The sequence below is a fragment of the Sphingomonas panacis genome (assembly GCF_001717955.1).
GTDB classification, from domain to species: Bacteria; Pseudomonadota; Alphaproteobacteria; order Sphingomonadales; family Sphingomonadaceae; genus Sphingomonas; species Sphingomonas panacis.
The window spans coordinates 1,880,019-1,935,974 of record NZ_CP014168.1 but is presented as its reverse complement, the minus strand read 5'-3'; the positions used below and the strand labels follow the sequence as shown (position 1 = coordinate 1,935,974).

Genomic DNA, 55,956 nt, shown 5'->3' with positions numbered 1-55,956 from the left:
GTGCGCGGCGCCGTATCGGCCGCCCGCGCCGAGAAGGAGGACAGCGCCAACAGCCAGTTCTTCATCGTGTTCGACCCCAAGCTGTCGCTCGACAAGAAATACACCGTGTTCGGCAGGGTGATCGACGGCATGCAATATGTCGACGCGATCACGCGTGGCGAGCCGCCCGCGAACCCGTCGCGGATCGTCCATGCCTATATCGCGGCGGACCATCCGCCTGCCTACGTGCCCGCGCCGCCCCCCGCCCCCGCCGCGACATTGTCGCCGAGCAGCCTTGGCGGCGCGTTCCTGACGCCCAGCACCCCGGCGGGCAAGCCTGCCGCGCCGAAAACGCCGAACGCCAAGACTCTGCGCGCGCCGGCGGTGGTCAAGCCCAAGGCCAAAGCGCAGTAACGCTGCCCGAAGCGCTGACATGAAGGTCGATCTGTTCGATTTCGAACTGCCACCCGAGCGAATCGCGCTGCGCCCGGCGAGCCCGCGCGATTCGGCGCGGCTGCTGGTGCTCGAGCGCGATGCGACGCGCGACCTCGCCGTGACCGACCTGCCCGGCCAGCTTCGCGCGGGCGACATGCTGGTGTTCAACGACACGCGCGTCATCCCCGCGCAGTTGGAGGGCATTCGGGGAGACGCGAAGATCGGCGCGACGCTCCACAAGCGCGAAGGGCCGCACCGCTGGCGCGCGTTCATCCGCAACGCCCGACGCATCCGCGATGGTGAGGCGATCGACTTCGGCGGCGGCGTGTCCGCTGTTGCGAGCGAGCGGCAGGAGGATGGCAGTTTCGCGCTGACCTTCGCCGGCGACGAGCCGGTCGAGCTATTGCTCGAACGCGCCGGGCGGATGCCGCTGCCGCCTTATATCGCCTCGAAACGCGCCGCCGACGCGCGCGATCTCGACGATTACCAGACGATGTTCGCGGCCGAGAAAGGCGCGGTCGCCGCCCCAACCGCAGCGTTGCACTTCACGCCCGAGCTGATGGCGGCGCTGGATGCCGCCGGGATCGGCCATGCGACGCTGACGCTGCACGTCGGCGCGGGTACGTTCCTGCCGGTCAAGGCCGAGGACACCGCCGCGCACCGCATGCACACCGAATGGGGCCGGATCGACCCCGCCACCGCCGCGCGGCTCAACGCCGTGCGCGCCGCCGGCGGCCGCGTTATCGCGGTCGGCACCACCAGCCTGCGCCTGATCGAAAGCGCGGCCGATCGCGACGGCATCATCCGGCCGTTCGAGGGCGATACCGCGATCTTCATCACCCCCGGCTATCGCTTCAAGGGCGTGGACGGGCTGATGACCAACTTCCATCTGCCGCGCTCGACACTGTTCATGCTGGTCTCGGCGCTGATGGGGCTGGATAGGATGCAGGCTGCATACGCCCATGCCATCGCGAACGGCTACCGCTTCTACTCGTACGGGGATGCATCGCTGCTGCTGCCGTAGGCCGGGCGGCGCCGCGGACAGCACCCGATGTCTCGTAAATGGTGCGGGCGGTCGGGGTCGAACCGACACTCCTTGCGGAACGGGATTTTGAGTCCCGCGCGTCTACCAATTTCACCACGCCCGCACGGCGGCCGGCGGAGCCGGTCAGCGAAGGCATGCGCTATATGCAAGCCGGGCGCGGATTTCCAGACCGAATCCGCAAACGGGGTATGGCTATTCGCGGGCGCCCTCGCGCAGGAGATCCAGCAGCAGCGCGAACGCCGGGGTGGGCTGGCGGCGGCTCGGGTAATAGAGGTGATAGCCGGCGAAGGGTGGGCACCAGTCCTCCAGCACGCGCACCAGCCTGCCGCTCGCAATATCGTCCTCGACATGGTGATCGGGCAGGAAGGCGATGCCGAAGCCGGCCCGGGCGGCACGCAGGATCATCGGCACATGGTTCGAGGTGAATTGCCCATCGACGCGCAACCGCAGATGCTGATCTTCACGGTCGAGCTCCCACGCATAGAGATCGCCGAGCGTGGACAGGCGCAGGTTGATGCACACGTGCGCGGCGAGATCCTGCGGCGTCACCGGCGCGGGGTGGCGCGCGAAATAGTCAGGCGAAGCGACTGCCGCCATGCGCAGATCGGGGCCGATCCGTACCGCGATCATATCCGCCGCGACGCGCTCGCTCAGCCGCACGCCCGCGTCGAACCGTTCGGCGACGATATCGCGAAAGCCAGCGTCGACGCTGATCTCGACCTTCACCTCGGGATAATCGGCCATCAGCCGGCGGACGGCGGGCCACAACAACGCCTCGGCGGATTGCTGGGTGGCGGTGATGCGGATGGTGCCCGCCGGACGCTCGCGAAGCTCGCCGAGGGCGGAAAGTTGCCCCTCGATCTCGTCGAACGCCGGGCCGAGCTTGGCGACCAGCCGCTCGCCCGCCTCGGTGGGGGCAACGCTGCGCGTGGTGCGCGACAGCAGCCGCACGCCGAGCCGCGTCTCGAGCCGCCGGACGGTGTGGCTGAGCGCCGATTGCGACACGCCGAGCCGGGCGGCGGCGCGGGTGAAGCTGCGCTCCTGCGCGACGGCGAGGAAAGCGTTCAGATCAACGAGATCGTCGCGGCGCATTGATGAACCCTCATCATGAGATCAGGCGCGTTTACCCCCTGACCAGCATGATGGGAACCCGATCAGGCGATCACGCGCCGGAGCCTTCCCCAAAGCACCGACGCGTCCGCTCCCCCCCTTAGGAGCCTCAGAACTTCATGCCGCCGCGAATGCCAATCGTGCGCGGCGTGCTGGTGACGACATACGGGCGCTGCGAACACGTGCCGCACTCCGCGAAGCGTGAAAGCTGCGCGCGTTCGTCCCAGACGTTCTGCGCGAAGACTTCCAGCGAAAAGGCCGGCCACTCCGCGCCCAGTGCGAGATCGCCCGTCGTATATTGCTTGAGACGCCCGAGCGACTGCGCCGGGTTGTATTCCTCGCCCGTCGGGCCGAACGCGACGAGACGGATATCCGACGAGGCCGAACTCTGGTGCGCGACAAGCACCTGACCATAAACCTTGGCGACGCCGACCGGCACCGTGTAGCGCGCGGTTCCGTTGATCTTGAAGCGGGGCGTGATCGGCATGCGCGTGCCCGCCGGAGCGGCCACATAGTCGCCTTCTACGCCGTCACACTTGGGATTCGGATCGTCGGCGCCGCACAGATTCTGCCGGATCTTGGCATCGGTATAGGCACCCGCCGCAGTCAGCGTGAGGCCGCCGACCGTCAGATTGGCGTCCGCCTCGATGCCCCGAATACGGGCGTTCGGGCCGTTGTTGATGATCGTGAAGCTGTTCTGGCCAAGGAACGAGAACTGGAATTTCTTCCAATCCTGCTGATAGATCGCGGCGTTGATATGAAGCTTGCCGCCGAGCAGCGTCGTCTTCGCGCCGATTTCGTAATTGGTCAGGAAATCGGGTTCATAGGGCGCCTGATCGGCACGGCGGTTGATGCCGCCCGGGCGGAAGCCGCGTGACCAGGTGCCGTAGAGCAGGAAGTCCTTGCTCGGCTTCCAGGTGAGGTTGAGCTTGTGGGTGAAGCCCTGCCCCGACGCCTTCACCGGGGTGATGCCCTCGCCGATGACATAGTTGCCGAGATTGGTGCAGGGGCCGCCCGCGACCGCGGCCGGCGCGAGCGTGGGATTGGTGACGCCCGCGTTCAAAGCATCGCGCAGCCGCTGCCCGCTCGATGTGAAGCACGCCGCGACGCCGGTCTTCGAACTGCCTGAAGCGTTATACGGCGTCTCGGTATAGCCGTCGCCGGGGTTGCGGCCGAAGCCGTAGAAACCGATCAGCGAATTGTCGTAGATGAAGCCGCGCCCGCCGGCGGTGAGGGTCAGCGTCGGCAGGATATCAAACGCCGCTTCGCCGAAGATCGCATAATCCTTGTCGACGCGGTGCTGCTGGGTGAGCCACAAGGTGCCTGGATGGCCGTTGACCGAAAGTTCGGGGGCAAGGCCGTCGACCCGGTAATCCTGATGGATAAGGTTGCTTTGGCGCTGGTAGAACAGGCCTGAGACGACACGAAAACGCTCGTCCTGCGGCGAGGCGACGCGCAGTTCCTGGCTCATCTTCTTGAAATGATCGCTGCCGAGGATGTTCTGGCGCGGATCGATGGTGTTGCCGCTCTTGTCGTGGAAATAGAAATAGCCGGCATTGCCACCGACCGAGGAATAGAGGCGGTCATAGGCTTCGGCATAATCGGTATAATCGCTCGACTGCTGATCCTGCCGGTCGAGATAGGCGCCGGCATAGGTCAGATCCCAATTGCCGACCTTGCCCTGGATCGTCAGCGCGGCCTGAATGAAGCGGTCATGACGATATTCCGGGAAGAAATGCTGGACCTTGAGGTCGCCCACCGAGGCATCCATCGCATAAGCGCCGTGGTATTTCGCTTCCTGATAGAGAACCGTGGGCGTCACGGTCCAACTGTCGTCGAGATCGATCTTCAGCGCGGCGCGGCCACCCCACAGATCGGACTCGTTATAGTCCTTCTTCACGAAGGCCTTGTTGTTGACGACGATGCCGCCGTTGGTCGGGGTGCAGGCGTTGGTGGTCGGTTCGGGCAGATAGCTGCGGCACCCCGCGACATTGTCGATATAGCCCGCGTCGCGTTCGTAGAAACCCGACACGCGCAGCGCCATGATCGCGTTGAGCGGCGCGTTGATCATCCCCTCGACCTTGCCGCCGACGCCGCCGTGCGCGACGGTGTTCACCTCTCCATCGACGCGACCGTAGAAGTGGCTGAGGTCAGGCTTGTTGGTGATGATGCGGACGGTGCCCGCTTCCGACGAGGCGCCGTACAGCGTGCCCTGCGGACCGGCGAGGCTCTCGATCCGGGCGATGTCGTAGATGTGGACATCGAGCGTGCCGCCGATCGTCGTGATCGGCTGTTCGTCGAGGTAGAAACCCACCGACGGCAGCGAACCGGAATGGTTGCCGTCGCCGCCCGAGGCGACGCCGCGCATGTAGACGGTGGTCGAGCCGGGCTGGGTGGTCTGGAACGAGACCGAGGGCAGCAACTGGGTATATTGGTTGAAATTGCTGATGTTGAGCTGATCGAGCCGCTTGGTGCCGATCGCCTGAATGCTGATCGGCACGCTCGACAGGCTCTCCTCACGCTTCTGCGCGGTGACGATGATATCGCTGGTCTCGGGCTGCTGGTCCGTGGCGGGCGCCGGCTCCGACGCGGGCGCGCTCTGCGCCTCTGCGAGCGCAGGAAGGAAAGCCGCCGACGCGAGCAACAACGACGCAACCGCGCCAGCCCCGAACTTCATTCCCCATTCCCCCTAGGAAGCAACCGTTCCCGACAGGGTGTGCCGCGTTGCAGCAACCGTCAATCGGGTCCGTTACGGGAGCGTCATTTCGCTAACGGCGCGTGGCAGATTTGCAACGTTATGTGTCTGGCGGCGAACGGGCGTCGTCTTGGCGGAGATGTTACGCAGGCACCGCGGGATAGGCCGCCAGCACGTCTCCGAGCGCGTCCTTGAGCGGATCGAGCCACGGTTCGAACGGCAGCCATGCCGCCTTGCCCTCACTGAAGATCGGACGGCGGACCTGTTCGGAGCTGGCGGTGCGGACCGCGCGCTCGGTCTGGTGGAAGGCGAGGCAGGCGGGTTCGAAGTCCAGCCCGCAGGCTGCCAGCAGCGCGCGGACCTGCGCCTCGGTATCATCCACCATCGCTTCGTAGAACACGCGGTGCGGCGGGCGCGGCATCGCAGTGTCGAGATGCGTCATCAGCCGCACGTAATCGCGATAATAGCGGCCCATTTCGGCGAGATCGTAACTGAACGCCTGACCGCGCGCGAAATGCTGCTTGAAGTTGGAGAAGCAGCAGCCGAGCGGATGGCGGCGCGCGTCGATGATCGTGGCATTGGGCAGGATCAGCCGGATCAGGGCGGCATGCGCCCAGTTGTTCGGCAGTTTGTCGATGAAGAACGGCGCGTCGGTGCGGCGCTGGATCGCGGCGCGCTTGAGATATTCGGCGCCCATCGCGGCGAAATCTTCAGGCGCGAGATCGGCGACCGCGCCGGGATAGCCTTTGATCCGGCGCGCGAGCATCGGGATGTCGGGCAGTTCGGAGGTGCCCTCGACAAGGCTGTGGCTCGACAGGATCTGCTCGACGAGCGTCGATCCGGCGCGCGGCATGCCGAGGACGAAGATCGCGTCCGGCGCATTATGCCCCTGCTCCGCATGCGCCGCAAAGAAATCGGGCGTGAACAGAGCGATGCTCTGATCGACGAAGCGCCGGGTTTCATCGGGTTCGTACACCACCGACCGTCGGCGAAGCGTGTTGCCCGCGGCATAATGCGCGAACGCGCGGTCCGCCTGCCGCCGGTCCTCATAGGCCTTGCCCAGCGCAAAATCGAGGTGGAAGCGGTCTTCGTCCGAGATGTCGGGCAATGCCAGCGCCGCCTCCATCGCGACGATATCGGCATCGTCGAAGCGGATCGTCTTGAGGTTGGCGAGGCTCCACCACACTTCGCCCAGCGCCGGCGCGAGATCGAGCGCGCGGCGATAGGCGGCGATGCCGTCCGCCTGCCGCCCGACGGTCTTGAGCATGTGCCCGTAGCTCATCCACACGCGCGGCTGGCCGGGCGCCTTGGCGAGAACCTGTTCGTAAAGCGTGATCGCCTCGTCGAACCCGCCGATCCGCCCGAGCGCGGCCGCCTTGAGGTTGGCGTGGCCAAGATGGTCGGGTTCGTCCTCGGTGACGATGTCGAGCTGCTCGATCGCCTCGACCGGACGATTGAGCCGGTGAAGCACGATCGCGAGATTGGCGCGCGCGGCGGTAAAGGCCGGCGAGAGTTCCAACGCACGGCGCAACAGCGCCTCGGCATCGCGGTAGCGCCCGATCCGACCGGCGAGTTCCGCCATCATGCGGATCGCGGCGACATCGAACGGATCTTCCTTGAGATGCGCGCGCAGCCGGGGCTCGGCATCGCCCAGTCGGTTGTCATGCAAAGCGAGCGCCGCCTCGATCAGACGCTGCGGCCAGCGTGAGGTGGTCTGCTCGGCGGGGGCGGGTTGTGGCGTCATGCCGCGATCCTAGCCGCGAACCGCGGAGGTCGGCCAGCCTTCGTCTCGTGAGCGCGAATCGGGTGGCGATTCGCGCCGTAAGCGGAAGCGGCCGTGCCTCGACAAAGCCCACGACTCGTTCCGCTTCTGACAAGAGCGGTGAAACGAGGCTTCGACGAGACGAAGCGAAAAATAAATTTGGCATTCCGGTGTGGCAACGCAAAACGGGTTGGCGCGCACGGGGTTGCTTCGAAGTGGCGGTAATGGGCTGTTTCGATACGCGGAAACCCACATGCGAATGGTTCGCCGGGGCATTTACACCGCACTGCAATAAAACTTAGCAAAAGCAGCACCTTCTTCACCGATTGACGCGTGATTTTGGCCAGTACAGACATCGAGCCGTAATGATTTCCACATCAGGGTCGCTCCGATGATATTTGCCAACAGGTCCAATTCGGCTGAATATTCCTCCCTCCCGGCACGGATCACGCGCCGCACGCAGCGTTCGGTCTGGACCTCGGCGCCCGTCGCCAAGTCCAGCGAGACGAGTGACCTCGGCCATGAGACCGAGGTGATGCGTGCGCTCTCGCTCGCGGTGCCGCTCTCGCTGGTGCTGTGGGCGCCGCTGATCTGGGTCGTCGCCTATTCTTTCTAGGAGTGGGCGCGGGTCGCAACGGAACACCGTGCGACCGTCCCCTTCCTATTTGGACAGATCGGTGAACAGCGACAGATAATAATCGATCGACGGCGCGATGGTGGCGACCGGGGTGCGCTCGTTCAGGCCGTGGCTGAATTCGTCCGACGCCTTGATGAACACCGGGCTGGCACCGTAGCTGTCGACCCCCTTGGCGCGGAACCACATGCTGTCGCTCGCGCCCGACGACTGGCTCGGGAACACCGGCACGCCGGGATAGACCTGCCCCATAGCCTTGGTCACCGCATTCACGAAATCGGCGCGCATCGGCGAGGCGGGGGTGGCGACCGAGCCTTCCGTGACATCCTTGAACGTCACCGCCGGATCGTCGGCGACGCGCGCCAGCTCGGCCATGATGTCGGCGGGCTTGTGGCCGGGGAAGATGCGGCAGTTGATGTTGGCGGTCGCACGCTGCGGCAGAGCGTTCTCGGCATGGCCACCGCTCACCAAGGTCGTCACGCAGGTCGTGCCGATCTTGCCGATCGTCGCCGGGTTGGCGGTGAGCGTCGCGATCGCAACCTTGTCGGTCGGATCGGCGGCGAAGGCGCGCATGGCTGCGGCGGTCTCGGGGCTTTCGTATTTCGCCGCCTGGATGAAATAGGCGCGGGTCAGGTCGCTGACTTCGGGCTTGAACTGGTATTTGCCGATCCGCACCAGAGCGGCGGCGAGCTGGTTGATCGCATTGTCCTTGCGCGGCGCTGAGGAATGGCCGCCGGGGTTGGTGACGGTGAGCTGGAAATCCGAATAGCTCTTCTCAGCGCCCTGCCAGGTGAAATAGAGCGGCTTGCCGGTCTTCTCGTCGAGCGCGCCGCCGCCGCCGTCGATGTTGAGCACGATATCGGCATTGCTGAGCTTGCCGGCGATGATCTCGCTGGTCTTCATCACCGTTTCCTCGTCGCCGGAGAATTCGATGATGATGTCGCGGCGCGGCTTGTAGCCCTCACGCTTGAGTTCGAGCAGCGATGCGATCGCGATCGTGCCGTCCAGCTTCATGTCGGTGGCGCCGCGCCCGAACAGATAACCGTTCTCGACCACGGGCGTGAACGGATCGCGCTGCCAGTCGGCGGGCTTGGCTTCGACCACGTCCATATGCCCTGAGATGACGAGCGGCTTGGCCTTGGGGTCGCTGCCCGGCCAGCGCGCGATCATATAGGCGGTGTCATCCACGGGCGTGATCTCGATATCGTCGGACTTGAAACCGCCAGCGACGAGCTGCGCCTTGAGATAGGCGAGCACCTGCGGGGTCTGGTTGCCGGGGCCGCGCACCGAGCGGAAGGCGATCGCCTTCTTTGCCATGTCGAGCGCCTGCGCCTCCGCGATCGGATGCACTGCGACCTTCGCCTGCGCAGGTGCGAGCGCCGTCGCCGCCAGTACCGAAACCATTGCTACGCCCCGAAACACCGCCACCCGCATTCTCCTTACCGAAGCGTACAAGCTATGCGGTTGCTGCGGTGCGTCAATCGGAAAGCGCGGGCGGTTCGGCGCGGAGCAGCGCCACGAAGATCCGCATATGTGGCTCCATTCCGCCCACCGCGACGTTAGCACGCGTGGCAATCATGCGGGAACGCGTTTAGGACCGAGTCATGGCGAACACACATCCGTTTCTCTCCATCCACCGCCACCAGATGATCCGCGCGGGCGCCTGCACGCCGCGCGCCAGCGTCGGCGATCCCGCCGCCAATGCCGAGGCGGCGATCACGCTCGCCCAGGCCGGGGACGCCGAGGGGGCGGATTTGCTCGTATTCCCCGAACTGAACGTCACCTCCTATGCGATCGACGATCTGCATCTGCAGGACGCGCTCCAGCGCGCGACCGACGCGGCGCTGGCGGCGATCGTCGCGGCGAGCGCCGAGTTGCGGCCGGTGCTGGTGGTGGGTGCGGCGCTGGTGCGGGAGGCGCGGCTGTACAATTGCGCGGTGGTGATCGCGCGCGGGCGCGTGCTCGGTGTGGTGCCCAAGACGTTCCTGCCCAATTACCGCGAATATTACGAGAAGCGCTGGTTCGCGAGCGGGGCCGGGCTGGCCGGGCTGGAGATTACGGTCGCGGGGCAGGTCGCGCCGTTCGGCACCGACCTGATCTTCGCTGCAAGCGACCTCCCCCACTTCATCTTTCATGCCGAGATCTGCGAGGATTATTGGGCGCCGACCCCACCCTCGACCGCCGGCGCGCTGGCGGGTGCGCTGATCTGCTGCAACCTCTCCGCCTCGAACATCGTGATCGGCAAGGCGCGCGAGCGGGCGTTGCTGTGCGCCTCCCAGAGTGCGCGCGCGGTGTGCGGCTATGTCTATTCCGCCGCCGGGCCGGGCGAGAGCACCACGGATCTGGCGTGGGACGGCCAGGGCATGATCCACGAACTCGGCGAATTGCTGGCCGAATCGGCGCGGTTCGCGACGGCGGATGCGGCGGTCTATGCCGATGTGGATTGCGGGCGGCTGATCCAGGAGCGGATGCGCGCGCCGACTTTCAACGATTCGGACGTACTCGCCGGCCGGCCCGAGGCGCGGTTCCGGCGAATCGCTTTCGACCATCGGCCCGATTTCGCCGATGTCGGGCTGAAGCGTGAGATCCGGCGCTTCCCGTTCGTGCCCAACACGCCCGAGCGGCTCGACGAGGATTGCTACGAAGCGTTCAACATCCAGGTACAGGGCATCGCCAAGCGCTTCGAGGCGGCCAGGGCGCAGCGGCTGGTGATCGGCATTTCGGGCGGGCTCGATTCGACGCACGCGCTGATCGTCGCCGCCAAGGCGCTCGACCGGCTGGGGCGGCCGCGCAGCGACATCCTCGGCTATACGATGCCCGGCTTCGCGACCAGCGAGGGCACCAAGAGCAACGCCTGGGCGCTGATGCGGGCGCTGGGCATCACCGCGCACGAGATCGACATCCGCCCCGCCGCGCGGCAGATGCTTGGCGATCTCGGCCATCCCTTCGCGGACGGGCAGCCGCAGTATGACATCACCTTCGAGAATGTGCAGGCGGGCCTGCGCACCGATTATCTGTTCCGGCTCGCGAACCACAACAATGGGCTGGTGGTCGGCACCGGCGATTTGTCGGAGCTGGCACTCGGCTGGTGTACTTATGGCGTCGGCGACCAGATGAGCCATTATGCCGTCAACGCCGGCGTGCCCAAGACGCTGATCCAGTTCCTGATCCGCTGGTGCATCGCCAGCGGCCAGTTCGATGCGACGACCGACGATGTGCTGGCGGCGATCCTCGATACCGAGATTTCGCCCGAACTGGTGCCGGCAGGTGCGGACGGTGCGATCCAGAGCACCGAATCGAAGATCGGCCCGTATGCGCTCAACGACTTTTTCGTCCATTATGTCGTCCGGCATGGGATGGCGCCTTCGAAGATCGCCTTCCTCGCGCTGCACGCGTGGCGTGATGCCGCCGCCGGGCGCTGGCCGCGTGACCTGCCCGAGGCGGCGCGAGTCGCCTATGACCTGCCGGTGATTCGCGACTGGCTGGAGAAGTTCCTGGCGCGCTTCTTCGCGACGAGCCAGTTCAAGCGCTCGGCGATCCCGAACGGGCCGAAAGTCTCGGCGGGTGGTGCGCTGTCGCCGCGCGGTGACTGGCGCGCGCCTTCGGATGGGACGGCGGCGGTATGGCTCAAGGAGCTGGGGGACAATCTGCCCTAGCGGCGCGGGGTTCGGGCACGTGCCAGAATCGTCGCCCCGGCGCAGGCCGGGGCCGGCCCGTGTTGGGCGCCTCGATCGCCAGATTACGCAGCGGCCCCGGCCTACGCCGGGGCGACGGGTTTATTTCTTGCGGGCTTTCCGCGCAGCGTACTTCGCGTCGCGCGCGGCCTTTTTCTCGGCGTCGGTCATTTCGGCCTTCTGCGCCGCTTCCTCGATCGCGCGCTTGGCCTCTTCGGCCTTGGCGATCTTGTCGAGCTTGGCCTGCTCCATCGCCGCCTTCTTGTCGGCGCGCTTCTGCGCTTCGGCGGCTTCCTTCGCCTCGCGCGCGGCGATTCGCTCTGCGACGACAACCGGGTCGAGCGCCGGCTTGGCTTTCAGTTTTTCGAGCGCGCGCTGCTTCGCGTCTGCGGACAGCGTCGCGCGATCGCGGAAGGTCGGTTCCTTATAGGCCATGCGGCGGTCTTACGATCCTGTATAACGAAAGGAAATGGCGGAGAGGGTGGGATTCGAACCCACGGTGAGCTTGCACCCACGCCGCATTTCGAGTGCGGTACATTCGACCACTCTGCCACCTCTCCGCGAGGTCTTATGATGCTTGCCCGCAGGAGTACCGCGAACCCGCACCGGTCGGTGAGCGGGCGCCTCTAACGCAACACCGATCAGGACACAAGACCGATCGTCGCTATCTTCTTGTGCGCCCGCGAACACACCCTAGATTGAGGGCATGCATCGCACCACCCTTTCGGTTCCGCCGTTCGATTCGGCGACTCCCCTGCCCGCGATCGCGCATGCGCGCTTCGCCATCGGCGATGTCGTGCGCCATCGCAGCTTCGATTTTCGCGGCGTGATCTTCGATGTCGATCCGATCTTCGCCAACAGTGACGAATGGTACGAATCGATCCCCGAGAGCGCCCGCCCGCGCAAGGACCAGCCGTTCTACCATCTGCTCGCCGAGAACATGGAATCGACCTATGTCGCCTATGTGAGCCAGCAGAATTTGGTTGCGGACGACACCGACGAGCCGGTCGATCATCCTGCGATTGCCGGGCTGTTCACCGACTTCGCCGACGGGCGCTATACGTTGCGGCGCGAGCACCGGCATTGATCGCCTGATCTGCGCGAAGGGGCGGTGCTTGCCAAAAGGCCCGCATCGCCCCTTCGCAGACCCGGTCAAGCGGGCCGCCGCTTGTCGCGGCGGCCGCCCGTTTCGTTACCAGGTCAGGTTCAACCGTGCGTAATAATAGCCGCCGTTGATGCCGAAGGGCGAAAAGGTCGGGTATTTGTCGCTCGAATAGCCGCGTTCGTTGTTGTCGAGCTCGGCCTGCCGAATCAGCGCCTTGCTCCGCTCGGTCGGGTATTTGTTGAACAGGTTGTTGGCGCCGAAAGAAATCTTGATCGGCTTGGCGATTTGATAGCCGACTTCCAGATCGGTGAGGAACGAGTCCTTCACCGGCACCTTGAACAGCGAACCGGCGGTGACGTTGCCGACCGTGCTGCGCGCGGTCTCAAGCGCATAGACTTCGGAATAGAAACTCTCGCGCAGGTTCACGCTGAAGCCGCCGAGCTGCCAATAGCCGTTGAGCGTGCCACGGAATTTCGGCGTGCTGTTTTCGAGCTGAGTCACGTCGCTGGTGGCGATGAGCTGGGTCAGGCCGGGATTCTGCGTGCTTGAATAGAGTGCCGAAGGCAGTGGGTTGATCTTGAGCACCTTGTTTTCGTTGTAATTGCCCGTGAACGTCAGATCGAGGTTGCCGAAATCGCCGAGATCGAACGGATAGTTGACCACCACGTCGACGCCGCGCGTGCGCATCTTCACCCCGTTGACGAAGCTCTGCACCGCAACGCTGCCATCCGTCGCGCGGTCTACGCCGTTCGGCGCGTAGAGCACATAGACGGGGATCGCCGTCGCCTGCGCCAGCGAGGTCAGATTGCCGCTCCCGCCGAGCGCCGTGTTGACGGCTGACAGCACCGCGAGTTGGTTGTTGATGTTGTACCGGTCTTGATCGAACGGCAAGCACGCCTTTGCGTTCGAGCCGTTATAGCCCTGCGGACACCGGTTGCCGGTGAAGCCGTTGAAGCCGGACGAGATCATGATTCGGTCGCGGATAGTGATCTGATAAGCATCGACGGTCATGCTCAGCTTGGGGGTCGGGTGGAAGACGAAGCCCGCACTGAAGTTGGTCGATTTCTCCGGCTTCAGCCCGCCGAAGCCGAGTGCCGCGGCACCGGCTGACGCTGGCGGCAGCACGCCGCTGATCGAGCTCGGGCCGACGTTGAGGCCCGAATAGCCGCCTTCCGCCAGCGTCGGCGCGCGGAAGCCCGTGCTGACCGTGCCGCGCAGCGCGAACGCATCGGAGAAGTCGTAGCGGGTCGTCAGTTTGAACACGGTCGTGTCGCCGAAGTCGCTATAGTGTTCATGGCGGACCGCGCCGTCGATAAGCCAGGCGTCGATCGGCTTCACGCTGACATCGAGATATTGCGAGAAGTTGTCGCGCTTGTACTTGCCGGCATCCTTGGGGCTGTAGCCGAAGAAGGATTGCGTGCCGCCGCCGTAGTAAGACGCCGGATCACCGGCACGGATGCCATATTCCTCGTGCCGGAATTCCAGACCGCCCGCGACGTTGACCGGCCCGGCCAGACCAATGTCGAACGGATGCGTCAGGTCGAGCGTGTTGGTCCATTGCGTGTTGAAGAACGAACCGTCGTGGATGTTGGTCGGCGTGTAGCCGGTGTCGCGATAAAGCTGGGCGTTGGCGGTATTGATGATGTCGACGCTGATATCATCATTGCCGTAGGTGCTGGCGAGATCGAAGGTCGTTTCGCCGACGCTGCCGCTGAAACCGCCGGTGAACGAATAATCGGTCTCGTCGATCGTCTCCTGCGGCTGGAAACCACCCGGATAGAAGGGCACGCCCGCCACGCCGCCCGCAGCTTTGGTGCCCGCGCCGCTCACAACGGTCGTCGGCGGACGGGTGTTCTCATAGGCTTTGGCCTTCTTATGACCGTAGCTGCCGAAGCTGTAGAGTTTGAAGTCGCCGAATTCATAACCGGCATTGTAGCTGACCACGGTCTGGTCGATCTGGGGATCGCCGATGATACGGTTGGTATAGGGATAGCCCGGCAGATCCTTGATCGCCGGATATTTGGTCGACAGGCTGGTTGCCTGCGGGTTGATATCGCCGCGGAAGCTGTAATTCTTGTACTTCTTCTGCGCCGCTACGTTCAGATAGGCGCCGTCGAACGGCGCGATGCCGATGTTGCCACCGACCGCATAGGTCTGGCCGCCCTCGTCATAATATTTGCCGCCGGTCGCGTCGAACGAACCACCGTGATCGGCCTTTTTCTGGATGAAGTTGATGACGCCGGCGATCGCATCGGTGCCGTATTGCGCGGCGGCACCGTCCTGCAGCACTTCGACGTGTTCAATCGATTCGGGAACGATGAAGCTGATATCGGGCGCGGCGCTGCCGCCGAAGGGACCGCCGGCGACCGACACGTTGGCGGTGCCGTGGCGACGCTTGCCGTTGACGAGGATCAGCGTGTGATTCGGGCTGAGGCCGCGCAGTTTCATTTGCAGCGTGTGCGCCTGAAGATCGCCACCGAACGACTGCGCCTGAATCGAGGGCAATTGTTGGGCGAGGCTTTGCAGCAGATCGGGCGAGCCGGTGCGTTGCAGCGCGTCGGCACCCAGAATCTGGATCGGCGCGGGGCTGTCCGCCGCACGCATGCCCGTGGTGCGCGTGCCGGTGACGATGATGTCGGTGCCACCCTCCTCCGCCTGCGGCGCGGGATCGGCAGCCGGTGCCGGTTCTGGCGCGGCGAGTGCAGGTACGCTCCAGGCGCTGGCGACGGCCAGTGCGAACAACGAAATCGAGTTCCTTACCATTGATCTCAGTCCCCCAGGTGAATCCGTAACTGTCAGGTATCCGCTCCAAGTATTTCCTCATGCCTGCCCACCACCGCCGGCTTTCTTCACCGTATCGGCTCTGACCGGACGCACGCATGTCTCCCTGCCGCAAAGCAGCATCTGAAGACGCACGACGCTTGAACTTACACCCCTACGACGCGTCGGCCTGACGACATGCCGACTCGCCTGCCGGACTTACCGCCCCGGACCGGAGACTTGCCCCGGCAGTATGCGAACCCTTCCGACGACATGAAGACGCCATAACCTTTCCCGCATTGCAACATAAACTTCATGTCGCGGGCCACCTATCGTCAGGAAAATCGTTTTCGTGCCGATGTGGTGCATCGATGCAACGCTTTTACGACTGCGGGGCGATCGCGCCTCCGCGCCACGCTTCAGCGGTTGACAGCGGAGCCACCTTCGCATAGCTGGCGCTTCTTTCCCGTGCCGGGCCTGCCCGAGCGCGGGGTATCGATGTTTTGAAAGTGATGAGGGCCATGTTCGCAATCGTGCGCACGGGCGGCAAGCAATATCGCGTTGCCGCTGGAGACAAGATCGTCGTCGAGAAGCTCGACGGCGAAGCCGGTTCGTCGATTACGCTCGGCGACATCCTGCTTGCGGGCGAAGGCTCGGAGCTGAAGTCGGTCGAGGGGCTCACCGTCTCCGCCGAGATCATCGCGCAGGCGAAGGCCGAGAAGGTCATCGTCTTCAAGAAGCGTCGTCGTCACAACTATCGTCGTAAAAACGGCCACCGCCAGCAGCACACGATCCTGAAGATCACCGCCATCGGCGGCGAGTCGGCGCAGGCGTAAGGAGTCTCACGAGATGGCACATAAGAAAGCAGGCGGTTCGTCGCGCAACGGTCGTGATTCGGCCGGTCGTCGCCTTGGCGTGAAGAAGTTCGGTGGCGAGATCGTCGTGCCGGGCAACATTATCGTGCGCCAGCGCGGGACCAAGTTCTACCCGGGCACCAACGTCGGCATGGGCAAGGATCATACCCTGTTCGCGCTTACGGATGGCCGCGTGACCTTCAAGGAAGGCAAGCTCGGCCGCAAATTCTGTTCGGTAGAACTGGTGGCGCAAGCCGCCGAATAACGGGCAACCGGCCGGGTTGCCCACCAGGGCGATCCGGGTGTCCGTCAGGATACCGAAAAAGGGAGACGGGTCGCCCCGGCTCCCTTTTTTCATGCTCCCTCCACGGCGCTGTCGCCCCCATGTCATCCCGACATGGCAGGTGCCCGCGCAACGACGAGGAGAGTTTTCGAAATGTTCGCCCGGACTCCCAGATTGACGCTGCGCCCCGGCTGGCCGGAGGACGCGCCCGCGCTGACGCAGGCGGTCGCGCACGAGAGCGTCGCCATGAACCTGTCGCGCCTGCCCTGGCCTTATGCGGACACAGATGCCGCCGAGTGGCTGGCGATGCCGCGTGGCCCGACCGACGTAACGCTGCTGATCCTCACACATGACACTCCTGCCCCGCGCCTGATCGGTACGATCGCGCTCGATCGTGAAAGCGGTGACGCGCCGGAACTCGGCTATTGGCTGACGCCGGACGCCTGGGGGCGCGGCTATGCGACCGAAGCCGGGCGTGCCGTGCTTCACATGGCGCGCCACGCGCTCGGGCTGAAGCGGCTGCGCTCGCGGCATTTCGTCGACAACCCCGCCTCGGGCCGCGTGCTCGGCAAGCTGGGCTTTCACGAGACCGGGCGCGGCGCGACCTTCTCGCGGGCACGCGGGCGCGAGGTGGCGAGCGTGATGCTGGCGTGCGATCTGGAGGATGGGCGACTCGGGGATCAAGCGCTTAGCCTTGCCGCCTGATCGCGTCGCCGCTGTTGCGTAACATACGCGGCGGCCGGACCCCCGCCGGGGCGACGATTACGTCGCCGGCAGCATCGCCGCCGCATAGTCGCTTTCGGCGCGGGCGATCAGCGTGCGGTCGTCCTCGTTCCACGGGTGGAAGCCTGGCAGGAAATAGCGGAACCACGCGCCGAGGATCTTGCGCACCATGCCCGGTCGCACGAACGCATAATGCAGCACCCCCAGATGCGCGCGCGGACCGGCGATGCCGTCCTGCCGGAGCAGTTCGATGATGCCGAGATAGCGCCCGGCGAAGAACTTGCGCGTGGTGGTGAGCATGACCAGCGCCTTGACCGCCCAGCGGCGCAGGCGCGGCCAGTCGCGCGTCGCATGCAGCCACGTGTCATACGCGACGCCCTTGTGCTCGATCTCCTCGGCGGCGTGCCAGCGCCACATCGCCGCCGCCTGCGGCTCCGCGCCGGCGAGATGGCGGGGTTCGGCGAGCAATTGATGCGCGAGGATCGCGGTGAAATGTTCGAGCGCCATCGTCGCAGCGAGTTTGGCGATCGCCGGCTTGCCCTCGGTCATCGCGAGCGCCTCATCGACATGCCGGTCGAGCAGCGACACGTCATAGCCCTGATCGGTAACGTGGCGGTTGAACGCGACATGCTCGCGCGTGTGCATCACCTCCTGCTTGATGAAGGCGTTGATCTCGGCGGCCAGGCGCGGCGGCGTGCCTTCGCGGAACGCGCGCACGCTGTCGATGAAAAAGCCCTCGCCCTTGGGGAAGGTGATCGACAGCGCATTGTAAAAGGCGGTCGCGACGGGATCGTCGTTCATCCACCAGCGCGCCCGGCGCGTGCCCCGCCCGAAGCGCAGGTCGCGCGGGGTGATCGTCAGATCGGCGGGTGTGGTTGCTTTCGCCATGGAAACCTCCAGACAGCTTCAGTCAGACCATCAACTGGGTATTACTTACACTCGTGTCAATAGTGCCGAAACGACTCAGCCCGGAACGGTCGCGAATCGCGGCGATCGAGGCCGCGCGCGATATTCTCATCCAGGACGGCCCGCAGGCGGTGACGCTCAAGGCGGTAGCGGCGCGGATCGGGCGCACCCACGCGAATCTGCTGCACCATTTCGGCAGCGCGGCGGGCCTGCAGAGCGCATTGATCGCCCACCTCGCGGACTCGATCACGGCGCGGATCGGCGATGTGGCCAAACAGGCGCGCGCGGGTGAGGCCGATCCGCGCGATGTGGTCGATCTCACCTTCGACGCCTTCGCACAGGGCGGCGGGGCGATGGCGAGCTGGATGATCCTGTCGGGCAATCACGACGCGCTCGATCCGGTGTTGAGCGCGATCCACCGGCTGGTCGACGATCTCGCCGAGGATGAGGCCGATCAGGCGACTCACATCCGTGAGGAGACGCTTCGGCTCGTGCTGGTCGCGATGGGGGATGCGCTGCTCGGGCCGGCGATGGCGAAGGCGCTTGGGCTGCCACGCGAGACCGCGCGCGGGCTTGCGGCCGACGCGCTGGTCGCGGCGCGGGCGGCGGCATTGAAGGGCGTGGGGTGACCGCGTGCTGCTGGCGCGCCGTCGGTCCTCGCCTGACAGCGAGGCCGGCCGGGCGCGCTTGGGCCTCGCTTTAGCTGCGCTAAAGCGTTAGGCAGCGCGCCATGCATTTTCTCGATCAAGCAAAAATCTTCGTCCGCTCGGGCGCGGGCGGCCCTGGCGCCGTCAGCTTCCGGCGTGAGAAGTTCATCGAATATGGCGGCCCGGACGGCGGCAACGGCGGCAAGGGCGGCGACATCATCTTCGAGGCGGTCGCGGGCCTCAACACGCTGATCGACTTCCGCTACACCCAGCATTTCCGCGCGCCGCGTGGCCACGGCGGATCGGGCAGCAACCGCACCGGCGCCGGCGGCGACGATCTCGTCATCAAGGTGCCGGTCGGCACGCAGATCATGGACGAGGCGCGCGAGGAAGTGCTGCTCGACTTCACCCATGCCGGCCAGCGCGAGGTGTTCCTGCGCGGGGGCGACGGCGGGCGCGGCAACGCAACGTACAAGACCTCGACCAACCGCGCACCGCGCCAGCACGGCACCGGCTGGCCCTATCAGGAAGCGTGGCTGTGGCTGCGGCTCAAGCTGCTCGCTGATGCCGGGCTGGTCGGGCTGCCCAATGCCGGCAAATCGACCTTCATCAACGCCGTCACCAACGCGCAGGCCAAGGTCGGCGCCTATGCCTTCACCACCACCCGCCCCCAGCTCGGCGTGGTGCGCCATCACCAGCGCGAGTTCGTCGTCGCCGACATTCCGGGGCTGATCGAAGGCGCGGCCGAGGGCGCGGGTATCGGCGACCGCTTTCTGGGCCATATCGAGCGCTGCAAGGTGCTGCTCCACCTCGTCGATGCCAATGACGAGGATGTCGGCGAAAGCTACCGCATCGTGCGCGACGAACTGGAGAATTACGGCGGCGGGCTGACCGACAAGCCGGTCGTGGTCGCACTGAACAAGATCGACACGCTCGACGACGAACTGATCGCGGCGTTGCTCGCCGAGCTTGAGGAAGCGAGCGGCGAAGAGGTGATCGCGATCTCGGGCGCGGCCGGCACCGGCACCGACTGGGCGCTCGACCGGCTGCTGGAGGCGATCGGGCCGGACGCGGCGACGGTTGCGGCGGATGATGAGGGCGAAGATTCGATCGAGTGGTCGCCGGTATAGAGCCGGGAGCTTCAGGGCAGCACGAGTCGCACACCGTCTAGCACCACAGTCCGCGCTCGTGCTGCTGCCGGCACAGGTGTTCCCGGTAGCAGCACGTAGAGACGTCCGGGCGTGAGGCGGCCGTCCGCGAAATCGCGGGTTTCGCGGGCGAGCCTCGCCGCGGTCTCCGCACTGGTTCGTGCAGCATAGACCAGCCGGACCGGCCGCCGCGCATCGATTGCGCGCCATGCGACCTCCTGGAACAGATCGAGCCGTGCGGTCGGATCGGGTGGCATGAAGGTAACATCGCGCGCGCGGGCGATAACCGCCGTCCAGCGCGAGTCGCGCGTGCGGCGCCATTTGGCATGGTCCGCCGCAATCGCAGCGTCGTGCCGCATCAGCGCCGAGAGCGGCACCAGATCGAGCATTTGTAGCGCCAAGGCCGCAGCGAGCAGCACCTGGGCGCGTTCCGGTGGCAATCGATAGACCCCCGTGACGGCCCAAAATGTCAGCCCGTAAGCGATTGGCCAGAACAACCGGGACGATGCGCGAACCGGATCGACCAGCGCCATCGCCTGTGCGGACATAGGTATGGTCAGCAATGTCTGCCCGGCGAAATCCACCCTGCGGGAGATCGCCAGCAGCGTCAGCACGACGAAAGCCGGCATCAGCCATAGCAACCGCCGGTGCAGCGCGGTGATCGCCGGCGCCGCTGCGGTACGCAACGCGAGCAGCGGTGCGGCGACGATCAGCAACAACAGACCGGCACCGAGATATTGAAACGCCTCCATCTGCCGGTCTGCCGCCTGTGCGTGCGCGGGAAGGAACGGCGACAAACCCGGCAGCGCCGGATTCCACGGCGCGTCGAGCGGCATCCCGAAGCGCCCGAACGTCCCTGACGACACCAGCCCGCCACGATCGACGAGCAATGATACTATGCCGATCACCACGCACATCGTCGCCGCCGCGCCCAGCATTACCCCGATCCGGGCGCGCATGTCGGCACGCGCCAGCCGCTCGATCAACGCCGATCCCCAGATTGCGGCGACCATCACCAGCAGATAGCTGTGGATCGTCGCAGCCACGCCGAGCACCGCGAGCCACCAGCGCCAGTCACCAGCGCGCCTGGGATCGGCGAACACCCAAAGCGCCCACAGGATCAGCCAGTGCGCGGAGAGGTTGGCATGGACCTGTCGGACATAGAGCGTCGGTAGCAGCGTCAGCAGCAACACGCCGCACCATAGCGCCAGGTGTGTGCGCGCAAACGGTGCGAGCAGCGCGCGCGCAAACACCACATGCAGAACCAGACAGGACAGCAACCACGGCCCCACCATCTGAAAGTCTCCACGCGGCGCGAACGGCCGGACGAGCAATGCGAGCAGCGGGTTGCTGTCCGTGAACAGCAGCGTCACGCCGTCGGGCGCGTTGAGCAGATATGTCCGAAAGCCACGCGCGACCGGATCGTTGAGCCAGGCGTGAAGGCCGAGTGCGTTCTCGCCATTGTCGGTGCCGCGCAGCAACCATCCGACATTGCCCGGATCGAGCATCGCGACGTTGTAGAAGCACAAAAAGAGCGCTCCGGCGATCAAGGCGACCAGCAACAGATCGAATGGAGAGCGGTGGAGTGGAGGCATCGAGCCGCTATGCGGCAGGCGGCCAAAGATGTGGTTAACGCGACATTGTGCATGACGCGATTCGCGCGCGCCTGCGGTGGACACGAGACTTGACGATACCAGGTCGTCGCCCCGAGTCGCCGGTTTGAGCGACCGCATGGTTCTGGTATAAGCCCCTCATGGCAACGCAGATCGAATACCCGCTGCTGACCGCTGAGGAGTTCCTCGACATCGACTTTGGCGAGCGCAAGGCCGAGCTCGACAATGGCGTGATACGGATGATGGCCGGGGGAACGGCCCGGCATGCTCATGTGCAAGGCAATATCTATGCAGCTTTGAGATCACGGCTGCGCGGCTCGGGATGCACGCCATACAATTCCGACATGGCCGCCAAGACCCGCGATTACTCGGTCCGGTATCCGGATGTTACGGTGTATTGCGGGCGCGGCGGCGAAGCGAACGCCGATAAAAAGGCATTCGACGATCCCTGCATCATTTTCGAAGTTCTGTCGGCCGGCACCGCACGCACCGATCTCACGGTCAAACTCGAAGAGTATAAAGCGGTGCAGAGCGTCGACACCATCGTCTTTGTCGATATCGCCAGCGAACGACTCCGCGTCATTCAGCGCACTGGCCCCAGCGGCTGGACGGATATCGCCTATCGGGAGCCGACCGACCTGGTCCTTCCGGCGGTCGGCGCCGAACTGACGCACGTCGAAATTTTTGAAGACGCCTGATTCGATTGGCGGATCGCCCGCCCCGCGCTAAGCGCCGCCGCGATGGTTTTGTTTCCGCCTGCCACCTGCCCGCGCCTGATCGTCAAGATCGGCTCGGCGCTGCTCGTCGATCCCGACGGCGGCGTGCGGCGCGCGTGGCTGGCGGGGATCGCCGCCGATATCGCCGAGCGCGCGCGGGCGGGCCAGCAGGTTGCGGTGGTGTCTTCCGGCGCGATCGCGCTTGGCGCGCGGCGGCTCGGGTTGCCCAAGGGCGGCCGTGCGAGCCTCGAGGATGCGCAGGCCGCCGCCGCGACCGGACAGATTGCGCTTAGCCAGGTCTGGGCGGAGACGCTCGGCGCAGAGGGGCTGACCGCCGCGCAAATCCTCGTCACGCTCGACGATCTCGAGGATCGGCGCCGCTATCTCAACGCCGCCGCAACGCTCGACCGGCTGCTGGGACTGGGCGTCGTGCCGGTGCTCAACGAGAATGACAGCGTCGCGACCGCGGAAATCCGCTTTGGCGACAACGACCGGCTGGCGGCGCGGGTGGCGCAGGCGGCGGGCGCGCAGGGCGTGGTGCTGCTCTCGGATATCGATGGGCTGTACGATCGCAATCCGGCGCTGCCGGGCGCGGTGCATATCGGCCGTGTCGAACGGATCGATGGTACGATCGAGGCGATGGCGGATCGCGGTTCGGCATCGGGCATGGGATCGGGCGGAATGGTCTCGAAAATCGCCGCCGCGCGCATCGCCAACGCGGCGGGCGCCAACCTCGCCATCGCGAGCGGGCGGATCGAGCGGCCGCTGTCGACGGCCGCGCGGCATACCGTGTTCGTCGCGGAGAAATCCGCGCCCGCGCGCAAGGCGTGGCTGGCGGGCGGGCTGACCACGCGCGGCACCATCCATGTCGACGCCGGCGCGGCCAAGGCGCTGCGCGGCGGCGCGAGCCTGCTGGCGGCCGGCGCGACTCGGGTCGAGGGCGATTTCCGGCGTGGCGATCTTGTCGCGATCTGCGCCGACGACGGCCGCACGCTCGCACGCGGGCTGGCGGAATATGACGTGACGGAAGCAGGCCTGATTACAGGACGGCGCAGCGGCGATCTCGCCGGTATTCTCGGCTATGCGCCGCGCGCCGCGCTGGTGCATCGCAACCATATGGCATTGTTGTGAGCAGCACGCTCGCCATCACCGGCGGCACCGGCTTCGTCGGCAAGCGGTTGATCGAGCAGGCGCTCGGCGCGGGCTATCGCGTGCGCGCGCTCACCCGGCGGACGCAAGCCCCACGCGAGGGGCTTACGTGGGTGGCGGGGGCGCTCGACGATAGGCGCGCGCTCGCCGATCTCGTGGCGGGCGCGGACGTCGTCATCCACGTCGCCGGCGTCGTCAACGCGCCCGACCGCGCGGCTTTTGCCGCCGGCAACATCGCGGGCACGCAGGCGATGGTCGATGCCGCCCGCGCCGCCGGGGTGCGCCGCTTCATCCACGTCTCGTCGCTTGCGGCGCGCGAGCCGCAGCTTTCCAACTACGGCTGGTCCAAGCACGGTGCCGAAGCGGTGGTCGCAGCGTCGGGGCTAGACTGGACGATGGTGCGCCCGACCGCCGTGTTCGGCCCCGGCGATACGGACTTGCTCGACATGTTCCGCGTGGCGAAGTTCGGCCTCGCGTTGCTGCCGCCGCCGGGCAAGCTCGCGGTGATCCACGTCGATGATCTCGCGGCGCTGCTGCTCGCGCTGGTGGCGAGCAATCCCGGCCGCGTCATCCTCGAAGCCGATGACGGCACACCCGGCGGCTGGACGCATCGCGCTTTCGCGCGTGCGATCGGCACGGCGGTCGGCCGGCGCGTGCTGGCGCTCGATCTGCCACGTCCGGTGATGCTGGCGGCGGCGCGGATCGACCGGCTGCTGCGCGGCGCGGGCGCCAAGCTGACGGCCGACCGAGTCGGCTATTTCTGCCATCCCGACTGGACGATCGACCCGGCGCGCGCGCCCGATCCGGCTTTGTGGCACGCGCGGATTCCAACACCAGACGGACTTGCCGCGACGGCGGCATGGTATCGCGAACACAGCCTGCTATAGAATCGTCCGAATGCCGCCGCATTTGCTTGGCAACGTTCGTGCGGCCCCACTCCCGAAGGATATCCATGAGCGACCGCGCCACCGTCTTCGAAACCGTTACCCGCCAGATCGAACCCTTCAACAAGAAGGGCGTCGCACTGACCGAGGCGACCACTTTTCAGGGCGACCTCGAATGGGACAGCCTGACGGTGATGGATTTCGTCGCTGCGATCGAGGACGAGTTCGACATCATCATCACCATGAACATGCAGGCCGAGATCGAGACGATCGGCCAACTCGTCGATGCCGTGATGAGCCTCAAGGCCTGATCCCAACCTCCGTTCGCGCGCGACTTCGCTCGCCACGAACGGTCTAGGAACGAATGACATGACCGAAGCCGCTGCCACCGCCGACGCCCTGCCCGCCTTCCCCGCCGAGGTGCCGCCGGAACGCGATCTGTTCTCCAAGTTCGACGCCCTGATCGCCGAGCGCGAGGCGCTGATGGCGACGGGCGTGCGCGATCCGTTCGCGATCGTGATGGACGAGGTGAAGTCCCCTACCCTCGCAATCATCAAGGGCAAGGAGACGATCCTGCTCGGCACCTACAATTACATGGGCATGACGTTCGACGCCGATGTGATCGCCGCCGGCAAGGATGCGCTCGACCGGTTCGGATCGGGCACCACCGGCAGCCGCGTGCTCAACGGCACCTACTCGCCGCACAAGGACTGCGAAGACGCGCTGAAGGAGTTCTACGGCACCGAACATGCGATGGTGTTCTCGACCGGATACCAGGCCAATCTCGGGATGATCTCGACGCTGGCCGGCAAGGGCGAATATATCATCCTCGACGCCGACAGCCATGCCTCGATCTACGACGGCTGCGCGCTCGGCAATGCCGAGATCGTGCGCTTCCGCCACAATTCGGTCGAGGATCTCGACAAGCGGCTTGGCCGGTTGCCGAAAGAGCCGGGCAAGCTCGTCGTGCTCGAAGGCGTCTATTCGATGCTCGGCGATATCGCGCCGCTGCCCGAGATGGTCGCGGTCGCCAAGAAGCACGGCTGCATGGTGCTGGTCGACGAGGCGCATGGCATGGGCTTCTTTGGGCCGAACGGACGCGGCGTATACGAGGAACAGGGCGTCGAGGATCAGGTCGATTTCGTGGTCGGCACCTTCTCCAAGTCGGTCGGCACGGTGGGCGGGTTCTGCGTGTCGAACCATCCCAAGTTCGACGTGATGCGGCTGGTGTGCCGCCCCTATGTGTTCACCGCCTCGCTGCCGCCGTCGGTGGTGGCGACCGCCGCGACCTCGATCCGCAAGTTGATGCACGCGGGCGAGAAGCGCGCGCATCTTTGGGCCAATTCGAAACGGCTTCACGGCGGCCTCAAGGAGATGGGCTACACGCTCGGCACCGCCACGCCGCAATCGGCGATCATCGCGGTGATCCTCAAGGACCAGACTCAGGCGGTGGCGCTGTGGCAGTCGCTGCTGGAGGGCGGCCTGTACGTCAACATGGCGCGCCCGCCCGCGACGCCGGCCGGCACGTACCTGCTGCGCTGCTCGCTCTGCGCCGAACATAGCGCCGAGCAGGTCGAGACGATCCTCGCGATGTTCAAGGCGTCGGGTCAGGCCGTAGGCGCGATCGATTAAGGGGGAGTCCCGGCTTTCCCCGAGTCGCACAGCATAGTAACGTCAACACGATGAGCGGGACCGAGGGCGACGCGATAGCGGAACCGGGGGCTGAGCACACCCACGGCGCGGCATGGCGCACTATCATGCTGGTCGTGATGGCGCTGCTCGGCCTGTCGGTGCTCGTCGGGCTGATTTTCACCTTGTCCGGCGCCAATCGCCAACGCGACGAGGCGCAGCAGCGCGAGCGGCACAGCTACGAGGTGATGATCCTCGCGCGCACGCTTGCGGGCACGATCGCCGATGCCGAGGCCGCGCTCGGCCGCTACGTCATCAGCGGCGACCGGGCACTTGGCGGGCGATATGCGGAACGATGGCAGGTCGCCGGCGCGCAGATCGCCAAACTGCGGCGCGACACCGCCGACAACCCCGAACAAGCTGGCCCGATCGCGCAACTCGCCGATGCGTATGACGCGCGCGGCGCCGAGCTCGACCTGATCGCGCTGAGCACGCGCTACAAGAAAAACACCCAGGCGCTCGGCCTGTACTATCGCGCCGGCACCTCCCCCAGACTTGCGCGGATCACGGCGCTGCTGAACGAAATTTCGCGCCGCGAGCATGTGCTGCTCGACCAGCGCACCACCAGCGCGATGGCGGCGGTGGCGCATTCGAACGATGTCGCCAAGGTGCTGACGGTGTTCGGGCTGTTCATTGTGATCGGCTCCATCGTGCTCGGCTGGGTAATGGTGCAGGCGCTCGGGTTCGAAGCGATCGCGCAGGCGGAAACCGCCGCCGAACGCGAGCGCGCCGAAGACCTCCAAGCCGCCGTCGCCGCCGCGACCGCCGAGCTGCGCACGCAGGAGGCGCAGCTCCGCCAAATCCAGAAGATGGAGGCGATCGGTCAGCTCACCGGCGGCATCGCGCACGATTTCAACAATATGCTCGCGGTGGTGCTCGGCGGACTCGAACTGGCGCGGCGGCAGATCGCGCTCGACCCCGCCGCCGCCAGCCGCCACATCGACAGCGCGACGGAGGGCGCGAAACGCGCCGCCGAACTGACGAGGCGGCTGCTCGCCTTCTCGCGCGAGGATGCGCTGCATACCGAACCGGTCGAGCCGGGCGCGCTGGTCGCGGGCATGTCCGACCTGCTCGATCGCACGCTCGGCGACGCCGTGACCGTAACGGTGCGCGATGCGGGCAGCGGCTGGCACACGCGGATCGACAAGCACCAGCTCGAAAACGTCATCCTCAATCTCGCGGTCAACGCGCGCGACGCGATGGACGGGCGCGGCCAGCTCACCATCACCACGGCGGGCACGGCTTTGTCGCACGGCGCGGTCGGCGCGTGCCCGGCGGGCGAATATGTCAGCATCGCGGTTTCCGACACCGGCAGCGGTATGACCCCCGAGGTGATGGAGCGCGTGTTCGAGCCGTTCTTCACCACCAAGCCGGTCGGCAAGGGCACCGGACTCGGGCTGAGCCAGGTGTTCAGCTTCGTGCGGCAGGCCGAGGGCGAGGTCGCGCTACGCTCGGCGCCGGGCGAAGGCACCACCGTGACGTTGTATTTGCCGCGCCACACCGGCGACACCGCGCCGGTCGCAACGCCGCTTTCCCTTTCCGCCGACGTGGCGCCAGCCGCGCTCGACATCCTCGTCGTCGAGGACGATCCGCGCGTGCTCGCCGCGACGATGGGGGCGCTGGAGGAACTCGGCCACCGCGCGGTCGCGTGCGGCGATCCGCTCGCCGCGCCTGCGCTGCTCGCCGCCAATCAGGCGACGACGCTGGTGATTTCCGACGTGCTGATGCCGGGCCAGACCGGGCCGGAGATGGTCGCCGGGCTGCTGCTGCGCCGGCCCGACGTGGCGGTGCTGTTCGTCACCGGGTTTGCGGGGGAGGCCTGCGAGGCCGAATTCGGTGGCCATGTCGTGCTGCGCAAACCGTTCACGATCGCCGGGCTGGAAGCCGCGATCCACGAAGCGGTCGCCACGCGCGGCGTCACCGAGGGCCACATCGCCGCCGAGTGATTTCGTAGCTGACGTGCGCCGCATAGGCCGATATAGCCCGGCGCTTCGGTCTCCCCTCCACGCACTCCCAGCACAAGGCCGCCAACGCCAGCCCATGAAGTCCATCGACCGTTACATGGCCCGGCTAATCGCGGTGCCGCTGTTCTCGACACTGGTCATCTCGGCGATGCTGCTGGTGCTCGACCGGATGCTGCGCCTGTTCGATTTCGTCGCGACCGAGGGCGGGCCGATCAGCGTGGTGTGGCGGATGCTCGCCAACCTGCTGCCCGAATATCTCGGCCTCGGCATTCCGATCGGGCTGCTGCTCGGCGTGCTGCTCGCTTTCCGACGGCTCGCCACCTCGTCCGAGCTCGACGTGATGCGTGCGGTCGGGATGAGCTATCCGCGGCTGCTGTACGTGCCGTTCCTGTATGCGGCGGCGCTTGCGGCGGTGAATTTCGCGATCGTGGGCTTCATCCAGCCCGATGCGCGCTATTCCTACGAGAAGTTGCGCTTCGAACTGCGCACCGGCGCGCTCGGCGCGTCGATCAAGGTCGGCGAGTTCACCCACTTCCCCAATGGCGGCACGGTGCGGATCGAGCATAGCCGTGACAACGGCCGCAAGCTCTCGGGCATCTTCGTGCAATATGCCGACAAGAAGGGCGATTGGTACGCCGTGACCGCGCAAAGCGGCCAGTTCCTCGCCACCGACAACCCCGACGAGATCATCTTCCGGCTGACCAAGGGGACGCTCGTCAACAAGGCGCCCAATTTCGCGACGCCGCGCGTGCTGACCTTCACCTCGCACGATCTGCCGATCGCGCTGCCGAAATACGAGAGTTTCCGCAATCAGGGCAGCAGCAACCTCGAACGCACTTTGCCGCAGCTCGCGCGGCTCGGGCGTGACGCGAAGGCGGACCAGGAGACACGCAACGGCAGCCGCGCGACGTTCCATTTCCGCATCGTCGAGGTCTGCACGATGTTCCTGCTGCCGCTGCTCGGCCTCGCGCTCGGCGTTCCGCCGAAGCGCTCCTCCTCGGCGATTGGCGTGTTTCTCGGCATCATCATGATCGTGGCGTACCATAAGGTGAACGAATACGGCATGGCGGTCGGCGGACTGGGCAAGATCGACCCGATCATCGCCTTGTGGGTGCCGTTCGCGGTGTTCGCCAGCCTCGTGCTATGGATGTTCTACACGATCGCGTTCGTGCCGGGCGGCCAGCCGATCAGCGCGCTGGAACGTGGCGCGTCCAAGGCGGCCAAGGCGATCGGCCGGCTGCTGCCGCGCCGCGGCCGGGAGGTGCGGACGTGACCGCGATGTTCCCGTCGCGCACCGTCGCGCTCTACATGGCGAAGATGTTCCTGGTACGCACCTTCGCGATTCTCGGCGTGCTGGTGCTGGTGCTGCAATCGCTCGATCTGCTCACCGAATCGGGCAAGATCCTCGCCTATGCCGGCAACGGCGACACGCAGATCTGGCATTACATCGGCCTGCGCGTGCCGCAGATCATCTCGACCTTCCTGCCGTATTCGGTACTGCTCGGCGCGATCATAACGCTGACCACGCTCAACCAGAACAGCGAAGTCATCGCGCTCAAGGCGTCGGGGCTGTCGGCGCACCAGATCCTCGCCCCGCTGATCGTCGCGAGCTTCGGCGTCGCGCTGCTGTCGTTCAGCTTCAACGACCGCATCGTCGCGCGCGCCACGGCGACGCTGGACCAGTGGCAGAAGGTCAATTACGGCCCGCTGCCGATCGACCGGGGTGACCGATCGAACGTGTGGGTGCGCGACGGCGACGATCTCATCCAGGTCGACCAGATCAAGGGGCGCGGCAACGCCGCGATCCTCGGCGGCGTGACCTTGTTCGACCGCGAAGGCGGCTCGCTCGCGACGATCACCAAGGCGCTGCACGGCAAGCGCGAGGGCGACGGCTGGCGGATCTGGCCCGCGACTCGCTTCGATCTCGCCGCCGACAAGGTGACGCCGCTCGGATCGGTCGTGATCGGCCACGGGGTACGGCCCGACCAGTTCTCGCTGTCGAGCGTCGATGCCGACGGGCTTTCGTTCGGCGATCTTCAATCCGCGATCGCCGACCTTACCGCCGCCGGACGACCGACCGCATCGCTGGAAGGTACGCTCTGGCACAAGCTATCCGGCCCGATGTCGGCGATGCTGATGCCGCTGCTCGGCGCGGTCGCGGCGTTCGGCATCGCCCGATCGGGCAAGCTGTTCGTGCGCGCGGTGATCGGCATGGGGCTCGGCTTCCTGTACTTCGTCGCCGACAATTTCGCGCTGGCGATGGGCAATCTCGGGGCCTACCCGCCGTTTCTGGCGGCCTGGGGCGCGTTCCTGCTGTTTCTGATGATCGGCGAAACCGTGCTGATCCGCACCGAGGAGTAAAGTCATGTTGCTGATCGTCGGCACGATCCGCTTCCCCGCCGAAAACGTCGCCGCCGCGCGCGGCGCGATCGAAGCGTTGGTGACGGCCACCCGCGCCGAAGACGGATGCTTCGAATATCGCTTCGCCGAGGATGTGCTCGAACCCGGCCTGATCCACATCACCGAGCGCTGGCGCGACCGTGCCGCGCTCGACGCGCATTTCCAGACACCGCATATCGCGGCGTGGCGCGCCGCCGGAACAACGCTCGGCGTCAGCGATCGGGCGCTGATGCTTTATACGGTGGACGACGGGGAAACGCTCTGATCGCTGTTGGGCGTACCTAGGCCAAGATCACCAGCAGCAGCACGGGCGGGCCGGGCGTTCGGCCACGCGGGCGAACGCTTGATCGTTCAGCGGCCGCCGGTCGTGCTGCGGACCAGCCGCGCAACCAGCGGGGCGAGGCCGGGATGGTTCGCATCGTGATACGGCGACTCGGTGCCCAGCGCGGCGACGAGCCGGCGATGCGCCTCGCCCAGCGCATGATACGGCACGCTCGGCACGAGATGGTGAAGCGCATGATAGCGCAGGCCCACGGGCGCCCACAGGAACGGCAGGTAACTCGGCGGCGGCACGTTGACGCTGTCAAGATATTGCGCGGTGACACTCATCGCTTCGCCGTCATTCTCCCACAGATGCGCGACCAGCGTGCGGATCTGATTGAGCAGAGTCGAGACGGCGTAGATGCCGAGGAAGATCGCGAAGGCGCGTAGCGGGATCACACCGCCAGCCACCAGCGCGACCAATGCGATCGCCCAGACACTGGTCGCAGCCTCCAACCACAGCCAGCGGGTGCGCAATTCGCCCTCTGGCGCGCGGCGGCGGAAGGCCGGGTTGATCGCCAGCGACGAGGCCCGCTCGACCAGCCAGGTCCGCAAGCGCGGAATCACCAGCGACAGTGGCACCACCACCGCATAGCGCAGCACAAGAGCGACCGGCGCCAACAGCGCCGTCAGCACGAACAGCGGCAGCGTCCACGGCTTCATCAGCGCGAGCGGCAGATATTCGGGGTCTTCGACCGTACCGTAACGGGTGCGGGTGTGGTGGATGGTGTGGACGCCTTCGTACATGAACGATGGCACCATCATCGGCACGCCGAACAGCAGATTCCAGCCCAGGCGGAAGCCGGGCACCGCGCTCGGCTTCATATGCGTGATCTCGTGGATGAAGCTGCCCGCGCGGTACAACGCGAGCGCGGCGACGGCACCGGCGAGGATCGCCCAGGGCGACACCCACAGCGTCGCCACCGCCAGCGCGACATAGCCGACCACAGCCGACGTGAGGAAATCCACCCAGTAGACCGCCGGGTTCGGCGCGTGGAGGTCGCGCGTCAGCTCGGCGGCGGCGCGCAGCATCGCCTTGTCATCGACCTTCCGGTCGATGGGCGCGCGGGCTGCGGCGTCGGTCTGATCGGCTGCGCTGCGCCGGGCAAAGGTCATGCTCGTCATATGGCTATCCATTGCCCGAATATAGTGGCGGCATGGTGGCAGGAACAGGAGGGCAAATCGTCCAAGCCTGCCGGCGATCCCGATCGCTCGCGCTCCGACAGCACGACACCGACGGTAACGGCTTGACGCGCCGCGCGCGCTGCGGCTTGTGCGCTCCGCGCGACGGGAATGCGCGATGCTCTAGCGAGAGGCTTATCCACCGTGGCGACCCAAGATTTCACCATCCGGCCGATCGAGAGCAAGGCGGACCGCAAGAAGTTCGTCGACCTGCCGTTCCGGCTCTACGCCGACGATCCGAACTGGGTACCGCCGCTGAAAGGCGAAGCGCTCGGATTGATCACCCCCGAGAAGAACGGCTGGTTCAGCCACGCCAAGGCGCAGCTCTTTCTTGCCGAGCGTCGCGGTACGGTCGTCGGACGCGTTTCCGCGCATATCGACACGCTCGCGCTGGAGATGCCGAGCGATCAGGGCTTCGGCCCCGGCTGTGGGCAGTTCGGCCTGCTCGAAGCCGAGGATGGCGCGGTCGCCGCCGCGCTTATCAAAACAGCCGAGGACTGGCTGCGCGAGCAGGGCATGAACCGCGTGCTCGGCCCGATCAGCATGTCGGTCTGGGAAGAGCCTGGCCTGCTGATCCAGGGTTACGATCATCCGCCGACGATCATGATGGGCCATGCCAAGCCCGAATATCGCGGCTGGATCGAAGGTGCCGGCTATCACCCGGTCAAGCAATTGCTGACCTACGAGCTCGATATCCGCAAGGAATTCCCGCCGCTCGTGCAGCGGATCATCAAATCGGGCGAGAAGAACCCGCGCATCGTCGTGCGCGAGGTCAACAAGAAGAAGTTCGACGAGGAAGCTGCGATCATCCTCGCCATCCTCAACGATGCATGGTCGGACAATTGGGGCTTCGTTCCGCTCACCCCGCCCGAGATCAAGGATGTCGGCGTGAAGTTGAAGCCGATCGTGTTCAACGACCTGATCCGCATCGCCGAACTCGACGGCAAGCCCGTCGCCTTCATGATCACTTTGCCCGATCTCAACGAGGCGATCACGCCGTTCAAGGGCAATCTGTTCCCGTTCAACGTCTTCAAATTGCTGTGGTGGCTGCGCAAGCCCAAGGTGACGACGATGCGTGTGCCGCTGATGGGCGTGGTCAAGGAGTTGCAGGCCTCGCGCATGGCGAGCCAGTTGGCCTTTATGATGATCGAATACATTCGTCGTACCTCGGTCGCCAATTACGGCTCGACGCGGAGCGAGATCGGCTGGATTCTGGACGACAATCAGGGGATGCGGTCGATCGCGACAACGATCAACTGCGAGATCAACAAGGTCTATCAGGTCTACGAAAAAGCGCTTTGAGCCGGCCAGACGCGGCGCGCGGACAGTGCCGCGCGCCGCAGCGACCCCGACCGGGTTCAGTTCTTCGCGAGCGGATCGGTTCCGGTCAGCTCGATCCAGTCTTTGCGCGTGTGGCATTCCTTGCGCGGGATGTGCGAGCCGATGATCGTGTCGATCACGCAATAGCGGGTCTCGCGCTTGGCCGTCGAGGCAATGGGCGCGGTGCTGGCTTCGATGCGCGCGCCTTCGGGCGCGCCGGTCGGCGCGGCGATCGAGGGCGTGGCGAGGAGCGCGGACGAAGCGGCGGCGGCGAACAGGATGGTCTTGAACATGGCGTAATCTCCGATGGCTGGCGGCTCATTGCGCCGCGCCAAGGGTATTGCATCCGCCGTGCCAGTTTACTTTAGTTCGTTAACTCAATGTCTTATGAAAATTCCATCTAGCCGCATGCGGCATACAGAACCAACACACCGTATGACGGGCCAATCTTTGGCAAAATATCCCGATCAAAAAAGCCGGGAAATTCCGAGATAGAGTTCGGCATCCGGCGTATCGTGATTGAGCCCGGCGATGCCACCGATATCGAGCTGCACCGTCTTGCCGACCATCCAGGCCAGCGACAGCGCGCCGAACGCCTGCGTGGTCTTTTGCTCGGGATCGTCGTCGCGCAGCACTTGCCCTTCGACGGTGGCGGTCAGCGTCTTGGTCAGCTCGACACCGAGGCCGAGCGTGCCACTCGTGGCGAAATGGCGGCCATGCCCGTCCTTGTCGACAGCAGCCTCGATTTCGGGGGTGATCTGCAGCTTGAGCGTCTGGTTCAGTTCGTAGGAGACGGGCGCTGTCATCCCCGCACCCCAATCGCCGAAACCCACGGGCATGCGGCCGACCGGCACAGTCACGAACGGGCGCACGGCGGCGGACAGGCCCTTGCCGTCCGGGTTCTGGAGATTGATCTTCGCGCCCAGCGTCACGTCGCCGGCGCGGCCTCTGGTCTCGACGGCGCCGCTGGCCGTGTCGCGGACATGGCCGTAGGGTGTCCAGCCGATCTGGGCCTCGATCGTGTTGGTCAGCCCCACGCGCACCAGAGTGTCGCCGATCAGCACCGTGTCCGTGCGGCCGTCCCGGTCCTTTTCGAGCGTCCAGTCGGCGAGCGCGGTTTCCACCGAGACGTGGCCGGGCGCGATCGTGCAGGCGGGGCGGCCGAGATCAGGTCGCGAGGGACAAAATTCGCGCTCTTCCGCGAACGCGGGCGTGGCGGCGAGCAGCGCCGCCAGAAGCAGAATGTTGCGCATGATGTCCCCTTTTCATGCGCAACCCCGGACTGTCGGTTCCGTTCCTTAGCGGACGCGCGGGCCGCCGAAGGGGAGCGGCGGCGGCGGACGGCGATCGCGGCGCGGGAGCTGCGCCTGATAGGCGTGTCCGCAATGTGCGACGCAATACGGGAAGCCGGGGTTCACCTTCTCGCCGCAGAAGTGGAAATCGGGCTCGCCGGGGTGACCGAGCGGCCATTTGCAGATGCGGTCGCTGAGATCGAGCAGCGTCGTCTTGCCGGCCATGTCGGCCGAAGGCTTGGCGGGCACGAGGCGGCGCGGCGGCGCGGGCGTGATCGGCGCCTGCTGTTCGCCGGGCGACTGGCGGAGGAAGCCGCCGGGGCCGACCGAGCGCAGGATCGGCTGTGGCGGCGCTACCGGTGCGGGCGCAGCGGCTGGCGCGTCCGAAATTTCAGCATCCTCGTCCTCATCGGCTTCGAAAGCCGGGGCAGCGGGCGCTGCGGCAACGACTTCGACCGGCTTGAACACCTCGGGCGCCGCTGCGACCACCGGCTTGGGCGCGGCGGGCTCGACGACAGGCTTGGCGACGACCTCGGCGGTGACCTCGTTGGGCTTTACCGGCGACGGGCGTGATTGCAGGCCGAGTCGATGCGCCTTGCCGATCACCGCGTTGCGGCTGACCTGCCCGAGTGCCTCGGCGATCTGGCTGGCGGTCTGGCCGTCTTCCCACATCTTCTTGAGCGTATCGATCCGTTCGTCGGTCCAGGCCATGAAATCTATCTTCCCTACGTGCCGGGTTGCGGGCAGTGGCGGCAGCGACTAACCGATCGCGCCATGAGCAGCCACCCCCCATCCGGCGAAATCCAGTCGGCGGTTCGCAACGCTCCCGGCGTTCCCGTCATCAAGGACGTGAACTGGGGCGGCCTGCGAACGCTCTATATCAAGGAGGTGCGCCGTTTCTTCAAGGTCCACCTCCAAACGATCTGGGCGCCGGCGATCACGACACTCCTGTTCCTGATCGTCTTCACGATCGCGACGGGCGCCAAACGGCCGGTGCACGTCGGCGGGATCGACGTGCCCTTCGCCGATTTCATCGCCCCCGGACTCATCATCAGCCAGGGCATGATGGGGCCGGCGTTCGCCAATGCCAGCTTCTCGCTGCTCGCCGGCAAGATCCAGGGCACGATCGTCGATTATCTGATGCCGCCGCTCTCGACCCTGGAGGTGCTCGCCGCGCTGCTCGGCGGCGCGATGACTCGCGCGTTCCTCGTCGGTTTCGTGGTTTGGGTCGCCATGCTGCTCTATCCCGGCGTGCATGTGACGCCATCACACCCGCTCGCGGTGCTGTGGTTCGGCTTTCTCGGCGCGCTGTTCCTGTCGCTGCTCGGCGTGCTGACCTCGATCTGGGCGCAGAAGTTCGACCATGCCGCCGCCGTCACCAATTTCGTGGTGGCGCCGCTCTCGCTGCTGTCGGGCACCTTCTATTCGGTCGACCGGCTCGCGCCGGCGTTCCGCGCGTTCAGCCACGCCAACCCGTTCTTCTACATCATCTCAGGGTTCCGCTACGGCTTCCTCGGCACCGCCGACTCGCCGGTGCTGGTCGGCAGCCTCGTGGTGCTGGGCGTCGATGTGGTGCTGTTCGTATTGTGCTATCAGTTGCTCGCGCGCGGCTGGCGCCTGAAGAGCTGACCGGTCAGCCCGGTTTACGGAACACCGGATTGCGATAGAGCGTCGAACCCAGTTTGCCGTTCCTCGGGTAAGCCGCGCGATGCACGCGGTTCGACTGGTTGCCGCCCAGCACGAGCAATTTCGCGCCCTGATCGTCGAGCAGGTACGAGACGTGGCCGAGCACCTTGCCGCCCACGATCCGCTCCCACACCACGACGCTGCCGCGCCCGGGCGACGAGTCTTCGACGCCCCAGCCCCGCCAGTCGAGCGCCCAGGCCGAATCGGTGCCTTTCTTGCCCGCGTTGACCATGCACCAGTTGACGAAGGCCGAGCACCAGGCGGTGTTGTCGTCGCTGCGTTGCGCCGCGCTCAAGCCTTTGCAGGTCGCGAGATATTCGACGATGCGGGGATTGCTGCCGGGATTGAACTCGGCGACGCCGGCATCCTCCTCCCGCAAGGCGAGCGAAAGCCACAGCGGATCGCCCTCGCCGGCGGTTTCGGTCGCGGCGCCGACCAACAGCGCGCTCCGGTCGCTGCCGTCGGGAAGAACGATCTGTTGGCCCGAGCGGATGAGGTTGGGATTGGTGATCTGCGGGTTCAAGCCAAGCAAGTCGTTGACACGTATGTTCAAACCGCGCGCGATGCTGCCGAGAGTATCGCCGGGACGAACGGTATAAATCTTCTTCATGAGACTTACCCCTGTAGCCATCATTCCTTCCAGCGGCAGGATATATAGTGACATCATCATGTTCTAGGATGGAATCGACTTGTGCAGCGCAGCAGCGCTTCGTGACATCCCGCGCTGCTATGACGAGGTTGACGCTTACCAATCTCGCCAAGTACATATCCACTCCGGCGGCCCCAGCACGGGCCGCCGTTTTTGTTTCTGCGAGGAGCGCGTCATCATGCCGATCACCCCACTCATGCCAGTGTACCCGCGGTGCGGCGTGCGCCCGGTGCGAGGCGAGGGCTGCTATCTGATCGGCGAGAACGGCGAGCGGTATCTCGATTTCGCGGCCGGTATCGCGGTCAACGCGCTCGGCCACGGCCACCCGCATCTGGTGAAGGCGATCGCCGATCAGGCGGCGACGCTGATGCACGTCTCGAACCTCTACGGGTCTCCGCAGGGCGAGCATCTCGCGCAGCGCATCGTCGACAACAGCTTCGCCGACACGGTGTTCTTCACCAATTCGGGCACCGAGGCGGTGGAATGCGCGATCAAGACCGCGCGGCGCTACCATTTCGTCAATGGCAATCCCGAGCGCACCACGCTCATCACCTTCAACAACGCCTTTCACGGGCGGACGATGGGGGCGATCAGCGCGACCAACCAGCCGAAGATGCGCGACGGGTTCGAGCCGCTGCTGCCGGGCTTCGCGTATGCGCCGTTCAACGATCTCGATGCGGCGCTCGCGCTGATCGACGAGACGACGGCTGGCTTCATGGTCGAGACGATCCAGGGCGAAGGCGGCGTGTCTGCCGGTAGCCCCGAGTTCATCCAGGGCTTGCGCAAGGCGTGCGACGAACACGGGCTGCTGCTGGTGCTCGACGAGGTTCAGTGCGGCTATGGGCGCACCGGCAAGATGTGGGCGTATGAGCATTACGGCATTACCCCCGACATCATGTCGGTCGCCAAGGGTATCGGCGGCGGCTTCCCGCTCGGCGCGTGCCTCGCCACCGAGGAAGCGGCGAAGGGCATGGTGTTCGGCACGCATGGATCGACCTATGGCGGCAACCCGCTGGCGATGGCGGCGGGCGAGGCGGTGCTCGATGTGATGCTCGAGCCGGGCTTCCTGGAGAATGTCACCGCGATGGGCGAGCGGCTGCGCGGTGCGCTCGAGCAGATGATCCCCAATCACGACGACGTGTTCGACAGCGTGCGCGGCAAGGGGCTGATGCTCGGCATCAAGCTCAAGGATGCCGTGGTGGCGCGCGATTTCGTCGCGCATGCGCGCGACGCGCATGGGCTGCTGACCGTGTCGGCGGGCGAGAACGTGGTGCGCGTGCTGCCGCCGCTGGTGATCGAGGACAGCCATATCGCCGAGGCGATCGAGAAGTTGAGCGAGGCGGCGCGGAGTTACGCGCCGGTCGCGGCGTGAGGGGGACGGGCGAGGTCGCCCTTCCCTACTCCCCCTCATCCGGCGCTTCGCGCCACCTTCTCCCACAAGGGGAGAAGGAAAGATGACCCGTCACTTCCTCAATCTTTCTGACGCGGGCGCGGATGGCATCGCGGCGATGCTGGCCGATGCGCTCGATCGCAAGGCGGCGCGCGCCGGCTTGCCCAAGGGCAGGGCCGATGCCGACGCGCCGCTCGCCGGCCACGCGCTCGCGATGGTGTTCGAGAAGAATTCGACTCGCACGCGGGTCAGCTTCGACATGGCGATCCGGCAGCTTGGCGGTTCGTCGATCGTGCTCGACAGCGGCTCGACCCAGCTCGGGCGCGGCGAAACGGTGGCGGATACCGCGCGCGTGCTGTCGGGCTATTGCGACGCGATCATGCTGCGCACCGACGACCATGCCAAGGTCGAGGAGATGGCGCAGTATGCCAGCGTGCCGGTCATCAACGGCCTGACCGACGCGTCGCATCCGTGCCAGATCATGGCGGACCTGCTCACCATCCTCGAGACGGGCAAGGCGCTGCCCGGGCTCAAGGTGGCGTGGTTCGGCGACGGCAACAACGTGCTCGCCTCGATCATCGAAGCGGCGGGGCTGATGCACTTCGACGTGGTGGCGGCGTGTCCGCAGGGCTTCATGCCGCCCGAAAGCGATCTCGCGCTTGGGCTCGGGCGTGCGCGTGTGGTCGGCGATCCGCGCGAGGCGGCCGAGGGTGCCGACATCCTCGTCACCGACACCTGGATCTCGATGGGCCAGGCGCATGCCGAGACCAAGCTCGCCGCGATGATGCCGTTTCAGGTGACCGAAGACCTGATGGCGCGCGCCAAGCCCGACGCGAAATTCCTCCACTGCCTGCCAGCGCACCGCGGCGAGGAAGTGACCGACGCGGTGATAGACGGCCCGCAGTCGCTGATCTGGCCCGAGGCGGAGAACCGGCTGCACGCGCAGAAAGCGGTGCTGCGTTGGTGCTTCGGGCAGATCGGTTGATCGCGGGGGGCCGGTCCCCCACATTCGCGTCTTTCCCGTTCCCCCGCGCAAGCGGGGGTCCAGAGCAACGAGCGCCGCGCTGCTTGGCTCTGGCCCCCCGCTTGCGCGGGGGAACAGCTTCATGAAAGACGTTGATGCCTGACACCTCCCCCGATCTCGACCTCGCACTGGGTTTCACGATCCCCGGCCGCCACGCGCGCGGGCGCGTCGTTCGGCTCGGCCCGGTGGTCGATCGCATCCTCTCGGCACACGCATATCCCGCCCCGATCGAGGCTCTGCTGGCCGAGGCGTTGACGCTGACCGCGCTGATCGGCTCGACGCTGAAAGATGCGGGCGGCCAGCTCACGCTTCAGGCGCAGACCGAGAACGGCATCGTCAGCCTGTTGGTGTGCGATTATCGCGGCGGCGAACTGCGTGGCTATGTGCAATATGACGCCGGCCGGCTCGCCGATGCGCCGATCGCACCGAGCCTGTTTTCGCTGTTCGGCACCGGCTATCTCGCGATCACCTTCGATCAGGCGACCACGGGCGAGCGGTATCAGGGCATCGTTCCGCTCGATGGCGAATCACTGGCCGATGCGGCGTCTGCCTATTTCCTCCAGTCCGAACAGATCCCGACGCTGATCCGGCTCGGCGTCGCGCCTGGTAACCGCGTGACGGGCGGCCTGTTCCTCCAGCATCTGCCCGAGGGCGAGGAAGGCCGCGAGCGGCTGCACGTGCGGCAGGACCATCCCGAATGGGAGCATGTCGCGGTGCTCGGCGGCACGATGGGCGCCGACGAGCTGACCGATACCGCGCTGCCGCTCGAAACCCTGATCTGGCGGCTGTTCAACGAGGAACCCGAGGTTCGCATCCTCGCGCGCCAGCCGATCGTGCGCGGGTGCCGTTGCTCGCCCGACTATATCGCGCAGGTGCTCGCCAAGTTTTCCGACGAGGACCAGCGCGAAATGGCCGATGATTCGGGGGTGATCACGGTCGATTGCGCGTTTTGCGCGCAGAAGTTCCCGGTATCCGTCGCGAATCGTTGCGATTCCTGAACGACATTGAATCTCGCCACAGAATCCCCCACATTCTGTACCAAGCGGTTGCGCCTGCGGTGGGTAAGGCGTGGACTTGGGGATTCGAACGATGCGGCGTTGGCGGATGATATGCGCGGGGTTCGCCGCGCTGGTGATGGCCGGCGGGGCAGCGATGGCGGCACCCGATTCGGGTGCGTCGGTGGCACTGTCTCGGATCGAGCGCGGCCAGTATGAGATCAGCGTGGTCGGGTCGACCGCGGCGCCGCGATCGGTGTGCATCGCCGATCCCGCAATCCTGCTTCAGATGCAGCATCCCGGCGTTTCCTGCGCGCGGTTCGTGATGGCGGACGGCCCCGACGGCACGACGGTCAGCTACCGGTGCGCGAGCGGCGGGCATGGCCGCACCGTGGTGACGATCACCACCCCCAGATCGTTCGATATTGATACACAAGGCATCGCCGGGGGCGCACCTTTCGACTTGAATTATCAGGGAAGGCGCGTCGGCGCTTGTCCGGCACGCTCCACCGCATCGCGTTAACCCTTTGCAAAGGCAGTGTGATTAAGATGACAAGAGTGTGCTTTTGGCATGCTTTTTCCCAAAAAGCCCGGTGACGGGCAACCGCTGGGCCGCCCAAGGGCGGCCCATTTTTCTTGGGCGGCGCGTTTTTCTCAGGCGGATTGCGCGGCTCGCCCCCATTCCCTAGACTTGAGACGATCATGACACGCGGCAACACCCTGGCGGTCGCCCTGATTTCGGGCGGGCTCGATTCGATGGTTTCGGCGGCGCGCGCGCGCGAGGACGGGCACCGGCTGCTCGCGCTGTCGATCGATTACAACCAGCGCCATCAGATCGAACTGGCGGCGGCGCGGCGAATCGCGAGCGTGCTGGGCGCGGAACGGCATGTCGTGCTGCCGCTCGACCTGTCGGCCTTCGGCGGATCGGCGCTGACCGCCGACATCGACGTGCCCAAGGACGGCGTCGGCGACGGGATTCCCGTCACCTACGTGCCCGCGCGCAACACGATCTTCCTCAGCCTCGCGCTCGGCTGGGCCGAGGCGGCGGGCGCGCGCGACCTGTATATCGGCGTCAACGCGCTCGATTATTCGGGCTATCCCGATTGCCGGCCTGAGTTCATCAAGGCGTTCGAAGACATGGCCGAGGTCGCGACCAAGGCTGGAGTCGAGGGCGCACCGTTCCGCATCCAGGCGCCGCTCCAACATATGACCAAGGCCGATATCGTGCGCGAGGCGGCTCGGCTCGGGCTCGACGCCGGCATGAGCTGGTCGTGCTACGATCCCACGCAGGAAGGCCTGCATTGCGGCCGGTGCGACAGTTGCCGGCTGCGCGCGAAGGGCTTCATCGAGGCGGGGCTGCCCGACCCGACCGCCTACGCGGCCTGATGTCCTACGCCGTCAAGGAAATGTTCCTCACGCTGCAGGGCGAAGGGGTCAATGCCGGGCGTCGCGCGGTGTTCGTGCGGTTTGCCGGGTGCAATCTCTGGTCGGGCCGTGAGGAGGATCGCGCGACTGCGATCTGCTCATTCTGCGACACCGATTTCGTCGGGATCAACGGCCTCGGCGGCGGGCGCTTCGCCGATGCGGATGCGCTGGCGGCGGCGGTGGCGGGTTTTTGGGGCGACCGCCCGGAAGCGCGCTTCGTGGTGCTGACCGGCGGCGAGCCGATGTTGCAGGTCGACGATGCGCTGGTCGACGCGCTGCACGCGGGCGGGTTCACGATCGCGATCGAGACCAACGGCACCCTGCCCGTCCATCCCGGCATCGACTGGGTATGCGTCAGCCCCAAGGCTGGCAGCACGGTGGTGCAGCGGTCGGGCGACGAGTTGAAGCTGGTGTGGCCGCAGGCGGGCAGCGATCCCGAAGTGCTGGAAAGCTGGGACTTCGCCAATTTCCTCGTCCAGCCGATGGACGACGCGGCCGCGGCCGACAATCAGGCGGCGGCGATCGCGCTGGCGATGGCCCGGCCCAAATGGCGGCTGAGCCTGCAAACGCACAAGTTTCTCGGGCTGCGCTGACCTCCTCTCGCCTTCCTGAGAGGGCGGGGAGTGGTTGCATTCGGCGAGCCGCGCTCTTGCGCTTGCAAAATCACTCAATATCTCTGCACTGATCGTTTCGCTCGATCGATCAGAACGAACTTCCCAATTTCCCGTGGGCGCGCGGCTGGCCTATATCGGTCTCGTCCACTGCAAAGGAGAATATTGCATGTCGATCATAGGCAAGACGATCAAACCGTTCACCGCGACCGCGTACAAGGAAGGCAAGTTCGTCGACGTCTCGGATGCCGACGTGAAGGGCAAGTGGTCGGTATTCTTCTTCTATCCGGCAGACTTCACCTTCGTGTGCCCGACCGAGCTGGAAGACCTCGCCGACATCTACCCGACGCTCCAGAAGATGGGCGTGGAGGTGTATTCGGTTTCGACCGACACGCACTTCAGCCACAAGGCCTGGCACGACACCTCGCCCGCGATCGGCAAGATCAACTATTACATGCTGGGCGACCAGAACCACGTGATCTCGAACAATTTCGACATCCTGCGTGAAGGCGTCGGCCTTGCCGACCGCGGCACCTTCGTCGCCGATCCCGACGGCGTGGTTCAGCTCGTCGAGATCACGCCCGAGGGCGTGGGCCGCAACGCAGCCGAACTGCTGCGCAAGATCAAGGCCGCTCAGTACTGGGCTTCGCACCCCGGCGAAGTCTGCCCGGCCAAGTGGGAAGAGGGCGAAGAGACGCTCGCTCCCTCCTTCGATCTCGTCGGCAAGATCTAACCCATAGCCCCGTAGGGTCGCCGTGTGGCCCGGGGTGGACTGCCGTCCGCCCCGGGCCATTTTGCTTTAAGTAGGACCGCCACCGCATGTCCGTTCGTCCCGAGCGAAGTCGGGGGACATCATCCCTCGACTTCGCTCGGGACGAACGGGGTAGCGGGGCTCATTCAACAAGGAGTTTCCCCATGCTTGATGCCAATGTGACACAGCAGCTCAAGACCTATCTGGTCAACATCACGCAGCCGATCGAGCTGGTCGCGTCGCTCGACGACTCGCCCAAGTCGAAGGAAATGGGTGCGCTGCTGAACGATATCGCCGCGCTTTCCGACAAGATCACCGTCGTCGACGGCGTCGATGCGCGCAAACCGAGCTTCATGATCCGCCGCGTCGGCACCGATATCGGCGTGCGCTTCGCCGGTCTGCCGATGGGGCATGAATTCACCAGCCTCGTGCTCGCGCTGCTCCAGGTCGGCGGACATCCGTCGAAGGCGGCGGCAGACCTGATCGAGCAGGTCAAGAATCTCGACGGCGATTTCACCTTCGAGACCTATTTCTCGCTGACCTGCCAGAACTGCCCCGACGTGGTCCAGGCGCTCAACCTGATGGCGGTGCTCAACCCGCGCATCAAGCACACCGCGATCGACGGCGCCTTGTTCAAGGCCGAGGTCGAGGAGCGCAAGGTGATGGCGGTGCCGACCGTGTTCCTCAACGGTGCGCCGTTCGCCAGCGGCCGCATGGAACTGGAGCAGATCGTCGCCAAGATCGACACCGCCGCGGAAAGCCGCGCCGCCGAGAAGATCAAGACCAAGGCGCCGTTCGACGTGCTGATCGTGGGTGGTGGCCCCGCCGGTGCGGCGGCTGCGATCTACACCGCGCGCAAGGGCATCCGCACCGGCGTTGTCGCCGATCGGTTCGGCGGGCAGGTGCTCGACACGATGGGGATCGAGAACTTCGCCTCGGTGCCACACACCGAAGGCCCCAAGTTCGCCGCCGATCTCGAGCGCCATGTCCGCGACTATGACGTCGACATCATGAACCTCCAGCGCGCCGAGAAGGTGATCCCGGCGAGCGAAGCCGGTGGTCTCCATGAGGTGCAACTCGCCAATGGTGCGAGCCTGAAGACGCGGACGCTGATCCTTTCGACCGGCGCGCGCTGGCGGCAGATGAACGTGCCCGGCGAGGACACGTACAAGAACAAGGGCGTGGCGTACTGCCCGCATTGCGACGGCCCGCTGTTCAAGGGCAAGCGCGTCGCGGTGATCGGCGGCGGCAATTCGGGCGTCGAAGCCGCGATCGATCTCGCCGGGATCGTCGCGCACGTCACGCTGATCGAATTCGACACCGATCTGCGCGCCGATGCAGTGCTCCAGCGCAAGCTTGCCAGCCTGCCCAACGTCAAGATCATCACCTCGGCGCTGACCACCGAAGTGCTGGGCGACGGCGAGAAGGTTTCGGGGCTGGTCTACAAGGATCGCAACCACGACACGCTGCATCAGATCGAACTGGAAGGCATCTTCGTCCAGATCGGGCTGGTGCCGAACACCGAGTTCCTGCGCGACACGGTCGCCTTGTCGCCGCGTGGCGAGATCGAGGTCGATCATCGCGGCGAAACCTCGCGCCCCGGCATCTTCGCAGCGGGCGACGCGACGACGGTGCCGTACAAGCAGATCGTCATCGCGGCGGGCGACGGCGCGAAGGCTGCGCTCTCGGCGTTCGATTACCTGATCCGCAACGAGCCGGTCGAGGCGGCGGAGCAGGAACTGGTCGCGGCGGAGTAAGCCCGCTGTTCTCCCGCGCAAGCGGGAGTCCAGAGCCCCGAGCGCTGCGTCGGTGGCTCTGGACTCCCGCTTGCGCGGGAGAACGGATAGATATCGTCGCCCCGGCGCAGGCCGGGGCCGCTGCGTTTGGGGCACCCGGATCGCCAAAGTACGCAGCGGCCCCGGCCTTCGCCGGGGCGACGTTTTACGGAGCAACACACTGGCTGCCACCTACCTCCCGACGCTGAAACAGCTCCAGTATCTGGTCGCGCTTCAGGACAGCGGCCATTTCGGGCGCGCGGCGGATGCGTGTTTCGTCACGCAATCGACCCTCTCGGCCGGCATCCGCGAGCTGGAGACGCTGATCGGCGTGGTGCTGGTCGAGCGGACGCGGCGGGTGGTGCGCTTCACGCCGCTGGGCGACCGGATCGCCGAGAAGGCGCGGCGCATCTTGCGTGAGGCGGAGGAACTCGGCGACATGGCGCGGGCGGCCGGGCGGCCGCTGTCGGGTGACATGCGGATGAGCGTGATCCCGACGATCGCGCCGTTCATGCTGCCGCGCATCCTGCCACGGCTGCGCCGCGATTATCCCGAACTGCGGCTGTTCCTGCGCGAAGAGGCGAGCGGCCCGGCGTGCGAGGGGCTGAACCACGGCCGCACCGACTGCGTGCTGCTCGCGCTGCCCTATGCCTGCGGCGAGGTGACGTCGCAGGTGCTGTTCGAGGACCGGCTGTTCCTAGCCGGACCCGAAGCGGAGATCGGCGCGAGCGGTGTCAGCGTGGGCGCCGAGGCGATCGACGAGACGCGGCTGCTGCTGCTGGAGGACGGGCATTGCCTCAAGGACCATGCACTCGCCGCGTGCAACCGGCCAGAACTGCGCGCCGAGGCGACGATGCTCGGCACGTCGTTGCACACGATCGTGCAGATGGTCGACAATGGGCTGGGTGTGACGATGCTGCCCGAAATGGCGCTCAACGCCGGGATTCTCGACCATACCCACCTCGTCGCGCGCCCGTTGTCGGCGGCGAATCCGTCGCGCAAGATCGCTCTGGTGTGGCGGCGCGCAAGCCCGCGCGAGAAGGATTTCCAGTTGCTCGCCGACGCGCTGACCCAAGCGCATTGATGACGCGGACGAAACCATTTCGGCTCTGATCCGTATTTCCGGGGAGCGCATTCACCCGCGCCACCCGTAATACTTGGAGAAACCGATGATCCGCACCACTCAAATCTCTCTCGCCGCGATCGGCGCGCTGATGATCGCGAGCGCCGGCGCCGCCCAGACCACCGCTCCGACCGGGGCCGCGACTCCGGCCGCGCCGGGCACCGCCGCCCCCGCCGCTCCGCAGGGCACGACCGCGACGCCGCCGGCCGCGAACGCCGCCGCAGCACCCAACCCGAGCGTCGGCGGTGCCGCGATGGACGCGACCAAGCCGATCCCGGTCAACGCTGCGGCCGCGCCCAACCTGTCGACCCTGGTCAAGGCGGTGACCGCCGCCGGCCTCGTCGAGACGCTCTCAGGCCCCGGCCCGTTCACGGTGTTCGCGCCGACCGACGACGCTTTCGCGCGGCTCGCGCCCGGCACGGTCGACACTTTGCTCAAGCCCGCCAACAAGGCGACGCTGACCAAGGTGCTGACCTATCACGTCGTGCCCGGCAAGATCACGATCGCGCAGTTGCAGGCACAGGCCACCGCCGCTGGCGGCACCACCACGCTGACCACGGTCGAGGGTGAGCCGCTCAAGGTGACGGTCAACAACAACGTCATCGAACTGTCGGACGTCAACGGCAACAAGAGCTATATCTCGACCGGCGACGTGATGCAGTCGAACGGTGTGGTGCATGTCGTCAACGGCGTGCTGCTGCCGAAGCTCGGGTAACAGCACACCTTCTCCGTTCGTGCTGGGCGACGTCGAAGCACGTGCCACGGGCGGGTCGCCTGCGGCACGCCCTTCGACAGGCTCAGGGCGAACGGTGTTGATTTTGAACCGTCCCACTCCCCGTTCGTGTCGAGCGAAGTCGAGACACCCTGCGCTCGGGACGAACGGATGAGGTTAAGTGTTCTCGTTCCACCGCGCGGCGGCGGCGTCGTCGCTGCCGCGCGGCTCCACCCAGCGCTCGGCGCCGGCGAGGCTTTCCTTTTTCCAGAACGGCGCCTCGGTCTTGATGCGGTCGATCAGGAAGGCGCAGGCCTCCAGCGCGGCGGCGCGGTGACGCGCGGCGGTGGCGACGAACACCACCGTATCGCCGGGAACCATCCGCCCGACGCGGTGCGTGATCCGCGCCGCCGTCAGGTCCCAGCGCGCCACAGCCGCTTCGGCGAGCGCGCTCAACGCCGCTTCGGTCGCACCGGGATAATGTTCGAGCGTCAGCGCCTCGACGCCATCGTCGGCGCGGACGAGGCCGGCGAAGGTCGCGATCCCCCCTGCCCCGCCTGCGGCGAGCGCGGCATGTTCGGCGCCGATGTCGATCGGCGCGGGATCGACCGTGACCGCGATCATCCGCCCGTCACCGGCGGGAAGATCGCGACTTCGCGCGGCCGCCCAAGCGGCGCGTCGAGCGCGACGAAGGTCTGATCGACCGCCGCGCGCAACCGCGCGGGATCGGCGAACGCCTCGGCGTGGCCGGGGCTGCGACCGGCGAGCCACCCGACCAGATCGCCGACGCTCGCGAGGCCGGCGGGCAGATCGAGCGTCTCGGCACCCGTGCCGATCTTCTCGCGCACCCAGGCGAAATAGAGGATCTCGGTGGCCATCAGTCCATGTGCTTCAGGCCGACGCGGAGATAATCCCAGCCGGTGAGGAGCGTGAGCGCCGCCGCGCCCCAAAGCGCGATGAGGCTGAGCGTTTGCAGCCACGGCCACGCCGGCAGCGCGCCGGCAAGGATCAGCCCGCCGAGCGAGACGAGTTGCAGCGTCGTCTTCCACTTCGCCAGCCGCGACACCGGCACCGACACCTGCAACTGCGCGAGGAACTCGCGCAGGCCCGACACCGCGATCTCGCGCAGCAGGATGATGAGCCCGGCGATGAGACTCCAGCCGGCGATGTCGTGATCGGCGACGAGCAGCAGCACCACCGCCGCCACCATGATCTTGTCGGCGATCGGATCGAGGAAGATGCCGAGCTTCGACACCGTGCCTTGCGCGCGGGCGAGATAGCCGTCGAAATAATCGGTGATGCCCATCAGGCAGTAGAGCGCGAAGCCGATCGCATAGCCGGGCGCCCAGGCCGGCCACCACAAGGCCCAGACGAGCAGGGGCACCGCGACGATTCGCGACAGAGTGAGCAGGTTGGGGAGCGTCAGCATCGCTGCCGCTCTAGCCCCCTGCCCGCGCCAGCGAAAGCCGTGCGTGACAAGTAGGTTGCCGCTCCCTTGCGGCGTCGTCTATGCGTTGCCATCTTTTCGCCATTCACAGACCACGGACCTTAACATGCTCAACGCGCTCGGCTTGCTGAAAGAGCGCCGGTTCCTGCCGCTTTTCACGACGCAGTTTCTGGGAGCATTCAACGACAATCTGTTCAAGACGGCGATGGTATTGTTCGCCACCTATCAGATTTTCCACCATCCCGCCGGCGAGCAGAATTTCAACGCGCTCGCCACCGCGATCGGAATCCTGCCGTTCTTTCTGCTCTCCGCGCTGTCGGGGCAATTGGCCGACACACACGACAAAGCGAGGATCATCCGCATCGTCAAGACCGCCGAGGTCGGCATCATGCTGCTCGGCGCGGGCGGGTTGCTGGTGGCGAGTTCGGGGCTGACCACGCTCGGGCTGGTCATGATGCTGCTGGCGGTGCTGTGTCTGGGGGTGCATTCGGCGTTCTTCGGGCCGATCAAATATGCGATCCTGCCACAGCATCTGGAGGATCATGAGGTGCTCGGCGGCACCGGCCTCGTCGAGGCGGCGACCTATCTGGCGATCCTGATGGGGACGGTCTCGGCCGGGCTGCTGTCGGTGCGCGGCACCGCGATCACGGTGCTGGTGGTTGCGGCGATCGGCTGGCTGATGGCGCTGCTGGTGCCGCCGGCGCCGCGGATGGGGCCGAAGCTCACGGTCAATTTCAACCCGCTCACCTCGTCGTGGCGGCTCATCAACGCGACGATGCACATCCCGCGGCTGTTCCTCGCGATCTGCGCGATCAGCTTCTTCTGGACGATGGGCGCAGTGCTCATCATCATCTTCCCGCCGCTGGTGAAGAACGTGCTGACCGCCGACAAGCACGTCTCGACCTTCGTGATCGCCTTGTTCTCGATCGGCGTCGCGGTCGGCTCGGTGGCGATCAACGCGATGCTTGGCGGCAAGACCTCGGCCAAGTTCGCGCCGTTCTGCGTGCTGGCGATGGGCGCGTGCATCGTCGTCTTCTCGCTGCTGACGCGCACCTTCCCGCACGCGCCGGCGGAGACGCTGTACAACCTGACGGCGTTTCTGGAGATCCCGCACGGCGTGCTGATCGTCATCGTGCTGATGGCGGTGGCGGTAACCGGCGGCATGTTCGTGGTGCCGCTCTACGCATTCCTGACGACGACCGTGACCAAGGACCAGACCGCGCGCACGGTGGCGGCGAACAATGTCGTCAATTCGGGTGCGATGGTGATCGGCGCGGTGTTCGTGCAGGGGCTGGCATCGGCCGGGGTCACGCCCGAGAACATGCTGTTCGTGGTCGCCGCGATGTCACCGGTCTCGGCGTGGCTCGCGTACAAGCTGCATCTGGCGTGCGATTGAGGGGGTTCTGACAAACCCGCCCGCCCCATCGTCACCCCAGCGGACGCTGGAGTCTTGGTGGGGAGGTCATGACAGGAGCCGCGACAGACCCCAGCGTGCGCTGGGGTGACGGCGGGTTGAAGCGCCTTGCACTTTTCTCGATCCGTTCGTGTCGAGCGAAGTCGAGACACCTGCGCTCTGCGCTTGTCCCTCGACTTCGCTCGACACGAACGGGTTGGGATCAGCGCGCCTTCAAAAAATGAACGTGTAGAAGCAGATGAAGAACGCCGTGAAGCTCAGCACGAAGAGCTTGATGTCGGCGTCTTCGTTGCGATCCGGGCGCGCGGCGTGCGCCCGCGCGATCGACTGGCGGAAGGGGTGGCGCGGCACAGCGGCCGCGTTGCGATGGCGAATCTGCATAGCGAGAGGTTAACGCGCCGTTTACGATTTCGGCCATCGAATATCATGGTTAACGTCGTCCTTTTTCGGGGCGACGCCGATTACGCCGTCGCCTCGTGCGATGTCGCCTCCAGCATGTCGGTAAAGCGGCGACGCCACCAGAACACGTCCTGCTGTTCGATATTGTCCATCATCGCCCGCCAGCGGGCGACGCGTTCCGCAAGCGGCATCGCCAGCGCCGTGGCGATCGCGTCTGAGACTTCCTCCGGGCTGTGCGGGTTGACGAGGATCGCATCGGTCAGTTGCTCGGCGGCGCCGGCGAAGCGCGACAGGATCAGGACGCCGGGATCGCTCTCATCCTGCGCGGCGACATATTCCTTGGCGACGAGGTTCATGCCGTCACGAAGCGGCGTCACCAGCGCGACGCGGGCGGCGCGGTACATGCCGGCGAGCTGCTCGCGCGGATAGCCCTTGTTGACGTAGCGGATCGGCACCCATTCGACGTTCGAGAACTCGCCGTTGATCCGCCCCGACAGCGAATCGAGCGTCGCGCGGATCTCCTGATAGCTCTGCACTTCGCCGCGCGAGGGCGGCGCGATCTGGAGCAGGAACACCTTGCCCTGCTGCTCCGGGTTGGCCGACAAGAAGCGCTCGTACCCGAGGAAGCGCTCCTGCAACCCCTTGGAATAATCGAGCCGGTCGACGCCGATCATCATCGTGCGGCCGTCCGCGCTCTCGCGCATCCGGGAAAAGCGCTCGCGCGCGGTCTCGCTGGTGGCGCTTCCCCGGAAATCGGCGGTGTCGATGCCGATCGGATCGGCGATCAGGCGGACGCTGTGGCCGTCATAGGTCATCACGCCCGCTTCATCGATCTCCGCATCGAATTGCGAGCGCGCATAACCGCGGAACGCATCGAGCGAATCCTCGGTCTGGAAGCCAATCACGTCATAGGCGAACAAGGACTCGACCAGTTCGCGGTGGCTCGGCAGCGACATCAGCAGCCGCGTCGGTGGCCAGGGGATGTGGAGGAAGAAGCCGATCCGGTTCTCGCAGCCGCGCGCGCGCAACTCGCGCCCGAGCGGGATCAGATGATAATCGTTGACCCAGACGAGATCCTCCTCCTCGATCAACGGCACCACCGTTTCGGCGAAGCGCGCGTTGACGCGTTCGTAGCCGCCGGCGAAGCCGCGCTCATATTCGGCGAGGTCGATCCGGTAATGGAACAGCGGCCACAGGGTGCGGTTGGCGAAGCCGTTGTAATATTCGTCGATATCCTGCGCCTCCAGGTCGATCGTCGCGGTGGCGACGCCCTGGTTGCGCTGGAAATTGATGTTGCCGGTGAAGGTCTCGATCTCCTCGCCCGACCAGCCGAACCAGATGCCGTTGCTTTCGCGCAAGGCGGCGGACAGTGCGACCGCGAGCCCGCCCTGCGCGCCGCCGCCGCTCGGCGCCGAAACGCGGTTGGAAATGATGACGAGCCTGCTCATCGCACGGAACTCCAGGGTTTACTGAGCAAGCCGGCACAATTGATGAGGCCGACCAGCGAATAGGTCTGCGGATAATTGCCCCACAATTCGCCGCTGACCGGATCGATATCCTCGGACAGCAGCCCGGCGGCGGTACGGCGCGACACCATTTCCTCGAACAGCGCGCGTGCGTCCAAATCGCGGCCGGTCGCGTGGAGCGCCTCGATCAGCCAGAAGGTGCAGACGTTGAACGCGGTCTCGGGCAGGCCGAAATCGTCCTCGGTATCGTAGCGGAGCATGTTCGAGCCGCGCCGCAACCCGACCTCGACCGCTTCGAGCGTGCTGCGGAAGCGCGGATCATCCGGCGCGAGGAAGCGCAGGTCGAGAAGCTGGATCAGGCTGGCATCGAGATCGTCGCCGCCGAACGTCGCGGAGAGGCGGCGGGTATCCTCGCGCCACGCCGCCGCCTCGATCGTCTCGCGCATGATGGTGGCGCGGTCGCACCAGAAGGCGCGGCGCTCTTCGAGGCCAAGCGCCCAGGCGGCGTTGGCGAGCCGATCACACGCCGCCCAGCACATCGCCGCCGAATAGGTGTGGACGTGGCTTCGCGTGCGCAATTCCCACAGCCCGGCATCGGGCTTGTCGTAAGAATCCCACGCACGCTCCCCGACGGTTTCCAGCGCGCGAAAATCCTCGACGGTGGCGACGCGGAACAGCCGGTGGTCGAAGAACGCCTGCGCGTTGCACAGGATGATCTGGCCATAGGCGTCGTGCTGGATCTGTTCATAGGCCTGGTTGCCGACCCGCACCGGCCCCATGCCGCGATAGCCGTTGAGGCCGGGGGCGACGCGCTCCTCCAGCGTCGCCTCGCCGCCGACGCCGTAGAGTGGCTGGATATGCCCACCGCGCGCGCTGTCGACGATATTGCGCAGATATTCGAGATACCCCTCCAGCACGTCGAGCGCGCCGAGCCGGTTGAGCGCCTGCACCGTATAATAGGCGTCGCGAATCCAGCAGTAGCGATAGTCCCAGTTGCGCTCGCTGTTGGCATGTTCGGGAATCGAGGTGGTGAGCGCGGCGACGATCGCGCCGGTCTCCTCGTGCTGGCACAGTTTGAGCGTGATCGCCGAGCGGATCACCGCCTCCTGCCATTCGAGCGGGGTGGCGAGGCCGCGCACCCATTGCCGCCACTCGGCGGCGGTGCGCTCAAGCATCATCTCGATCGTGGCGGGCAGTTCGCCGCTGAAGCTCTCGTCGGGGCCCAGGAAGAAATAGAGCGGGCGTTCGATGCGGAACAGCCGCTCTTCCTGAATCCAGCCAACCGGCGCGTTGGTGCTGAGCCGCAGCGTCATCGCGTTGTTGAGATAGCGGATATGGTTGGAGCCTTGCGTCCGCTCGGGGTCCGCGCTGCCCCAGTCGCGCGCCGGGCGAAGCCGCATGCGCATGCGCGGGCTGCCCGCCACCGGGCGGACGATTCGCACGAACGCGACCGGGCGATAGGTCCGCCCCTCGCGGACGTAGCGTGGAGAAAAATCGGTGACTTCGATCGCGTTGCCGGCGTCATCCTCATGCCGGGTGACGAGGATCGGCGTGTTGCGCATGTACTGCTGAGTCGTCTTCGTGCCGTTTTCGAGATCGATCTCCCAAAAACCGCGCGCGCCCTCCCCGCCCCTCGGCGCGTCGTCGAGCAGCGAGCAGAACACCGGATCGCCATCGACGCGCGGCACGCACCCCCAGGAAAAACGTCCGGCGCGATCGACCAGAGCGGATACCTGGCAATTGCCGATCGGCCAGAGATCGAGCGTCGCGGTCATGCAATTTTCTCCTGTAGCCACGCCCGCACGGCGGCGGGATCGGGCAGGCCATAATCGGCCGCGCTCGCGCGCGCATCGCCGACGAGGATGGCGTGGCCACCTGCATCGCGCGCCGCGACGAAGGCGGGTTCGTCGGTAAGGTCGTCACCGATGAAGATCGGCGTGGTGCCGGCCATGTCGGGCCGCTGCATCAGCCGCGCGACCGCGACGCCCTTGTCGCTGCCGGGCACGCGCAGTTCGACCATCATCTTGCCGTGCTGGATCGCGAGATCGTGCCGCGTGGCGAGCGTCTCGGCGAGGCCGAGCGCCTCCGCCGCGAACGCGGGCGCCAGCCGGTAGTGGAGTGCCACGCCGAAGCTCTTCGCCTCGACGATCACGCCGCCCCGCCCGGCGGCGGCGGCGTGCATCGCCGCGGCGACATCGGTCAGGCTGGCGGGGCGCTCCGGCTGCGCGACAATGCCGTGCCAGCGGTGTTCGCAGCCGTGGCTACCCGATACCGCCAGCGTGTGCGCGACGGGACCGAGCAACGCGTCGATCTGCGCGATCGAGCGCCCGCTGACGACCGCGACGCGGCCCTCCAGACGGCGCGCGAGCGCGGCGAGCAGGTCGGTCAGGTCCGTATCGACCGCGACGCTGTCGGGGCGATCGGCGAGATCGACCAACGTACCGTCGAAATCGAGGAACAGGCTGGCGGACTCGAGCAGAGTCGGCGGCGGCGCGGGCAAGGTCACTGCGTCCGTGGCGGCGGACATTCGGTTCTCCTTCAGGATCGGCACGAAGCACCAGTTAGCATGTCGTTACGCTGCGAACACGAGGCGCTCTACCGGCTGGACGTGTGAAACAGGCAAAGGGTTCCCCCGGCGCGACACAAAGCCGCCATCCGCCGCGCACGCTGGTATCGGCGGAAAGCTTGTCCTATGCCCGCGCGACACCCCTTCGTCCACGCAGAGTAACGCCATGGCGCTCGTCAAGAAATCGACCCTCAGCGCGCGCGGCGGCGCGGCCCCCGCCGCCGAACCGACGCCGGACGTCGCGGTCACGTCTGGCGCGCGCAAGCCCGCCAGACGCTCGCAACCGTCGGGCACCGCGGTCGAGCGGATCGATCAGGCGACTCAGGAACTCGCGAGCGGGATCGGCGAAGCCTCGGCGGCGGCGGCGGAACTGCAACGCGCGATGGACCAGATCGCGAGCGGTGCCGAGGAAGCCGCCGGCGCGGCGCAGGAATCGCTTGGGTCGATCGGCGCACTCGGCGAAAACTTCCGTGACGCGCGCGAGCGCGCCGAGGCCTCGCGCCGTCAGACCGAGACGGTGCAGGCCGCGTTCGTCGAGGTCGGCGCGCAGATCGACGGATCGGTGATCGCGATCGAGCGCAACGCGGAGCGCCAGCTCGCGACGGTCGAGATCATCGCCGCGCTTGAAGACGCGGCGACGCGGATCGACGGGATCGGCGGCGCGATCACCGAAATTTCCGACCAGACCAGCCTGCTCGCGCTCAACGCGACGATCGAGGCGGCGCGCGCGGGCGACGACGGCCAGGGCTTCGCGGTTGTCGCCGACGAGGTGCGCGCGCTCGCCGAAACCTCCGAGATGAGCGCGGGCGAGATGCAGACGCTCGCCGGCACGGTGACGCGGGCGGTTCAGGATATCGCCGCGCGAGTCCGCTCGGGCGCGGCGCTCGCCGTCAGCGAGGCGGAGACCGGCCGGCAGGTGGTTGCGCAACTCGACTCGGCGCGGGGCGATCTCGCCACACTCGGCGAGGGCGTGCGCGAGATGGTCGATGCCTCGATCGAGGCGGACAGCGCGTTGCGCGAGGCCGAGCGCGGCTCCGAACAGGTCGCCAGCGCCGCCGAGCAGCAATCGGCGGCGGCGGCGCAGGCGCAACAGGCGCTCGAACAGCAGAGCGCCGCGCTGGAGCAAAGCCAGCAGACCGCCGAACAACTCGGTTCGCTCACGCAGGATCTGCGCGCGGACGCCACCGATGCGCTCGCGATCGAGCAGGTCGCAACCGCCGCCGAGCAATTGTCGGCGACGGTGCAGGAGCTTTCGGGCGCATCGGGCGAAATCCTGGTCGCAATCGAGCAGATCGGGCGCGGTGCGCAGGCGCAGGCGGCGGCGACGCTCCAGTCGAGCACGGCGATGGCGCAGATCGAGAAGACCGCCGACCTGGCGCGAACGCGCGCGCATACTGCCGTGGAGCGGATCGTCGCGGTTTCGGCGTCGGTGACGGACGGACGCGCGGTGGTCGAGCGGCTGACCGACGGGGTCGCCGCGTCGGTGGCGGAGGTACGCGCGGTGCTCGATCTGCTCGGCACGCTCGGCGGGACGGCGCGGCAGATCGAGAAGATCACCGATGGCCTCGCGCTCGTGTCGGTGCAGACCAGCATGCTCGCGGTGAGCGGCGCGGTCGAGGCGACGCGCGCGGGCGACGCCGGGCGCGGCTTCGCCAATGTCTCGGGCGATATCCGCACATTGTCGCGCGAATCGGCTTCCGCGGCGGATCGCGCCAAGGATGTCGTGCGCGGTATCCAGGATCAGGTCGGCGCGGTGCGGCGCGATCTCGATCAGGTCGTCGCCACCGCCGAGATCGAGATGGGGCGCAGCCGCGTGGTAATCGAGCGCACGCGCACGATCGCCGCCGATCTCGACGCCGCGCGCGAGGCCAATGCCGCGATCCTGACCGGCGCGGAGGCGATCCTGCTGTCGGTGCGCGAGGTGCGCAGCGGCGCCGAGCAGATCGCGCAGGCCGCCGAGCTTTCCGCTGGCGCGAGCCGCGAGGCGGGCGCGGCGGCGCGCCAGCAGTCGCAGGGTGCCGAGATGCTGGCGGCGGCGATCGAGGAGATCGCGTCGCTCGCCGCCGCGCTGGTCGATACGGCCGGATAGGCGGATGGCGAGTGAGCCAAGCCTGACGTTCCGGGTCGACGGCGCGCGCTTCGCGATTCCGGCGGCGAGCGTGCGCGAGGTGGTGCGCGTGCCGCGCCTGACGCGCGTGCCGCATGCCCCGGCGAGCCTGATCGGGATCGGCAA

At 66.3% G+C, this 55,956-nt stretch carries 54 protein-coding genes and 2 tRNA genes (2 of these 56 running past the window's edge); 34 read left to right on the top strand and 22 right to left on the bottom strand.

The window, feature by feature from the left end; genetic code table 11:
* On the top strand, window positions 1-393 hold the 3' portion of the coding sequence (locus J0A91_RS08795) for a peptidylprolyl isomerase (protein WP_083224579.1). 360 nt of this gene lie to the left of the window's left edge; the window shows 393 of its 753 coding nt (coding positions 361-753); the start codon falls outside the window, past its left edge; the stop codon is at window positions 391-393.
* A gap of 19 nt (window positions 394-412) precedes the next feature.
* The gene (gene queA, locus J0A91_RS08790; protein ID WP_069204597.1) at window positions 413-1,438 is read left to right on the top strand and encodes a tRNA preQ1(34) S-adenosylmethionine ribosyltransferase-isomerase QueA; all 1,026 of its coding nucleotides are present in this window, start codon (window positions 413-415) and stop codon (window positions 1,436-1,438) included.
* 39 nt (window positions 1,439-1,477) lie between these two features.
* Here queA and J0A91_RS08785 read toward each other — a convergent pair.
* From J0A91_RS08785 to J0A91_RS08770, 4 genes are all read right to left on the bottom strand, one after another.
* Window positions 1,478-1,562 (bottom strand) — tRNA-Leu (locus J0A91_RS08785).
* A gap of 89 nt (window positions 1,563-1,651) precedes the next feature.
* Window positions 1,652-2,551 carry a LysR family transcriptional regulator gene (locus J0A91_RS08780; RefSeq protein WP_069204596.1) on the bottom strand — a complete coding sequence of 300 codons (900 nt, stop codon included), beginning with the start codon at window positions 2,549-2,551 and terminating at the stop codon, window positions 1,652-1,654.
* A gap of 127 nt (window positions 2,552-2,678) precedes the next feature.
* On the bottom strand, window positions 2,679-5,246 hold the full coding sequence (locus J0A91_RS08775) for a TonB-dependent receptor (RefSeq protein ID WP_069204595.1): 2,568 nt from the start codon (window positions 5,244-5,246) through the stop codon (window positions 2,679-2,681).
* A gap of 160 nt (window positions 5,247-5,406) precedes the next feature.
* Window positions 5,407-7,008, bottom strand: coding sequence for a tetratricopeptide repeat-containing sulfotransferase family protein (locus tag J0A91_RS08770; RefSeq protein ID WP_206365009.1), 1,602 nt, complete (start codon window positions 7,006-7,008; stop codon window positions 5,407-5,409).
* A gap of 409 nt (window positions 7,009-7,417) precedes the next feature.
* Between J0A91_RS08770 and J0A91_RS08765 the strand changes: the two genes are divergently transcribed.
* Window positions 7,418-7,642 carry a hypothetical protein gene (locus J0A91_RS08765; protein ID WP_069204594.1) on the top strand — a complete coding sequence of 75 codons (225 nt, stop codon included), beginning with the start codon at window positions 7,418-7,420 and terminating at the stop codon, window positions 7,640-7,642.
* A gap of 45 nt (window positions 7,643-7,687) precedes the next feature.
* Here J0A91_RS08765 and J0A91_RS08760 read toward each other — a convergent pair whose 3' ends face one another.
* On the bottom strand, window positions 7,688-9,094 hold the full coding sequence (locus J0A91_RS08760; protein ID WP_083224578.1) for a M20/M25/M40 family metallo-hydrolase: 1,407 nt from the start codon (window positions 9,092-9,094) through the stop codon (window positions 7,688-7,690).
* Window positions 9,095-9,264: 170 nt separating this feature from the next.
* On the opposite strand from J0A91_RS08760, the gene J0A91_RS08755 reads away from it, so the two are divergent.
* Window positions 9,265-11,316, top strand: a complete 2,052-nt coding sequence (locus J0A91_RS08755; protein WP_069204593.1) for an NAD(+) synthase — start codon at window positions 9,265-9,267, stop codon at window positions 11,314-11,316.
* Window positions 11,317-11,436: 120 nt separating this feature from the next.
* On the opposite strand, the gene J0A91_RS08750 is transcribed toward J0A91_RS08755, so the two are convergent.
* Window positions 11,437-11,769, bottom strand: a complete 333-nt coding sequence (locus J0A91_RS08750; RefSeq protein ID WP_069204592.1) for a DUF6481 family protein — start codon at window positions 11,767-11,769, stop codon at window positions 11,437-11,439.
* A 35-nt stretch (window positions 11,770-11,804) separates the two neighbouring features.
* A tRNA-Ser gene (locus J0A91_RS08745) sits at window positions 11,805-11,894 on the bottom strand.
* 146 nt (window positions 11,895-12,040) lie between these two features.
* On the opposite strand from J0A91_RS08745, the gene hspQ reads away from it, so the two are divergent.
* On the top strand, window positions 12,041-12,421 hold the full coding sequence (hspQ, locus tag J0A91_RS08740; protein ID WP_069204591.1) for a heat shock protein HspQ: 381 nt from the start codon (window positions 12,041-12,043) through the stop codon (window positions 12,419-12,421).
* A 105-nt stretch (window positions 12,422-12,526) separates the two neighbouring features.
* Here hspQ and J0A91_RS08735 read toward each other — a convergent pair whose 3' ends face one another.
* Complete coding sequence (locus J0A91_RS08735) at window positions 12,527-15,181, bottom strand: TonB-dependent receptor plug domain-containing protein (RefSeq protein WP_240502242.1); 2,655 nt, start codon at window positions 15,179-15,181, stop codon at window positions 12,527-12,529.
* A 539-nt stretch (window positions 15,182-15,720) separates the two neighbouring features.
* Between J0A91_RS08735 and rplU the strand changes: the two genes are divergently transcribed.
* The 3 genes from rplU (at window position 15,721) to J0A91_RS08720 (ending at window position 17,041) form a co-directional block, all read left to right on the top strand.
* Window positions 15,721-16,035, top strand: coding sequence for a 50S ribosomal protein L21 (gene rplU, locus J0A91_RS08730; RefSeq protein ID WP_069204590.1), 315 nt, complete (start codon window positions 15,721-15,723; stop codon window positions 16,033-16,035).
* Between the two features lie 13 nt (window positions 16,036-16,048).
* Window positions 16,049-16,318, top strand: a complete 270-nt coding sequence (gene rpmA, locus J0A91_RS08725; protein ID WP_069204589.1) for a 50S ribosomal protein L27 — start codon at window positions 16,049-16,051, stop codon at window positions 16,316-16,318.
* Window positions 16,319-16,489: 171 nt separating this feature from the next.
* Entirely contained in the window at window positions 16,490-17,041 is a 552-nt protein-coding gene (locus tag J0A91_RS08720; protein ID WP_206365008.1) for a GNAT family N-acetyltransferase, read from the top strand.
* Window positions 17,042-17,098: 57 nt separating this feature from the next.
* Here the strand turns inward: J0A91_RS08720 and J0A91_RS08715 are convergent, their stop codons facing one another.
* Window positions 17,099-17,947 (bottom strand): metal-dependent hydrolase, encoded by an 849-nt coding sequence (locus J0A91_RS08715; RefSeq protein ID WP_069204587.1) that lies wholly within the window; start codon window positions 17,945-17,947, stop codon window positions 17,099-17,101.
* A gap of 53 nt (window positions 17,948-18,000) precedes the next feature.
* Here J0A91_RS08715 and J0A91_RS08710 point away from each other — a divergent pair, with 53 nt between their 5' ends.
* Window positions 18,001-18,594 carry a TetR/AcrR family transcriptional regulator gene (locus tag J0A91_RS08710; protein WP_069204586.1) on the top strand — a complete coding sequence of 198 codons (594 nt, stop codon included), beginning with the start codon at window positions 18,001-18,003 and terminating at the stop codon, window positions 18,592-18,594.
* Between the two features lie 101 nt (window positions 18,595-18,695).
* Complete coding sequence (gene obgE / locus J0A91_RS08705) at window positions 18,696-19,742, top strand: GTPase ObgE (RefSeq protein WP_069204585.1); 1,047 nt, start codon at window positions 18,696-18,698, stop codon at window positions 19,740-19,742.
* Between the two features lie 11 nt (window positions 19,743-19,753).
* Here the strand turns inward: obgE and J0A91_RS08700 are convergent, their stop codons facing one another.
* Window positions 19,754-21,355, bottom strand: coding sequence for a DUF6311 domain-containing protein (locus J0A91_RS08700; RefSeq protein ID WP_150126864.1), 1,602 nt, complete (start codon window positions 21,353-21,355; stop codon window positions 19,754-19,756).
* 158 nt (window positions 21,356-21,513) lie between these two features.
* Between J0A91_RS08700 and J0A91_RS08695 the strand changes: the two genes are divergently transcribed.
* The 9 genes from J0A91_RS08695 (at window position 21,514) to J0A91_RS08655 (ending at window position 30,440) form a co-directional block, all read left to right on the top strand.
* Window positions 21,514-22,071: a Uma2 family endonuclease gene (locus tag J0A91_RS08695; RefSeq protein ID WP_069204583.1), complete on the top strand. Its 558-nt coding sequence runs from the start codon at window positions 21,514-21,516 to the stop codon at window positions 22,069-22,071.
* Between the two features lie 42 nt (window positions 22,072-22,113).
* Complete coding sequence (gene proB, locus J0A91_RS08690; RefSeq protein ID WP_069204582.1) at window positions 22,114-23,220, top strand: glutamate 5-kinase; 1,107 nt, start codon at window positions 22,114-22,116, stop codon at window positions 23,218-23,220.
* Complete coding sequence (locus J0A91_RS08685) at window positions 23,217-24,125, top strand: NAD(P)H-binding protein (RefSeq protein WP_069204581.1); 909 nt, start codon at window positions 23,217-23,219, stop codon at window positions 24,123-24,125. Before proB ends, J0A91_RS08685 begins: the two co-directional genes overlap by 4 nt.
* Before the next feature lie 65 nt (window positions 24,126-24,190).
* Window positions 24,191-24,433 carry an acyl carrier protein gene (locus tag J0A91_RS08680; protein ID WP_069204580.1) on the top strand — a complete coding sequence of 81 codons (243 nt, stop codon included), beginning with the start codon at window positions 24,191-24,193 and terminating at the stop codon, window positions 24,431-24,433.
* 58 nt (window positions 24,434-24,491) lie between these two features.
* Window positions 24,492-25,754 carry a serine palmitoyltransferase gene (spt, locus tag J0A91_RS08675; RefSeq protein WP_083224575.1) on the top strand — a complete coding sequence of 421 codons (1,263 nt, stop codon included), beginning with the start codon at window positions 24,492-24,494 and terminating at the stop codon, window positions 25,752-25,754.
* Between the two features lie 50 nt (window positions 25,755-25,804).
* Window positions 25,805-27,757, top strand: coding sequence for an ATP-binding protein (locus J0A91_RS08670; protein ID WP_069204579.1), 1,953 nt, complete (start codon window positions 25,805-25,807; stop codon window positions 27,755-27,757).
* 115 nt (window positions 27,758-27,872) lie between these two features.
* A complete protein-coding gene (gene lptF, locus J0A91_RS08665) occupies window positions 27,873-29,048 on the top strand; it encodes an LPS export ABC transporter permease LptF (protein WP_069204578.1) in 1,176 nt (391 codons plus the stop codon).
* Between the two features lie 5 nt (window positions 29,049-29,053).
* Window positions 29,054-30,136: an LPS export ABC transporter permease LptG gene (gene lptG / locus J0A91_RS08660; protein WP_069207168.1), complete on the top strand. Its 1,083-nt coding sequence runs from the start codon at window positions 29,054-29,056 to the stop codon at window positions 30,134-30,136.
* 4 nt (window positions 30,137-30,140) lie between these two features.
* Window positions 30,141-30,440, top strand: coding sequence for a putative quinol monooxygenase (locus J0A91_RS08655; RefSeq protein ID WP_069204577.1), 300 nt, complete (start codon window positions 30,141-30,143; stop codon window positions 30,438-30,440).
* An 86-nt stretch (window positions 30,441-30,526) separates the two neighbouring features.
* On the opposite strand, the gene J0A91_RS08650 is transcribed toward J0A91_RS08655, so the two are convergent.
* On the bottom strand, window positions 30,527-31,621 hold the full coding sequence (locus J0A91_RS08650) for a fatty acid desaturase family protein (protein ID WP_083224574.1): 1,095 nt from the start codon (window positions 31,619-31,621) through the stop codon (window positions 30,527-30,529).
* A gap of 168 nt (window positions 31,622-31,789) precedes the next feature.
* Between J0A91_RS08650 and J0A91_RS08645 the strand changes: the two genes are divergently transcribed.
* Entirely contained in the window at window positions 31,790-32,980 is a 1,191-nt protein-coding gene (locus J0A91_RS08645) for a hypothetical protein (protein ID WP_069204575.1), read from the top strand.
* A gap of 56 nt (window positions 32,981-33,036) precedes the next feature.
* Here J0A91_RS08645 and J0A91_RS08640 read toward each other — a convergent pair whose 3' ends face one another.
* From J0A91_RS08640 to J0A91_RS08630, 3 genes are all read right to left on the bottom strand, one after another.
* Entirely contained in the window at window positions 33,037-33,291 is a 255-nt protein-coding gene (locus tag J0A91_RS08640) for a hypothetical protein (RefSeq protein ID WP_069204574.1), read from the bottom strand.
* A gap of 174 nt (window positions 33,292-33,465) precedes the next feature.
* On the bottom strand, window positions 33,466-34,251 hold the full coding sequence (locus J0A91_RS08635) for a transporter (RefSeq protein ID WP_069204573.1): 786 nt from the start codon (window positions 34,249-34,251) through the stop codon (window positions 33,466-33,468).
* Window positions 34,252-34,296: 45 nt separating this feature from the next.
* Window positions 34,297-35,001: a GcrA family cell cycle regulator gene (locus tag J0A91_RS08630; RefSeq protein WP_069204572.1), complete on the bottom strand. Its 705-nt coding sequence runs from the start codon at window positions 34,999-35,001 to the stop codon at window positions 34,297-34,299.
* Between the two features lie 63 nt (window positions 35,002-35,064).
* On the opposite strand from J0A91_RS08630, the gene J0A91_RS08625 reads away from it, so the two are divergent.
* Window positions 35,065-35,919: an ABC transporter permease gene (locus J0A91_RS08625; protein ID WP_069204571.1), complete on the top strand. Its 855-nt coding sequence runs from the start codon at window positions 35,065-35,067 to the stop codon at window positions 35,917-35,919.
* A gap of 4 nt (window positions 35,920-35,923) precedes the next feature.
* Here J0A91_RS08625 and J0A91_RS08620 read toward each other — a convergent pair whose 3' ends face one another.
* Window positions 35,924-36,586 (bottom strand): C40 family peptidase, encoded by a 663-nt coding sequence (locus J0A91_RS08620; protein WP_169833108.1) that lies wholly within the window; start codon window positions 36,584-36,586, stop codon window positions 35,924-35,926.
* Window positions 36,587-36,803: 217 nt separating this feature from the next.
* Between J0A91_RS08620 and J0A91_RS08615 the strand changes: the two genes are divergently transcribed.
* From J0A91_RS08615 to J0A91_RS08570, 10 genes are all read left to right on the top strand, one after another.
* Complete coding sequence (locus J0A91_RS08615; protein ID WP_069204570.1) at window positions 36,804-37,997, top strand: aspartate aminotransferase family protein; 1,194 nt, start codon at window positions 36,804-36,806, stop codon at window positions 37,995-37,997.
* Window positions 37,998-38,079: 82 nt separating this feature from the next.
* Window positions 38,080-39,000, top strand: coding sequence for an ornithine carbamoyltransferase (gene argF, locus J0A91_RS08610; RefSeq protein ID WP_069204569.1), 921 nt, complete (start codon window positions 38,080-38,082; stop codon window positions 38,998-39,000).
* A gap of 134 nt (window positions 39,001-39,134) precedes the next feature.
* On the top strand, window positions 39,135-40,037 hold the full coding sequence (gene hslO / locus J0A91_RS08605; RefSeq protein WP_069204568.1) for an Hsp33 family molecular chaperone HslO: 903 nt from the start codon (window positions 39,135-39,137) through the stop codon (window positions 40,035-40,037).
* A gap of 91 nt (window positions 40,038-40,128) precedes the next feature.
* A complete protein-coding gene (locus tag J0A91_RS08600) occupies window positions 40,129-40,557 on the top strand; it encodes a DUF3617 domain-containing protein (protein ID WP_069204567.1) in 429 nt (142 codons plus the stop codon).
* Window positions 40,558-40,736: 179 nt separating this feature from the next.
* Window positions 40,737-41,420 carry a 7-cyano-7-deazaguanine synthase QueC gene (queC, locus tag J0A91_RS08595; RefSeq protein WP_069204566.1) on the top strand — a complete coding sequence of 228 codons (684 nt, stop codon included), beginning with the start codon at window positions 40,737-40,739 and terminating at the stop codon, window positions 41,418-41,420.
* Window positions 41,420-42,052: a 7-carboxy-7-deazaguanine synthase gene (queE, locus tag J0A91_RS08590; protein WP_069204565.1), complete on the top strand. Its 633-nt coding sequence runs from the start codon at window positions 41,420-41,422 to the stop codon at window positions 42,050-42,052. The genes queC and queE overlap by 1 nt, the downstream gene beginning before the upstream one ends.
* 187 nt (window positions 42,053-42,239) lie before the next feature.
* Window positions 42,240-42,803 carry an alkyl hydroperoxide reductase subunit C gene (gene ahpC / locus J0A91_RS08585; RefSeq protein WP_069207166.1) on the top strand — a complete coding sequence of 188 codons (564 nt, stop codon included), beginning with the start codon at window positions 42,240-42,242 and terminating at the stop codon, window positions 42,801-42,803.
* Between the two features lie 182 nt (window positions 42,804-42,985).
* Window positions 42,986-44,578 (top strand): alkyl hydroperoxide reductase subunit F, encoded by a 1,593-nt coding sequence (ahpF, locus tag J0A91_RS08580; RefSeq protein WP_069204564.1) that lies wholly within the window; start codon window positions 42,986-42,988, stop codon window positions 44,576-44,578.
* A 199-nt stretch (window positions 44,579-44,777) separates the two neighbouring features.
* Window positions 44,778-45,680, top strand: coding sequence for a hydrogen peroxide-inducible genes activator (locus tag J0A91_RS08575; protein WP_069207165.1), 903 nt, complete (start codon window positions 44,778-44,780; stop codon window positions 45,678-45,680).
* Between the two features lie 85 nt (window positions 45,681-45,765).
* Entirely contained in the window at window positions 45,766-46,434 is a 669-nt protein-coding gene (locus J0A91_RS08570; RefSeq protein ID WP_069204563.1) for a fasciclin domain-containing protein, read from the top strand.
* Window positions 46,435-46,608: 174 nt separating this feature from the next.
* Here J0A91_RS08570 and J0A91_RS08565 read toward each other — a convergent pair whose 3' ends face one another.
* From J0A91_RS08565 to pgsA, 3 genes are read right to left on the bottom strand one after another with little or no spacing between them, the layout of a single operon-like run.
* A complete protein-coding gene (locus tag J0A91_RS08565; protein WP_069204562.1) occupies window positions 46,609-47,055 on the bottom strand; it encodes a molybdenum cofactor biosynthesis protein MoaE in 447 nt (148 codons plus the stop codon).
* Complete coding sequence (gene moaD, locus J0A91_RS08560) at window positions 47,052-47,309, bottom strand: molybdopterin converting factor subunit 1 (RefSeq protein WP_069204561.1); 258 nt, start codon at window positions 47,307-47,309, stop codon at window positions 47,052-47,054. The genes J0A91_RS08565 and moaD overlap by 4 nt, the downstream gene beginning before the upstream one ends.
* The gene (gene pgsA / locus J0A91_RS08555; protein WP_069204560.1) at window positions 47,309-47,860 is read right to left on the bottom strand and encodes a CDP-diacylglycerol--glycerol-3-phosphate 3-phosphatidyltransferase; all 552 of its coding nucleotides are present in this window, start codon (window positions 47,858-47,860) and stop codon (window positions 47,309-47,311) included. Before pgsA ends, moaD begins: the two co-directional genes overlap by 1 nt.
* A 124-nt stretch (window positions 47,861-47,984) precedes the next feature.
* On the opposite strand from pgsA, the gene J0A91_RS08550 reads away from it, so the two are divergent.
* Window positions 47,985-49,274 carry an MFS transporter gene (locus J0A91_RS08550; RefSeq protein ID WP_069204559.1) on the top strand — a complete coding sequence of 430 codons (1,290 nt, stop codon included), beginning with the start codon at window positions 47,985-47,987 and terminating at the stop codon, window positions 49,272-49,274.
* Between the two features lie 231 nt (window positions 49,275-49,505).
* Here J0A91_RS08550 and J0A91_RS08545 read toward each other — a convergent pair whose 3' ends face one another.
* The 4 genes from J0A91_RS08545 to otsB all read right to left on the bottom strand — a co-directional run bounded on the left by J0A91_RS08545 (window position 49,506) and on the right by otsB (window position 53,684).
* Window positions 49,506-49,673, bottom strand: a complete 168-nt coding sequence (locus J0A91_RS08545; protein WP_169833107.1) for a hypothetical protein — start codon at window positions 49,671-49,673, stop codon at window positions 49,506-49,508.
* Between the two features lie 80 nt (window positions 49,674-49,753).
* Window positions 49,754-51,139: an alpha,alpha-trehalose-phosphate synthase (UDP-forming) gene (gene otsA, locus J0A91_RS08540; RefSeq protein ID WP_069204558.1), complete on the bottom strand. Its 1,386-nt coding sequence runs from the start codon at window positions 51,137-51,139 to the stop codon at window positions 49,754-49,756.
* Window positions 51,136-52,932: a glycoside hydrolase family 15 protein gene (locus tag J0A91_RS08535; RefSeq protein ID WP_069204557.1), complete on the bottom strand. Its 1,797-nt coding sequence runs from the start codon at window positions 52,930-52,932 to the stop codon at window positions 51,136-51,138. The genes otsA and J0A91_RS08535 overlap by 4 nt, the downstream gene beginning before the upstream one ends.
* Entirely contained in the window at window positions 52,929-53,684 is a 756-nt protein-coding gene (gene otsB / locus J0A91_RS08530; RefSeq protein ID WP_069204556.1) for a trehalose-phosphatase, read from the bottom strand. The genes J0A91_RS08535 and otsB overlap by 4 nt, the downstream gene beginning before the upstream one ends.
* Before the next feature lie 205 nt (window positions 53,685-53,889).
* Between otsB and J0A91_RS08525 the strand changes: the two genes are divergently transcribed.
* Window positions 53,890-55,812: a methyl-accepting chemotaxis protein gene (locus J0A91_RS08525; RefSeq protein WP_069204555.1), complete on the top strand. Its 1,923-nt coding sequence runs from the start codon at window positions 53,890-53,892 to the stop codon at window positions 55,810-55,812.
* A gap of 4 nt (window positions 55,813-55,816) precedes the next feature.
* Window positions 55,817-55,956 carry the start of a chemotaxis protein CheW gene (locus tag J0A91_RS08520; protein ID WP_069204554.1) on the top strand. The gene runs 1,234 nt beyond the window's last position, so the window shows 140 of its 1,374 coding nt (coding positions 1-140); the start codon lies at window positions 55,817-55,819; its stop codon lies off the right edge, out of view.

Coding starts and splice junctions, on each gene's coding strand:
- ahpF (WP_069204564.1), top strand. CDS start 42,986: ATGCTTGATGCCAATGTGACACAGCAGCTCAAGACCTATCTGGTCAAC.
- J0A91_RS08755 (WP_069204593.1), top strand. CDS start 9,265: ATGGCGAACACACATCCGTTTCTCTCCATCCACCGCCACCAGATGATC.
- proB (WP_069204582.1), top strand. CDS start 22,114: ATGGTTTTGTTTCCGCCTGCCACCTGCCCGCGCCTGATCGTCAAGATC.
- J0A91_RS08775 (WP_069204595.1), bottom strand. CDS start 5,246: ATGAAGTTCGGGGCTGGCGCGGTTGCGTCGTTGTTGCTCGCGTCGGCG.
- queC (WP_069204566.1), top strand. CDS start 40,737: ATGACACGCGGCAACACCCTGGCGGTCGCCCTGATTTCGGGCGGGCTC.
- J0A91_RS08525 (WP_069204555.1), top strand. CDS start 53,890: ATGGCGCTCGTCAAGAAATCGACCCTCAGCGCGCGCGGCGGCGCGGCC.
- otsA (WP_069204558.1), bottom strand. CDS start 51,139: ATGAGCAGGCTCGTCATCATTTCCAACCGCGTTTCGGCGCCGAGCGGC.
- J0A91_RS08645 (WP_069204575.1), top strand. CDS start 31,790: ATGCGCGATGCTCTAGCGAGAGGCTTATCCACCGTGGCGACCCAAGAT.
- lptG (WP_069207168.1), top strand. CDS start 29,054: ATGTTCCCGTCGCGCACCGTCGCGCTCTACATGGCGAAGATGTTCCTG.
- J0A91_RS08635 (WP_069204573.1), bottom strand. CDS start 34,251: ATGCGCAACATTCTGCTTCTGGCGGCGCTGCTCGCCGCCACGCCCGCG.
- J0A91_RS08625 (WP_069204571.1), top strand. CDS start 35,065: ATGAGCAGCCACCCCCCATCCGGCGAAATCCAGTCGGCGGTTCGCAAC.
- J0A91_RS08565 (WP_069204562.1), bottom strand. CDS start 47,055: ATGATCGCGGTCACGGTCGATCCCGCGCCGATCGACATCGGCGCCGAA.
- ahpC (WP_069207166.1), top strand. CDS start 42,240: ATGTCGATCATAGGCAAGACGATCAAACCGTTCACCGCGACCGCGTAC.
- J0A91_RS08600 (WP_069204567.1), top strand. CDS start 40,129: ATGCGGCGTTGGCGGATGATATGCGCGGGGTTCGCCGCGCTGGTGATG.
- J0A91_RS08750 (WP_069204592.1), bottom strand. CDS start 11,769: ATGGCCTATAAGGAACCGACCTTCCGCGATCGCGCGACGCTGTCCGCA.
- J0A91_RS08550 (WP_069204559.1), top strand. CDS start 47,985: ATGCTCAACGCGCTCGGCTTGCTGAAAGAGCGCCGGTTCCTGCCGCTT.
- J0A91_RS08535 (WP_069204557.1), bottom strand. CDS start 52,932: ATGACCGCGACGCTCGATCTCTGGCCGATCGGCAATTGCCAGGTATCC.
- J0A91_RS08765 (WP_069204594.1), top strand. CDS start 7,418: ATGATATTTGCCAACAGGTCCAATTCGGCTGAATATTCCTCCCTCCCG.
- J0A91_RS08640 (WP_069204574.1), bottom strand. CDS start 33,291: ATGTTCAAGACCATCCTGTTCGCCGCCGCCGCTTCGTCCGCGCTCCTC.
- J0A91_RS08630 (WP_069204572.1), bottom strand. CDS start 35,001: ATGGCCTGGACCGACGAACGGATCGATACGCTCAAGAAGATGTGGGAA.
- J0A91_RS08715 (WP_069204587.1), bottom strand. CDS start 17,947: ATGGCGAAAGCAACCACACCCGCCGATCTGACGATCACCCCGCGCGAC.
- rplU (WP_069204590.1), top strand. CDS start 15,721: ATGTTCGCAATCGTGCGCACGGGCGGCAAGCAATATCGCGTTGCCGCT.
- J0A91_RS08650 (WP_083224574.1), bottom strand. CDS start 31,621: ATGACGAGCATGACCTTTGCCCGGCGCAGCGCAGCCGATCAGACCGAC.
- J0A91_RS08615 (WP_069204570.1), top strand. CDS start 36,804: ATGCCGATCACCCCACTCATGCCAGTGTACCCGCGGTGCGGCGTGCGC.
- queE (WP_069204565.1), top strand. CDS start 41,420: ATGTCCTACGCCGTCAAGGAAATGTTCCTCACGCTGCAGGGCGAAGGG.
- J0A91_RS08670 (WP_069204579.1), top strand. CDS start 25,805: ATGAGCGGGACCGAGGGCGACGCGATAGCGGAACCGGGGGCTGAGCAC.
- obgE (WP_069204585.1), top strand. CDS start 18,696: ATGCATTTTCTCGATCAAGCAAAAATCTTCGTCCGCTCGGGCGCGGGC.
- otsB (WP_069204556.1), bottom strand. CDS start 53,684: ATGTCCGCCGCCACGGACGCAGTGACCTTGCCCGCGCCGCCGCCGACT.
- pgsA (WP_069204560.1), bottom strand. CDS start 47,860: ATGCTGACGCTCCCCAACCTGCTCACTCTGTCGCGAATCGTCGCGGTG.
- lptF (WP_069204578.1), top strand. CDS start 27,873: ATGGCCCGGCTAATCGCGGTGCCGCTGTTCTCGACACTGGTCATCTCG.
- spt (WP_083224575.1), top strand. CDS start 24,492: ATGACCGAAGCCGCTGCCACCGCCGACGCCCTGCCCGCCTTCCCCGCC.
- J0A91_RS08545 (WP_169833107.1), bottom strand. CDS start 49,673: ATGCAGATTCGCCATCGCAACGCGGCCGCTGTGCCGCGCCACCCCTTC.
- hspQ (WP_069204591.1), top strand. CDS start 12,041: ATGCATCGCACCACCCTTTCGGTTCCGCCGTTCGATTCGGCGACTCCC.
- J0A91_RS08680 (WP_069204580.1), top strand. CDS start 24,191: ATGAGCGACCGCGCCACCGTCTTCGAAACCGTTACCCGCCAGATCGAA.
- queA (WP_069204597.1), top strand. CDS start 413: ATGAAGGTCGATCTGTTCGATTTCGAACTGCCACCCGAGCGAATCGCG.
- J0A91_RS08770 (WP_206365009.1), bottom strand. CDS start 7,008: ATGACGCCACAACCCGCCCCCGCCGAGCAGACCACCTCACGCTGGCCG.
- J0A91_RS08695 (WP_069204583.1), top strand. CDS start 21,514: ATGGCAACGCAGATCGAATACCCGCTGCTGACCGCTGAGGAGTTCCTC.
- rpmA (WP_069204589.1), top strand. CDS start 16,049: ATGGCACATAAGAAAGCAGGCGGTTCGTCGCGCAACGGTCGTGATTCG.
- J0A91_RS08570 (WP_069204563.1), top strand. CDS start 45,766: ATGATCCGCACCACTCAAATCTCTCTCGCCGCGATCGGCGCGCTGATG.
- moaD (WP_069204561.1), bottom strand. CDS start 47,309: ATGGCCACCGAGATCCTCTATTTCGCCTGGGTGCGCGAGAAGATCGGC.
- argF (WP_069204569.1), top strand. CDS start 38,080: ATGACCCGTCACTTCCTCAATCTTTCTGACGCGGGCGCGGATGGCATC.
- J0A91_RS08720 (WP_206365008.1), top strand. CDS start 16,490: ATGTTCGCCCGGACTCCCAGATTGACGCTGCGCCCCGGCTGGCCGGAG.
- J0A91_RS08655 (WP_069204577.1), top strand. CDS start 30,141: ATGTTGCTGATCGTCGGCACGATCCGCTTCCCCGCCGAAAACGTCGCC.
- J0A91_RS08760 (WP_083224578.1), bottom strand. CDS start 9,094: ATGCGGGTGGCGGTGTTTCGGGGCGTAGCAATGGTTTCGGTACTGGCG.
- J0A91_RS08620 (WP_169833108.1), bottom strand. CDS start 36,586: ATGAAGAAGATTTATACCGTTCGTCCCGGCGATACTCTCGGCAGCATC.
- J0A91_RS08780 (WP_069204596.1), bottom strand. CDS start 2,551: ATGCGCCGCGACGATCTCGTTGATCTGAACGCTTTCCTCGCCGTCGCG.
- hslO (WP_069204568.1), top strand. CDS start 39,135: ATGCCTGACACCTCCCCCGATCTCGACCTCGCACTGGGTTTCACGATC.
- J0A91_RS08700 (WP_150126864.1), bottom strand. CDS start 21,355: ATGCCTCCACTCCACCGCTCTCCATTCGATCTGTTGCTGGTCGCCTTG.